Source organism: Paenibacillus sp. LPE1-1-1.1 (genome assembly GCF_040676435.1).
In the GTDB taxonomy this organism is placed as follows: domain Bacteria; phylum Bacillota; class Bacilli; order Paenibacillales; family Paenibacillaceae; genus Pristimantibacillus.
Map to the genome: position 1 here is coordinate 57,672 of NZ_JBEGHY010000045.1, position 57,671 is coordinate 115,342.

Annotated in this window: 46 protein-coding genes and 1 pseudogene (2 of these 47 cut by a window edge); 35 read left to right on the forward strand and 12 right to left on the reverse strand. The window is 45.3% G+C overall.

Translation table 11 applies throughout. From position 1 onward, the window contains the following. The 5 genes from MRBLPE1_RS29255 to MRBLPE1_RS29275 all read left to right on the forward strand — a co-directional run. Positions 1 to 361: the end of a FecCD family ABC transporter permease gene (locus MRBLPE1_RS29255; RefSeq protein ID WP_364152871.1), read on the forward strand. 680 nt of this gene lie to the left of the window's left edge; only the last 361 of its 1,041 coding nucleotides appear in the window; its start codon lies beyond the left edge, outside the window; the stop codon is at positions 359 to 361. A 62-nt stretch (positions 362 to 423) separates the two neighbouring features. After that, positions 424 to 1,395 (forward strand): FecCD family ABC transporter permease, encoded by a 972-nt coding sequence (locus tag MRBLPE1_RS29260; protein ID WP_414698941.1) that lies wholly within the window; start codon positions 424 to 426, stop codon positions 1,393 to 1,395. Between the two features lie 153 nt (positions 1,396 to 1,548). Further along, positions 1,549 to 6,699, forward strand: a complete 5,151-nt coding sequence (locus tag MRBLPE1_RS29265) for a WIAG-tail domain (protein ID WP_364152877.1) — start codon at positions 1,549 to 1,551, stop codon at positions 6,697 to 6,699. 176 nt (positions 6,700 to 6,875) lie between these two features. After that, positions 6,876 to 8,267, forward strand: coding sequence for a glycosyltransferase family 2 protein (locus MRBLPE1_RS29270; protein ID WP_364152880.1), 1,392 nt, complete (start codon positions 6,876 to 6,878; stop codon positions 8,265 to 8,267). 36 nt (positions 8,268 to 8,303) lie between these two features. Beyond that, positions 8,304 to 8,480 carry a hypothetical protein gene (locus tag MRBLPE1_RS29275; protein WP_364152883.1) on the forward strand — a complete coding sequence of 59 codons (177 nt, stop codon included), beginning with the start codon at positions 8,304 to 8,306 and terminating at the stop codon, positions 8,478 to 8,480. A 79-nt stretch (positions 8,481 to 8,559) separates the two neighbouring features. Here MRBLPE1_RS29275 and MRBLPE1_RS29280 read toward each other — a convergent pair whose 3' ends face one another. Next, entirely contained in the window at positions 8,560 to 9,567 is a 1,008-nt protein-coding gene (locus MRBLPE1_RS29280; protein WP_364152885.1) for a ketoacyl-ACP synthase III, read from the reverse strand. A 156-nt stretch (positions 9,568 to 9,723) separates the two neighbouring features. Between MRBLPE1_RS29280 and MRBLPE1_RS29285 the strand changes: the two genes are divergently transcribed. The 4 genes from MRBLPE1_RS29285 (at position 9,724) to MRBLPE1_RS29300 (ending at position 15,538) form a co-directional block, all read left to right on the forward strand. Next, on the forward strand, positions 9,724 to 10,449 hold the full coding sequence (locus tag MRBLPE1_RS29285) for a YhcN/YlaJ family sporulation lipoprotein (RefSeq protein WP_364152888.1): 726 nt from the start codon (positions 9,724 to 9,726) through the stop codon (positions 10,447 to 10,449). A 183-nt stretch (positions 10,450 to 10,632) separates the two neighbouring features. After that, the gene (locus MRBLPE1_RS29290) at positions 10,633 to 11,775 is read left to right on the forward strand and encodes a hypothetical protein (RefSeq protein ID WP_364152891.1); all 1,143 of its coding nucleotides are present in this window, start codon (positions 10,633 to 10,635) and stop codon (positions 11,773 to 11,775) included. 212 nt (positions 11,776 to 11,987) lie between these two features. Beyond that, positions 11,988 to 13,301, forward strand: coding sequence for a nucleotide sugar dehydrogenase (locus tag MRBLPE1_RS29295; protein ID WP_364152894.1), 1,314 nt, complete (start codon positions 11,988 to 11,990; stop codon positions 13,299 to 13,301). 392 nt (positions 13,302 to 13,693) lie between these two features. Then, entirely contained in the window at positions 13,694 to 15,538 is a 1,845-nt protein-coding gene (locus MRBLPE1_RS29300) for a polysaccharide biosynthesis protein (RefSeq protein ID WP_364152897.1), read from the forward strand. A gap of 347 nt (positions 15,539 to 15,885) precedes the next feature. Here the strand turns inward: MRBLPE1_RS29300 and wecB are convergent, their stop codons facing one another. From wecB to MRBLPE1_RS29315, 3 genes are read right to left on the reverse strand one after another with little or no spacing between them, the layout of a single operon-like run. Continuing rightward, positions 15,886 to 17,010, reverse strand: coding sequence for a non-hydrolyzing UDP-N-acetylglucosamine 2-epimerase (gene wecB, locus MRBLPE1_RS29305; protein WP_364152900.1), 1,125 nt, complete (start codon positions 17,008 to 17,010; stop codon positions 15,886 to 15,888). A 3-nt stretch (positions 17,011 to 17,013) separates the two neighbouring features. After that, entirely contained in the window at positions 17,014 to 18,126 is a 1,113-nt protein-coding gene (locus tag MRBLPE1_RS29310; protein WP_364152903.1) for an NAD-dependent epimerase/dehydratase family protein, read from the reverse strand. A gap of 44 nt (positions 18,127 to 18,170) precedes the next feature. Then, the gene (locus MRBLPE1_RS29315) at positions 18,171 to 19,157 is read right to left on the reverse strand and encodes a polysaccharide biosynthesis protein (protein ID WP_364152906.1); all 987 of its coding nucleotides are present in this window, start codon (positions 19,155 to 19,157) and stop codon (positions 18,171 to 18,173) included. Positions 19,158 to 19,423: 266 nt separating this feature from the next. On the opposite strand from MRBLPE1_RS29315, the gene MRBLPE1_RS29320 reads away from it, so the two are divergent. The 4 genes from MRBLPE1_RS29320 to MRBLPE1_RS29335 all read left to right on the forward strand — a co-directional run bounded on the left by MRBLPE1_RS29320 (position 19,424) and on the right by MRBLPE1_RS29335 (position 24,401). Then, positions 19,424 to 20,608: a hypothetical protein gene (locus MRBLPE1_RS29320; protein WP_364152909.1), complete on the forward strand. Its 1,185-nt coding sequence runs from the start codon at positions 19,424 to 19,426 to the stop codon at positions 20,606 to 20,608. A gap of 78 nt (positions 20,609 to 20,686) precedes the next feature. Beyond that, positions 20,687 to 22,171 (forward strand): glycosyltransferase, encoded by a 1,485-nt coding sequence (locus tag MRBLPE1_RS29325; protein ID WP_364152911.1) that lies wholly within the window; start codon positions 20,687 to 20,689, stop codon positions 22,169 to 22,171. Then, entirely contained in the window at positions 22,168 to 23,631 is a 1,464-nt protein-coding gene (locus tag MRBLPE1_RS29330) for a glycosyltransferase family 4 protein (RefSeq protein ID WP_364152914.1), read from the forward strand. Before MRBLPE1_RS29325 ends, MRBLPE1_RS29330 begins: the two co-directional genes overlap by 4 nt. Positions 23,632 to 23,780: 149 nt before the next feature. Further along, positions 23,781 to 24,401: an acetyltransferase gene (locus MRBLPE1_RS29335; protein ID WP_364152916.1), complete on the forward strand. Its 621-nt coding sequence runs from the start codon at positions 23,781 to 23,783 to the stop codon at positions 24,399 to 24,401. 11 nt (positions 24,402 to 24,412) lie between these two features. On the opposite strand, the gene MRBLPE1_RS29340 is transcribed toward MRBLPE1_RS29335, so the two are convergent. Next, a complete protein-coding gene (locus MRBLPE1_RS29340; RefSeq protein ID WP_364152918.1) occupies positions 24,413 to 25,726 on the reverse strand; it encodes a glycosyltransferase family 4 protein in 1,314 nt (437 codons plus the stop codon). A gap of 189 nt (positions 25,727 to 25,915) precedes the next feature. On the opposite strand from MRBLPE1_RS29340, the gene MRBLPE1_RS29345 reads away from it, so the two are divergent. From MRBLPE1_RS29345 to MRBLPE1_RS29365, 5 genes are all read left to right on the forward strand, one after another. Beyond that, a complete protein-coding gene (locus tag MRBLPE1_RS29345; protein WP_364152921.1) occupies positions 25,916 to 27,070 on the forward strand; it encodes a DegT/DnrJ/EryC1/StrS family aminotransferase in 1,155 nt (384 codons plus the stop codon). A gap of 196 nt (positions 27,071 to 27,266) precedes the next feature. Beyond that, entirely contained in the window at positions 27,267 to 28,331 is a 1,065-nt protein-coding gene (locus MRBLPE1_RS29350; protein ID WP_364152924.1) for a Gfo/Idh/MocA family protein, read from the forward strand. Positions 28,332 to 28,345: 14 nt separating this feature from the next. Continuing rightward, positions 28,346 to 29,449 carry a DegT/DnrJ/EryC1/StrS family aminotransferase gene (locus tag MRBLPE1_RS29355; protein WP_364152927.1) on the forward strand — a complete coding sequence of 368 codons (1,104 nt, stop codon included), beginning with the start codon at positions 28,346 to 28,348 and terminating at the stop codon, positions 29,447 to 29,449. An 8-nt stretch (positions 29,450 to 29,457) separates the two neighbouring features. Beyond that, positions 29,458 to 30,174, forward strand: coding sequence for an N-acetyltransferase (locus MRBLPE1_RS29360; protein WP_364153615.1), 717 nt, complete (start codon positions 29,458 to 29,460; stop codon positions 30,172 to 30,174). A 47-nt stretch (positions 30,175 to 30,221) separates the two neighbouring features. Next, positions 30,222 to 31,802, forward strand: coding sequence for a glycosyltransferase family protein (locus MRBLPE1_RS29365; protein WP_364152930.1), 1,581 nt, complete (start codon positions 30,222 to 30,224; stop codon positions 31,800 to 31,802). A 146-nt stretch (positions 31,803 to 31,948) separates the two neighbouring features. Here MRBLPE1_RS29365 and MRBLPE1_RS29370 read toward each other — a convergent pair whose 3' ends face one another. Then, positions 31,949 to 32,683 carry a GT-D fold domain-containing glycosyltransferase gene (locus MRBLPE1_RS29370; RefSeq protein WP_414698937.1) on the reverse strand — a complete coding sequence of 245 codons (735 nt, stop codon included), beginning with the start codon at positions 32,681 to 32,683 and terminating at the stop codon, positions 31,949 to 31,951. Between the two features lie 240 nt (positions 32,684 to 32,923). Here MRBLPE1_RS29370 and MRBLPE1_RS29375 point away from each other — a divergent pair, with 240 nt between their 5' ends. The 14 genes from MRBLPE1_RS29375 (at position 32,924) to MRBLPE1_RS29440 (ending at position 47,799) form a co-directional block, all read left to right on the forward strand. Then, entirely contained in the window at positions 32,924 to 34,261 is a 1,338-nt protein-coding gene (locus tag MRBLPE1_RS29375) for a GT-D fold domain-containing glycosyltransferase (RefSeq protein ID WP_364152936.1), read from the forward strand. A gap of 47 nt (positions 34,262 to 34,308) precedes the next feature. Next, positions 34,309 to 35,115 carry a glycosyltransferase family 2 protein gene (locus MRBLPE1_RS29380; protein ID WP_364152939.1) on the forward strand — a complete coding sequence of 269 codons (807 nt, stop codon included), beginning with the start codon at positions 34,309 to 34,311 and terminating at the stop codon, positions 35,113 to 35,115. A 19-nt stretch (positions 35,116 to 35,134) separates the two neighbouring features. Beyond that, positions 35,135 to 35,875 (forward strand): GT-D fold domain-containing glycosyltransferase, encoded by a 741-nt coding sequence (locus tag MRBLPE1_RS29385; protein WP_364152942.1) that lies wholly within the window; start codon positions 35,135 to 35,137, stop codon positions 35,873 to 35,875. Between the two features lie 142 nt (positions 35,876 to 36,017). Then, on the forward strand, positions 36,018 to 36,758 hold the full coding sequence (locus MRBLPE1_RS29390) for a sugar phosphate nucleotidyltransferase (protein WP_364152945.1): 741 nt from the start codon (positions 36,018 to 36,020) through the stop codon (positions 36,756 to 36,758). Positions 36,759 to 36,794: 36 nt separating this feature from the next. Further along, entirely contained in the window at positions 36,795 to 37,574 is a 780-nt protein-coding gene (locus MRBLPE1_RS29395; RefSeq protein ID WP_364152948.1) for a glycosyltransferase, read from the forward strand. 47 nt (positions 37,575 to 37,621) lie between these two features. Next, entirely contained in the window at positions 37,622 to 38,335 is a 714-nt protein-coding gene (locus tag MRBLPE1_RS29400) for a glycosyltransferase family A protein (RefSeq protein ID WP_364152950.1), read from the forward strand. A 100-nt stretch (positions 38,336 to 38,435) separates the two neighbouring features. After that, entirely contained in the window at positions 38,436 to 39,284 is an 849-nt protein-coding gene (locus tag MRBLPE1_RS29405; RefSeq protein WP_364152953.1) for a glycosyltransferase, read from the forward strand. A gap of 218 nt (positions 39,285 to 39,502) precedes the next feature. Continuing rightward, positions 39,503 to 43,312, forward strand: a complete 3,810-nt coding sequence (locus MRBLPE1_RS29410; protein ID WP_364152955.1) for a phospholipid carrier-dependent glycosyltransferase — start codon at positions 39,503 to 39,505, stop codon at positions 43,310 to 43,312. Positions 43,313 to 43,370: 58 nt separating this feature from the next. Next, positions 43,371 to 44,372, forward strand: a complete 1,002-nt coding sequence (locus MRBLPE1_RS29415; RefSeq protein ID WP_364152958.1) for a glycosyltransferase family 2 protein — start codon at positions 43,371 to 43,373, stop codon at positions 44,370 to 44,372. Then, complete coding sequence (locus tag MRBLPE1_RS29420) at positions 44,365 to 44,790, forward strand: GtrA family protein (RefSeq protein WP_364152960.1); 426 nt, start codon at positions 44,365 to 44,367, stop codon at positions 44,788 to 44,790. The genes MRBLPE1_RS29415 and MRBLPE1_RS29420 overlap by 8 nt, the downstream gene beginning before the upstream one ends. A 24-nt stretch (positions 44,791 to 44,814) precedes the next feature. After that, a complete protein-coding gene (locus tag MRBLPE1_RS29425) occupies positions 44,815 to 45,480 on the forward strand; it encodes a class D sortase (RefSeq protein ID WP_364152963.1) in 666 nt (221 codons plus the stop codon). Positions 45,481 to 45,602: 122 nt separating this feature from the next. Continuing rightward, a complete protein-coding gene (locus MRBLPE1_RS29430) occupies positions 45,603 to 45,827 on the forward strand; it encodes a helix-turn-helix domain-containing protein (protein WP_006040330.1) in 225 nt (74 codons plus the stop codon). Positions 45,828 to 46,152: 325 nt separating this feature from the next. Next, a complete protein-coding gene (locus MRBLPE1_RS29435; RefSeq protein WP_364152968.1) occupies positions 46,153 to 47,460 on the forward strand; it encodes a GHKL domain-containing protein in 1,308 nt (435 codons plus the stop codon). A 21-nt stretch (positions 47,461 to 47,481) separates the two neighbouring features. After that, entirely contained in the window at positions 47,482 to 47,799 is a 318-nt protein-coding gene (locus MRBLPE1_RS29440) for a hypothetical protein (protein WP_364152971.1), read from the forward strand. Positions 47,800 to 47,913: 114 nt separating this feature from the next. Here MRBLPE1_RS29440 and ptsP read toward each other — a convergent pair whose 3' ends face one another. The 6 genes and pseudogenes from ptsP to MRBLPE1_RS29470 all read right to left on the reverse strand — a co-directional run. After that, positions 47,914 to 49,644, reverse strand: coding sequence for a phosphoenolpyruvate--protein phosphotransferase (gene ptsP, locus MRBLPE1_RS29445; RefSeq protein WP_364152973.1), 1,731 nt, complete (start codon positions 49,642 to 49,644; stop codon positions 47,914 to 47,916). A gap of 3 nt (positions 49,645 to 49,647) precedes the next feature. Further along, a complete protein-coding gene (locus MRBLPE1_RS29450; protein WP_364152976.1) occupies positions 49,648 to 49,923 on the reverse strand; it encodes an HPr family phosphocarrier protein in 276 nt (91 codons plus the stop codon). 28 nt (positions 49,924 to 49,951) lie between these two features. After that, the gene (gene nagE, locus MRBLPE1_RS29455) at positions 49,952 to 51,403 is read right to left on the reverse strand and encodes an N-acetylglucosamine-specific PTS transporter subunit IIBC (protein WP_364152978.1); all 1,452 of its coding nucleotides are present in this window, start codon (positions 51,401 to 51,403) and stop codon (positions 49,952 to 49,954) included. A 33-nt stretch (positions 51,404 to 51,436) separates the two neighbouring features. After that, positions 51,437 to 51,937 carry a PTS sugar transporter subunit IIA gene (locus MRBLPE1_RS29460; protein ID WP_364153618.1) on the reverse strand — a complete coding sequence of 167 codons (501 nt, stop codon included), beginning with the start codon at positions 51,935 to 51,937 and terminating at the stop codon, positions 51,437 to 51,439. A 12-nt stretch (positions 51,938 to 51,949) separates the two neighbouring features. Then, on the reverse strand, positions 51,950 to 52,510 hold the full coding sequence (locus tag MRBLPE1_RS29465; protein WP_364152981.1) for a CAT RNA binding domain-containing protein: 561 nt from the start codon (positions 52,508 to 52,510) through the stop codon (positions 51,950 to 51,952). A gap of 262 nt (positions 52,511 to 52,772) precedes the next feature. Then, positions 52,773 to 54,320, reverse strand: a pseudogene (locus MRBLPE1_RS29470) (catalase); the annotation flags it as partial. A gap of 242 nt (positions 54,321 to 54,562) precedes the next feature. Here MRBLPE1_RS29470 and MRBLPE1_RS29475 point away from each other — a divergent pair. The 3 genes from MRBLPE1_RS29475 to MRBLPE1_RS29485 all read left to right on the forward strand — a co-directional run. After that, complete coding sequence (locus MRBLPE1_RS29475; RefSeq protein ID WP_364152984.1) at positions 54,563 to 55,237, forward strand: tetratricopeptide repeat protein; 675 nt, start codon at positions 54,563 to 54,565, stop codon at positions 55,235 to 55,237. A gap of 90 nt (positions 55,238 to 55,327) precedes the next feature. Next, positions 55,328 to 57,082, forward strand: a complete 1,755-nt coding sequence (locus tag MRBLPE1_RS29480; protein WP_364152987.1) for a sensor histidine kinase — start codon at positions 55,328 to 55,330, stop codon at positions 57,080 to 57,082. A gap of 169 nt (positions 57,083 to 57,251) precedes the next feature. Continuing rightward, a protein-coding gene (locus MRBLPE1_RS29485) for an SWIM zinc finger family protein (RefSeq protein WP_364152991.1) crosses the window boundary here: on the forward strand, positions 57,252 to 57,671 show its 5' portion. 1,197 nt of this gene lie beyond the right edge of the window; 420 of the gene's 1,617 nt are visible here — the first part of the coding sequence; its start codon is at positions 57,252 to 57,254; its stop codon lies off the right edge, out of view.

Consider the following 57,671-nt stretch of genomic DNA (forward strand, 5'->3'; position numbering starts at 1 on the left):
CCGTTCGATTACCCTGCTTAGCCTAGGAGAGGACGTAGCCGCAGGTCTTGGCCAGCGAACAGGACTCGTAAAGGCGGCTGGCGTCATTATTGTTTTGCTGCTTGCCGGAACGGCAGTATCCGCGGTAGGCTCCATCGGATTCGTCGGCTTGATCATTCCCCATATTTCACGTTTTTTTGTTGGCGTCGACTATAAATGGATCATTCCATGCTCGGCCGTGCTCGGCAGCCTGCTGATGGTTCTGGCAGACATTGGCGGGCGTATCATTAATCCGCCGCAGGAAGTGGCTATCGGCGTTATTATCGCAGTAATCGGCGTTCCTTTCTTCCTCTATCTTGTAACAAGAATGAAGGGGGAATAAGCGTGAATACTTTATTCGTTTCAGCGACGGAGCAGCGCAGAAGAAAACGCGCGGTTCTGGTGATGACGGTGCTGGGCGCTTTAATCGTAGTATCCTTCATCATAAGCATGAATACGGGCTTGATTCGCTTAGCGCCAATCGACGTAATCAAAACCTTGTTCGGCGCAGGGACAGACAAGCAGGAGCTTATCCTGTTTGATTTCCGTTTGCCGCGAATTGTCATTTCCATCCTGATCGGAGCGGGCTTTGCCGTATCGGGCTGCATTATTCAAGGGTTGTCCCGCAATCCGCTCGCCGATCCTGGTCTGCTTGGCATTAACGCAGGGGCCGGTCTTGCCGTCATTTTGTTTATCTCCTTTTATCCGACAACGGAGAAAGGATCGATTTTCTTAATGCCTTTCCTTGCTTTGGTAGGTGCTTCGCTGACGGCGATCCTTATCTTTGTATTATCCTACAAGCGGCACCGGGGATTATTGCCTACTCGGATGATACTCGTCGGTATAGCGGTCGCAGCGGGCATCACAGCGGCGATGCAAATATTGATTTTGCGTCTTACGCCGGAAAAATACCAGTATTTTGCCGTATGGATGGCTGGCAGCATTTGGGGAACGAACTGGAAATACGTGCTGGCGCTGCTGCCATGGCTGATCATCATTTTTCCGTTTGTGCAATATAAGGCGAAATCGTTGAATGCTTTAAATCTTGGCGACCAAATGGCCATCGGTCTAGGCGCCGCGGTGAATAAGGAGCGCGCATGGCTGCTCGCGGCTTCGGTCGGCTTAGCAGGCTCCTGCGTCGCGGTAGGCGGCGGCATTGGCTTCGTGGGCCTTATCGCTCCGCATTTGGCTAGAAGATTGGTCGGCCCGCAGCATCAGGTGCTGATTCCGGCATCGGCTTTCGTCGGAGCCCTGCTCGTTACCGTAGCGGATACGCTGGCACGGTGGGCGTTTCAGCCGCATGAGATTCCGACCGGCATCGTCGTTGCGGTGATCGGTGCCCCCTATTTCTTATATTTGTTATCCAGATCCAAATAAACAGCTTCTTTAAAACCGCGGAGAGCAGCTTGCTCCCGCGGTTTTTTGTTTGCTTGAAGGCTTTTAACCATATTTGTCGACACTCCGAGTAGCCAGCCCATAGGTACCTGCATATATTACCTATGACATTTCAGGTGGAAGAAGGAGAGGACTATGAAAAGAAACAGAAAAGTGAAAAGCCCCAAGGGGCGAAAGCCGCTTTTTTATGTCGATAATCCGAATACTTCCGAATTAAAGTGGTTGGAGAATGCGAAACCGAAGAAGCCCGCTGCGCTTATTCCGGCAGCAGAGCAAACGATCAAAGCTATAGATGAGAATCAAGTTAGCATTCATGCGGCTAGCGCTACTCTGGAAGTGGAAAGCACCGAAGAAGATTTGTCGGACGACGAGCAGCCTGATTTACTGGAAATCGATGCATCGGAAATCACGGAAATTTATGAAATCGTGGATGAGGAGCAAATGAGTCAGGAAGTGAAGATGGAGCTGCTTGCGGAAAAGAAATATCCGGAGGGACCTACTCCGTTTATTTATACGGATGATTTGGTCGACTTCGCCGTTACCTCTGACAAAATTGCAGCAGGCGCGATCGAAAGCAGCAAGCTCGGAGCGGGCAGCGTCCAATCGGAGGTCATTGCGGATTATGCCGTAGAAAATATCCATATCGCGGAAGGCGCCATAACATCCGCCAAAATCGCGCCGGAATCGGTAACGGGATTCCATTTGACGGATCACTCGATTTCCGGAGATAAAATTTTGGATCACTCGATCAGCGGCAGCAAGCTGCAGGACGGAAGCATTTCGTCAGAGAAGTTGGCAGATCGTACGATCAGCTCACACAAAATAGCCGATGGTTCGATCGAAGCCAGACATTTAAAATCGCTCATTATTACCTCAGAGCTGCTTGAAGACCAATCCATTACGTCGGACAAAATACAAAGCGGCGCGATCCGTGCAGAAAATTTGTCTAATGACATCATTAACAACTCTAAACTGGGCGATGCTGCCGTTACGAGCTCAAAGCTGCGCGATCAGGCGGTTACGGGTGAGAAGATTGCGCCCGCTTCTATTGACGCCATTCATTTGAAAGCAGGCTTAATGCTTGCCGATCATGTTGCGCCCGGCGCTATTAAGGGAAAACATTTAGCCCAGGGGGAAATTACCGCCAATCATCTGGCCGAGGGATCAGTAGGAGCCAGAGAGCTGCGGTCGGATGCCGTCAAAGCCAAGCACCTAGCCTCAGGGTCGGTAGCAGCGGTACATCTTCAAGTGGGAGCCGTTCAGAACGGTCACATCGGTACGGAACAAATCAACAGCAGTAAACTCGCAGACCATTCCGTTACATCCGCAAAGCTGGCAGATCAATCGGTATCAACGATCAAAATCGTCGACCATGCCATTACTTTATCAAAGCTGTCAGACCACAGTGTTAACGGACAAAAACTGTCTAACGATGCGGTGCATAATCGTCATCTAGGACGTTTCAGCGTTACATCAGACAAAATCGCCGAAGCTCAAATTCTGCAATGGCATCTGGCGGACGAATCGATATCGACGGAGCAGATTGCGCCGAATGCCATTATGAGAGAGCATGTGCAGGATGGCATTATAAACGAAGATAAGCTTGCGCTGCAATCCGTACGGAAGGAACATATCGCTAAAGCAGCTGTAGGCGTGACGCAATTAGCCGATGAGTCCGTTACCAAGTCCAAGTTAACCGAAGGCGCAGTGACATCGTCCAGTCTGGCGGACGGGTCAGTGGAGTCGAGACATGTAAAGGATGACAGTATTACGTTTCAAAAAATAGCTCCGGAAGCGTTAAGAGCGTATCATTTTTCAGCAGGCGCCGTGACGGAAGAGTCCATTTCCCCGAAAGCAGTAAAAGGGGAGCATCTTCAGCCCGGCCTGATAGAAAATAGCCATCTGTCGGTTGATGCAATCGACACGGAGAAATTGCAAGACGGAGCGGTAACGAGCAGTAAACTGGCTTACGGTGCCGTGACGGAGCGTTACATCGCCCCGGGCGTCGTATTTTCTCATCATTTGGCCGATCATATCGTCAATTCGCTCAAGCTGTCCCCGGAATCTGTTACGGCCGATAAGCTGGCAGATTTAAGTGTTTTATCCTCGAAGCTTGCGGATGGCAGTGTACTAAGCGCCAAAATTGCTCCAAAAGCGGTGCAATCGGATCATTTAGAGGATGGATCCGTGACCGGTAATCACATTGGGCTTGGTGCGATTGATTCGTCGCATTTGCAGGATCGGGTAATTGGAGCCAATCATCTGATTGCACGATCGATCGGATCAGATGCGCTGGAGGATGGCGCAATAAGCACAGAGAAGCTATCGGCGGGCTCTGTCCAGTCCAAGCAAATCGCGGAGGAAGCCGTAAAAAGCCGTCATTTAGCGGATGCATCCGTGCTTGGAATTCATTTGGGTGAAAATAGCGTGCACGGTTCCCATATTGCAGAAAATGCGATCAACAAGGAAAAGCTGGCTCAAGGCAGCGTTGGTGAAAAACAGCTGCAGAACGGCTCGGTCGGAGCTGCCGCATTGCAGCAAGAGGCGGTGAACACTGCGCATGTAGCGGACGGCGCCATTACGTCGGATAAACTCGCGGAGCTGTCGGTCAGCTCGAAACAATTGCAGCTGGGTGCTGTGAAGGCGGAGAATTTGGATGCGGCGAGCGTAAGCGAGTCAGCCTTGCAGGACGGAGCGGTTACTGGGGCGAAGATTGATTTCGGCGCGGTATCGGCTGAGCATGTGCAGCTTGAATCACTGGCGGGCAAGCATTTTAAGGCTGATTCAATTCAGGGTTACCACATTCGCAAAGGTACGATTACGCTGGGGCATCTGGCTGACGAAGTGCTTGCGTTCGAGAAAATATCGGATGATACGATTCCCGGCAGCAAGATTAAACAACAATCGGTTGGCCAAAAGCAATTAGCCGATAACAGCGTAGGAACGAATCAGCTGGCTGCAGGAACTGTCACGCGTGAAAAGTTGTCAACTGCTGCAGTTGGCAGCGAGCAAATCGAACACGGTGCTATACGGACAGAACAACTGAGCGTGGGCAGCGTAACGAAAGAGAAGCTGGAGCTTGGCAGCGTAGGAACAGCGCAGCTGGAGGATTACAGCGTCACGACAGAAAAACTGGCAATCGGCAGCGTACGAGAAGAACAGCTCGCGGAGGGAAGCGTAACGACTGATAAGCTCGCGATCGAATCCGTTGGCTCTGAACAACTGGAAGCCGGAAGCGTTACGATGGAGAAGCTTGCACTCAGAAGCGTTGGCGAGGAACAGCTCTCTGCAGGCAGCGTAACGACTGAGAAGCTTGCGCTTCGAAGCGTAGGTGAAGAGCAGTTGTCGGCAGAATGCGTAACGGAAGAGAAGCTGGCGCCCCGCAGCGTGAGCACGGGGAAGCTGGCGCAAGGCAGCGTAAGCTCCGAGAAGCTGATGGCCGGCAGCGTGACGACGGAGAAATTGGCGATCGGAAGCGTAGAAACGGAGCATCTTGCCGCAGGCAGCGTATCGAAGGAAAAGCTGGCAATCGGCAGCGTTGGGGAAGAGCAGTTGGATGCTTACAGCGTGACGACAGAGAAGCTCGCGCTTGGCAGTGTACGAGAAGAGCAGCTGTCGGAGGGAAGCGTAACGACAGAAAAGCTGGCCATCGGCAGCGTTGGCGCTGAGCAGCTGGCTAATGGTAGTGTAACGATGCAAAAGCTCGCGCTTGGATGCGTAGGCGAGGAGCATCTGGCGGAAGGAAGCGTAACGAAAGGGAAGCTGGCAACCGGCAGCGTAGGCGTGGAACAGCTCTCGGGCGGCAGCGTGACAACGGAAAAATTGGCGCTTGGGAGCGTTGGGATGGAGCAGCTCTCCGACGGCAGCGTGACGACAGAGAAGCTTGCGATCGGAAGCGTGAAAGCCGGGCAAATCGAACATGGCAGCGTGGGTTCAGAGCAGCTTGCAGCCGGAAGCGTAACGACGGAGAAGCTTGCGCCGGGTAGTATCGGCGCGAAGCAGCTTTCGTTTGGCAGCGTGACATCAGACAAACTGACGTTCGGAAGCGTAGGGACGAAGCAATTGTCGGCCGGCAGCGTAACGTCGGAGAAGCTGGCCATCGGCAGCGTGAGTTCGAAGCAGCTGTCAGATGGCAGCGTAACGACGGAGAAGCTGGCGATTGGGAGCGTAGATACGGAACAGCTGTCGGCAGGCAGCGTAACGACGGAGAAGCTGGCATTTGGGAGTGTAAATACGGAACAGTTGTCGGCAGGAAGCGTAACGACGGATAAGCTGGCGATCGGGAGCATAGGCTCGGAGCAGCTGAACGCGGGCAGCGTAACATCAGAGAAGCTGGCAACCGGAAGTGTAGGGCCAAAGCAGCTGCTGGATGGCAGCGTAACGACGGAGAAGCTTGCGGCCGGCAGCGTAGATACGGAGCAGCTGGCGGCAGGCAGCGTAACGACGGAGAAGCTTGGGATCGGAAGCGTAGATACGGAACAGCTCTCGGCAGGCAGCGTAACGACAGAGAAGCTTGAGATCGGCAGCGTAGATACGGAACAGCTGTCGGATGGCAGTGTAACGACGGAAAAGCTTGCGATTGCTAGCGTAGGTCCGAAACAGCTGTCGGATGGCAGCGTGACGAAGGAAAAGCTTGCGATTGGGAGTGTAGGTTCGGAACAGCTGAGGGATGGCAGCGTAACGACGGAGAAGCTGGCGATTGGGAGCGTAGATACGGAACAGCTGTCGGCAGGCAGCGTAACGACAGAGAAGCTTGAGATCGGCAGCGTAGATACGGAACAGCTGTCGGATGGCAGTGTAACGACGGAAAAGCTTGCGATTGGAAGCGTAGATACGGAACAGCTCTCGGATGGCAGCGTAACGACGAAAAAGCTTGCGTATGGAAGCGTAGGCTCTGAGCAGCTTGCTGAAGGCAGCATCACCGCTGATAAACTGGCGCCTGGCTTGCTGCAGGGGTATGCTGCTGACCAGCCAAATCAGATTGAGCTTGCTGCTTTAAACTTTGCTCCCGTCATCACGACTTCAAGAAGCGGAGCTGCCCTGCAGCAGTTCGGATTAACAACCTTTAACTTCACTTCACAAGAAGAGCAAATCACGGTTGTCATTTCCTTCGAAGAGCCTTTCAAGGATGAGCGTTACGTGCTGACAGCGACGATTGATAATCCTGCATGTTATGCAATCATACAATCCAAACAAGCCGGGCAAGCAGCAATCACCGTTATCCGTACGCGGATCAGCCAAGATCCCAGCGGAGAAATTAACTGGATTGCAATCGGCAGAGCTTAAAAATAAAAGGAGGATTTTGAGCGCTTCATGCGTCAGAATCCTCCTTTATTCATTTCATTCGAGTAGGTTCAGCAAAAATGTCCAGTATTAAACGAGTGCCGTTACGGCAAAAGAAGTCCTACATACAATATGGTGATAAACAGATCGATCATTTGACAGAAATGGAGTGATCGCCAATGAGACGAACGAAAAAGAAAGTCAAACGTCTCAGAAGAAAAAGCGAAGGTCAAACGAATGTGAACAAACGCTTGGAAGGTTATAAACGTGGCTTTGAGGAAGGATACAAGCAAGGATTACAAGCCGGAAATAATAGCTTTGATTCGTTTTTTGAAGGAACAAGCATTATCGTTCCAAGCGATAACGAGGTGGAAAGCGTAAAGCGATGCATCGAAAGCATTGTCAATTATACAGATTTGAGTTACGAAATCATCGTCGTCGACAATAACTCCTCCGATGGAATCGAGAACTATTTGAAGCATCTGAACGGAATGGTAAGATATCGTATTTTACCGCAAAACCAAGGTTTGGCAGGAGCTCTGAACAGGGGCTTGATGATGGCCAAAGGAACGACGATTTTACTTCTTAGCAGTAATGTTGTCTGCACGGATAATTGGCTTCATAACATGCTTAATTGCTTACAAAGCAATTCTAACATTGGCATGGTAGGAGCGGTAACGAATGGCATGAACGGCGGCCAACGGTATGACTTTGATCACACCAGTATGGAAAGCATGCATGAATTTGCAACCATTAATAATGTGAGTGATCCTGCTAGATGGAGCTTTTCAGAGTATTTATCCCCCAAATGCTTGCTGTTTAGCCGACATCTGCTAGAGAAGGTCGGTTTTTTGGATGAAGGCTGCCTTATAGGACCCTTCGTGGAAGAAGATTATTTCATTCGGGTGAAGCTGCAGGGACTTTCATTGGTTTGTGCAGGCGATGCTTTCGTTCATTTCGCTTCTGGAGATGAGAGACTTCCAAGCAGTGAGGAAGAAGCGGAAAACCAACAGGGATTGCTTTATTTTACAAGGAAATGGAATAATCCGTACGAGCTTTTGTATTCTTCGGCAAAGGATCAGGATCATTCAACCGACCGGTCTGGCGTTCTCACGGCGATGGGTTGGGATGGACCGCGGCTTGGCGAAACCGCATTTTACCCGCAAGCGATTGCCGTAAAAGGATTGACTGAAAAAGTCTATTGGATTGAGGACGGAATGCGAAGAGCCATTAAAGGGAATTGGAGAGGACCTGTCATTCCTTTGCCACAAATCGATTTATGGCAATGGACAATCGGCCCGGCACTAAATGAGGAAGAAGCGCAGCTTAAATTGAATTTAGTCCACGGGGACGGGCAGCATTCCATCCTGCATGGGACGGTATGCGTCATAGCGGACGGCGGTATGTATTATATGGAAAGTGGAATGAAACGCGCCATCGTCAGCCGTTTCGCAGCAGAAGCTTGGATCTTGAATGAACGGTTACGAATCACCCTTTCGGATTCAGAGCTTCTTGCTGTTCCCGATGGATTACCCATAATCGGCCCGGTTAATCTTCGGCAAGCTTTATAAATAGGATTTCGCAAAAATCGTCAGGAGGCATAATCAATGGCAGCGGGTAAGAAAAAGTCGCTTCAGCGCAGAAAGCCGGTACAAAGAAAGCGCCTGACTCAAAAAAATAACGAACGCGTGCAATTGGGCCAGGTTTTTAATAATGGCTATAATACGGGTTTTGCAAAAGGCTTTGAAGACGGCCATCAATTGGCCTATGAGCAGCAGCCGTAGAAGCTGGCATGAAAGCAGCCTTATGTCCGCATGGTTTCGGCAGGATTGAAACTAGCGCATATAAGGCTGCAAGACATGCTTAGAGCGACCAACGGATAATGATTCCGGCTTGCGTTAATCCGCCGCCAAAGCCATACAGCAGCATAAGCTGGTCTTGTTTGATCGTACCTGCTTTAACCGCGCCGTCTATGGCGAGCGGGATCGAGGCTGCCGAAGTATTTCCGAATAGCTTGATGCTGGAAAGCGTTTGGTTCAACGAGAAGCCGGTTCTCTCGCAAAGCGCTTCAATGATGCGCATATTCGCGCTGTGCGGAATGAACCAATCGATGTCCGCTGCCGAAAGGCTGCTGCGCGTCATGAGCTGCTTTACCCCTTCCGCTACATGGCTGACAGCCCAGCGGTATACTTCCCGGCCATTTTGCACGATTAATCCGTTCGGTTGAATAACATGATCTCCTATAGCAGAAGCTAAGCTGCTGCGGTAAAGCTGATGCCCGCGGGCACCGTCTGTTTTAGAATACATATGCAATACGTTTCCACTGCCGCTATCCGAGGCTTCCATAAGGAATGCTCCGGCTCCGTCACCAAATAGTATGCATGTTGTCCGGTCAGAATAATCGGTCACTTTAGATAATGTTTCGGCACCAATGACCAGTACCTTGCGATAAGCGCCGGATACCAATAATCCGTTAGCAAGCTGGATGGCAGCCGTAAATCCGGCGCATGCGGCTTGCAAGTCGACGGACCCGCAGTTTTCGATGCCAAAATGGGACTGAACCTGCGAGGCTACGCTTGGAAACACGGCATCGGGAGTAGAGGTGGCTACGATGATATAGTCGATATCGTTTACGTCTTTGTTGTAGCGTTCGATCATATCTTGGACGGCTGCGAAACAGAGATGGCTCGTAAATTGATGATCTGACGCGATATGACGCTCCTGTATGCCCGTTCGCTGCACGATCCATTCATCGCTCGTATCGACGAGCTCCTCTAAATCGGCATTCGTTAATATCCTCTCCGGAACATAGGAGCCAATCGCGGTAATTACGGCATTTGAGCGAATATCGGAATGATTTCTATCGGTCATCCTCGGGACCTCCCTAAAAATTAGTATCAAGTACTAGTACCTGATGCTAATTTACTTCATTGCTGCGCTCTTGTCAACGCCATGAATAGTTCAAAAGTGATTGGCGAACGCTAATAAGGGGCAAAGCCTGATCAAACCGAAATGGAGGATGGCTAAATGCACAAAAAAATTATTGCGATATCCGCAGGCGTGCTGCTTGGCACAATGCTAGCGGGCTGTTCGGAAAATCAAGGGGATTTGGGCAATAAAAATATTCGTTCAAACAGCATAAGATATGATGCTAACGGTAATTTGTTAAAGGACAAGCGCTTTGCCGACGATCAGATGAATGAAATGAACCGAGTAAACGGCCGCAGGCTGAACAGCAATAACGTGATCGGGTCGCATAAAAATTACCGGATGGAAATGAGCGAGAAAATCGCCGAACAAATTACGAAAATGGATGCGGTTAAAGTATCGTACGTCTTGCTCACCGATCAAAATGCCTATGTTGCGGTATCCCTGGACGAGGAAGAGCCTACGGGGGACTCTAAAATGATGAGCCGTACAAATACGGGTTACATGGGCAAAGAAGGCGCCCGTATGAGCAGGCGAATGAGCAGCTTGTCTACGGGACAAGATATGCTTACCGATCAAATAAAAGATGAAATCGCAAACGAGGTCAAGCGTTTGAAGCCAAGCGTGGAGCATGTGTATGTTTCTGCCAATCCGGATTTTGTGGGACGCATGAATGCGTATATGAACGATGTGAAACTCGGGCATCCCATCCAAGGTTTTATTGCTGAATTTAATTCCATGGCGGAGCGAATTTTCCCGGCGTTATCCGGCGACGATAAATTAAAAGGCTCAAGCACTCGAAACAAACGTATGATATACGACTGATATATTCATAGAGCAGATGAAAACCGGTTTAAGGAGCACTCGCTCATTGAACCGGTTTTTTTGCGCATAAATCTGATCGAGTGACAGATTTAAGAGAATCAAAATAGGCTTTAATAGGGGTTTCCTATTAAATTAGGCCCTCATAGGATAAGACATACCTTTAATTAGATTGGGAGGAGTAGCGTGATAATAGGGACGGTTACTAGCGCGGGCGATTTACCGAATGCAATGGCCATGGCAAGATCGGTCAAACAAAATATGCCGGATAGCAAAGTCGTCGTAGGGATCATAGAAGATAAAATTCCGGAATCGGCACTCCGTTTTCCTTGTTTCGATGAAGTCATATTAATGAAAGATCTATCTTCGATCTCCAATTCACATAAATTTTTCTTTCAATATACGGTGCAAGAAGCCATCCGTTCATGCAAAGCGCTGGTGATGAAGTATATTTACGATAAATACACGGCTGAGGAAATAATGGTTTATTTGGATGCAGACATGATGTTATATGGTCCTTTGGAGGAGCTTCCCGCCGTATTGACGGATCATCCTGTTGTGCTTACGGGCCATTTCATTTATCCCGAGACGTTGGATCCGGATCATTTGGAAGATGTGCGAAAAAGCGGCATACATTATTCAGGTTTTGTTGCGTTGAAAAGACACGCTGAGGCTGAGAAATACTTGCTTTGGCGTTCAAAGCTTAGCGCTCATCACGGCTATTACGATCATGAGCAAAATCGGTTTGCGGATCAAGATTGGTTAGATATTTCGCATCATTTTTTTGAAGGAATATATTCCTTGCGTCATGCCGGTTATTCTATTACTTCCTTAAATTTAATCGAGAGATGGAATATTGACCAAATCCGCGAGGACTTCTATGTCATAAATGAGCAGCCACTGCGCTGCCTTCAATTTTCGCCCCAGTTTCAGCTGGCTGCCGCGTGGATCGATCTAGGCAAGGGAGAAATATACAAAGAATTATATAACCGGTACCTTATCGAGGTAAAAGAACTGGAACGGAGCCATCAGCGGTTATCGCAGTGGAGCTACGGATACTTCTCGAGCGGGGAGCCAATCACGGACGAAACGAAAAGGATTTTTCTCAAAAATTATTATGAAAATCCGGTAATTGAAAACCCTTTTTCATTATCCAATGCCTACTTCAGAATGGAGCAAGAAAATACGGACACCGGCATAATGCCCATTCTTGTCCCGCCGGTGAAAAACGCGCCAAAGCTGAGCCGGAAGATTCAGGTCAGAAAAACAAAAGCAAGGCGAAGAAGAGTCCACGCCATCCGTAAAAAGCGTATTCGCCGCAACGGTTAACGCAGAGTTTGATAACGCTTTAATGAAGGCATCTACCATGTAGATGCCTATTTATTTTCTGCAAGACGATACCTCGCTAAGGCAAACCAACCCTATATAATTCCACGCTTTCTCTACTTAATAGTAGTAGAACGTCCAAACCGCTTAATGCATCACCTCATATACTAATCTTAGCTTAGTAACAAACTAGAAAGAAGGCGAGAAAATAGGATATGAGTGATAATCTAAAACCCCAAACCAATAAAGAGCAGCGAACAGTGGCGATCATCGGCCAAGGTTATGTCGGGCTTCCGTTAGCGCTTCTCTTTGTAAAAAAGGGATTTCATGTGCTCGGAATCGATTTGGATCGAAGAAAAATTGAAATGCTGCGCAAAGGAAAGAGCTATATCACTGAGATTCCGGACAGCGATATTCAGGACGCCATAGCCTCCGCAAGGTACACTCCGACCGATCAGTTCAGCTTTATGGAAGCTGCTGAAGCCATTGTTATTTGTGTTCCCACGCCGCTAACCTCGTATGGAACGCCGGATTTGAGTTATTTGACGCAAGCCGCGGCGGAAATCGGCGGCAGATTGCAGAAAGGCCAGCTGGTTATTTTGGAGAGCTCGACTTATCCGGGAACGACCAGGGAAGTGCTGCTGCCTGTCTTGAATAAAACGGGATTGCAGGCGGGTTCAGACTTCTTCGTAGCCTATTCGCCAGAGCGGGTGGATCCAGGGAACGAGGCGTTTCCGGTTGAGAACATTCCGAAAGTAGTCAGCGGAATTACGCCTAACTGCCTAGCCAGAGTAGAAGAGTTATACGGGCAACTGTTTATCAAGGTCCATCCCGTTTCTTCAACAGACGCAGCCGAGATGACGAAACTATTGGAAAACTCGTACAGACTGATCAATATATCATTTATCAATGAATTGGCAATGATTTGCGATGTTCTCCAATTGAATTTATGGGAGATTATCGAAGCAGCTAACAGTAAGCCGTTCGGCTTCAAGGCCTTTTATCCAGGCCCGGGAATCGGCGGTCATTGCATCCCGGTCGATCCTTCTTATTTGTTATGGAAAATAAAACAATATGGCATTAATTCCGATTTTATTCAAATTTCGAATGCGGTAAACCATATGATGCCATTGTATATCACGCGGCAGCTTAAACAACATCTGGAAAAGAAGTCGCTGACGGGCTCACGAATATTAATTTATGGGGCTGCCTACAAACGGGATATAGCTGATTACCGCGAGTCCGCTTCACTTGAGCTCATGCATATGCTTGAGATTGAAGGAGCAGACGTATTTTATCATGATCCGTATATACCTTCCTTGCAGCTTGGCGATAACAAATATGACAGCTTAGAGCTGACCGAAGAAAATGTAAAGAAAATGGATTGCGTCGTCATCGCAACCGATCACTCATCGATGCCTCTGGCTTTCATACTGGAACACGCGCTGCTTGTATATGACACACGGAATGTGACTAAAGACATGACGGGCAAAGCTAGGATCGTGCGGCTAGGCGGAGGTGATTCTTGAAAATGAGATTGTCTACTTTGATTGAAGAACAGAGGTGGGTTCTTTGAAAATAGTGACGGTTATTGGGGCTAGGCCGTAATTTCAGAGCTGCGTTGAAGAAATCATCGTTCATACCGGACAGAATTATGATGACCAGGTCAGCCATCTTTTTTAAGCAGTTAGAGCTTCCGACACCGAAATACCATTTGGGCATTGGATCTGATACGCACGGCAATCAAACAGGTTGAATGATTAAAGCGATTGAGTCTGTTTCGTAAATCGAACAGCCTCAATTGCTGTTAGTTTATGGTGATACCTATTCCACCAACTGATTCTTACCAAATATGGGGATGGAACACCATCGGAGAAAATTTCCCGAATTCTAGCTTCTTTTAAATAGGGGGGAGCGAGTGATGAATTATAAAATTAAGTTGATGTTTTTGGCAATTGCAGATAGTGTCATATTAGCTTTGAGCTTAATATTTTCTGTTTACTTGACTGACGAAAAAATTCTTCAGATGGATTGGTCCTCGATAAACTTGCTGTCTGGTATCATCTTTATTGCATCTAGTAACGTCATTCTTGCTGTTAATAAATCGTATAAAGCTTTAAGACAATATACAGGGATTAGGGAAATAGTTAAAGTATTTCAATCGATCCTTATGTCGACGATATTGTATGCGGTAACCGATCAGCTTTTTATGATAAACCCCCGTCCGATTCCCGAATATCTTATTCTAGGCGCAATGGCTATTTTAATGCTTTGTTTATTTAGAGTTGAAGCAATAGTCTGGAAATACAAGTTTAAGACACAACCCAAAATGAATAGAAAAGCGTTAATTATTGGAGCGGGCGATGCTGGAACTATCGTCTCAAAACAGCTGATTTTAACGGATAGAGAAGAATTATATCCTTTTGGCTTTATCGATGATGACCCTAGGAAGCTGTACTTTGAAATAAACGGATTACCCGTTTTGGGGGATAGAACCGCTATCACTCGGATCGTGGCTGAGTATGGAATAACAGACATAATTGTCGCAATTCCCTCCGCCACAAAGAAGACAATAAAAGAAATCGTAGAAATCTGCAAGGCAACAACGGCAAATATCAGAATATTACCTCGTATGTATGATGTGATCCTTGGCCAGATTTCTGCGGATGAAATACGCGATATTGATGTTAAAGATTTGCTGGGAAGAGACTTGGTAATCAGCTCTATGGCTAATATGGAGCATTTTTTAAAAGACAAGATTATTCTAATTACCGGTGCAGGCGGCTCAATAGGTGGTGAACTCGTCTACCAAACCGCTCAATTTAACCCGAGCCGTTTGATTATGTTCGGACATGGTGAAAACAGCATTCATCAGATTGAAATGAATGTACGAGAACGTTTTCCACATGTGGCGGTTGAAAGTGTTATTGGGGATATTCAAAATCTTGATGATGTAGAACTAGCATTTCAACAGTATCAGCCCCATGTTGTCTTTCATGCAGCAGCGCATAAACATGTCCCCTTAATGGAGCATAACCCGGGATCCGCAGTGAAAAATAATGTGTTCGGAACAATTAATATGGCTGAGAGTGCGATTAAATTCGGAGTAGATCGTTTTGTATATATTTCTACTGATAAAGCAGTGAATCCCATTAACATTATGGGTTTGACCAAACGGGTGTCTGAAATGATGATTCAATATTTTTCATTGAAAGGTACGACAAAATTTTCGATTGTCCGATTTGGTAATGTATTGGAGAGTCGCGGAAGCGTTATTCCGATATTTAAGAAACAAATTGCTAAGGGGGGGCCGGTAACGGTCACGCATCCGGATATGATCAGGTATTTTATGACTATTCCTGAGGCCGTTCATCTTGTTATGCAAGCTGGAGCTTTATCCAAAGGGGGAGAGGTATTTGTATTGGACATGGGGGAACCGGTAAAAATTTCTGATTTGGCGAAGTCACTGATTCTGTTGGCTGGATATGTACCTGAACGTGACATCAAGATTGAGTATACGGGGGTAAGGCCGGGAGAAAAGCTGGCGGAAGCACTTTTTTACAATGAGGAACGGAGTATGCCGAGCTCACATCCGCATATTTTTATCGCTACCCCACAACCGATTCAATGGGAACTTTTGCTATTGGACATGAAACGTCTTGAATTGGCAATTAGTCAACAAGATCAATCCCAATTGAAACGGTGTCTTGATATCATAATACGAAACGAAGCAACTCATCTACCGGAGCGGGACGCTGGTAATTAATATCTTTCCTGAAGTTACCGATGTAAGAGACAGAAAAGATTCCTACAATTAGCTAGAAGCAGCCCATCCTCGCAAGCAGAATGGGCTGTTTTTTGTTATGATATTTTTCGGTAAGTGAATGCAAAATGCAAAATAGGAGGCGGATAGTTTAGGAGAAGTTTGTTAGATCTGTAATGGTTATTGGATCAGAGGTATAAAGAATAAAGACCACTGTCTTCATACAATCGAAGAGCGGTGGTCTGTGAACGAAGAACGTTTAATTAGCTGCTTTATCATTGATATAGAACGCTAACGCGTGATGATGGATAACATCTTCGCTTGTGCGTACAGTCTGCGAGTACGTTTCACTACTTATTCCAAATTACATGATTAACTATCTTCGCATAACTCTGAATAATCTTAACAATCTTTACGGAGACATTGTCATCGATATAATCAGGTGCAACAAAAGATGTTTCACCGTTGATCCACATTGAACGTGATAAATTAACAGATTGTACAATGTCGTTCTCAGTAGTGCCACCAATCACAACCGTTCCTTTATCTAATACCTCTGGTCGTTCAGTAGATGTTCTTATTAATACACCTGGAAACCCAAGTATAGCTGACTCCTCAGATAAAGTGCCGCTATCTGATAAAGTACAGAATGAATTTATTTGCAGTTTATTATAGTCATAGAATCCAAACGGTTTAAGCTTTCTTATCAATGGATGGAAATTAAAACCGGTTTCTTCTATTTTTCTCCAGCTTCGGGGATGGGTTGAATAAATAATTGGCAGTTGATAGGTGTCAGCAATTTTGTTAAGAGCATTCATTAGTGAGAAGAAGATTTTATCATGATCAATGTTTTCTTCTCTATGAGCTGAGACCAAAAAATATCTGCCATCTTCAAGACCAAGCTCATCTAATACTTGGCTTTGGTGAATGTAATCTATATTTTTGCGTAGTACTTCCGTCATGGGGGATCCCGTAACAAATATATGCTCTTTTCTTATACCTTCTGATAATAAATACCTTCTACTATGTTCAGTATAGGGTAAGTTAATATCTGAGATATGATCGACTATTTTCCTATTTATTTCTTCTGGCACATTCTGATCAAAACATCTGTTTCCCGCTTCCATATGAAAAATAGGCACCTTAAGTCTCTTTGCTGAGATTGCGCATAATGCCGAGTTTGTGTCTCCTAAGATTAATAAAGCATCTGGTTTTTCTTTTGCAAGAATATTAAAGGATTCTGTTATAATATTTCCTATTGTTTTGCCGAGATTATCTCCAACCGCATTTAAATAATGATCGGGTTTACGTAACCCTAACTCATCAAAGAATACTTGGTTTAAAGTATAATCCCAGTTTTGTCCTGTATGAACCAAAATATGGTCAAAGTATTTATCACATGCTTTAATGCACTCCGATAGCCTAATGATCTCAGGGCGAGTACCTATAATTGTCATTACCTTTAACTTTTCCACGTATTAAACCTCCAGGAAATAAGTGTCCGCCCTTTCCGGATCAAATATCTCATTTGCCCAGAAAAGTGTAATTACATCGGTTTTTCCTACGTTTTCTATTGAATGTGTATATCCCGGGGGGATATCTAACACCATGAGGTTTTCTCCAGACACCTTATAATCAATGATGTGATCATTATGAATATGACGAAGCCGTATTACTGCCTCACCAACAATGACAAGAAATTTTTCAACCTTAGTATGATGCCAGTGATTACCGCGGGTGATTCCCGGTTTGGTGCGGGATATAAAAATTTGCCCCGCATTTTCCGATTTTATAACTTCAGCAAGCCAACCGCGGTTATCATGTTTCATGTCAAGATCATACCCAAACTCATCTTGAGGAAGATAGGATACATAGGTTGAATATAAATACCGTTCAAAATCACCCGCTAGATTAGTCATCGTAAGCGTCGTCCTGCTATCTTTAAAGAATTGTAATCTCTGTGCCAGTTCCTTTAGCGATACAGTAAATAGTTTTTTAATCTCGCAATAACCATATATGCCTTCATTCTGTCTTCCATGCAAGGCATTTATAAACTCTTGAACAACATCGTCTATATAAACAAGGCTTAACTGGCTGTCAGGATTATTTATTGTAATGGGCAGATTACGAGAAATGTTATAACACCAAGTGGCAATAACCGAATTGTAATTCGGCCTGCACCACTTCCCAAACACATTTGGCAAACGATAAACATAAACCCTCGCTCCAGATTCCCTACCGTATTTCTCTACAGCTTCCTCAGCCCCCTTCTTGCTAATTCCATAGGAGCTAGCAAGACCTGCTTGAGTCGAAGAAGAAATTAGTAACGGTGTTTTACGACCAGTTTCATTAAGAATCTGAATTAATTGTTCCGTGAAATCTGTGTTTCCGGTTTTAAAATCTGTCGGGTTCTTTGGACGGTTAACACCGGCAAGATGAAAAACAAAATCCACCTTTGAAGCATATTCTCTCAAATGCTGTATCGTATGATTAGAATGTAGTTTATAAAGTTGATATCCCTGAATCTCAAGTGTTGCAGCTAGATTTTTACCAATAAAACCGTTTGCTCCCGTTATCAAGATTTTCTTCACCTTGTTTCCTTCAACTCCTCCCGAGAACCATGTTGAAAACGTTATTAGCAGAAACCGCCTGATTTTAACATTTCTTCAATTTCTGCTTCAGACAATAAACTAGAGTCGGATGAATAGCTGCTAAAACTAACCTTTGGCAATTGATTGTATTTGTTAGATAGAGCAGTGGATGGAGTTGATGGAAGAATGACATAATAATCTTCCCCATAATAATATGTTCTTTCAGTTTCATAACGGGATATAAGATCCTCATGGAGCTTCTCACCGGGACGAATCCCTTTTTCCACAATTTGAATCGAATTTTTAGTGATATTCTTACAAAGTACATTTGTCAAATCTAGAATACGACAAGCTTTCATTTTCATTACAAAGATTTCTCCGCCGACCGCATCATGGGATGCTTTTATTAATAAAGTAATGGCTTCTGTGATGGTTAGAAAAAAACGAGTCATTTCAGTGGAAGTTAACGGAATTTCTTTGTTTTCCAGAATAAGCTGTTTGAAGAAGGGTACTACGCTACCTCGAGTACCAAGAACATTTCCGCCACGTATACAAACGAATCGAGTGGTTTCACTTAACTCATTCGCGCGTATCATTAATCTTTCACCGTAAACTTTAGTCAATCCATAAAAGTTGGCCGCATCGACAGCCTTATCGGTTGAAACATCCATCACTTTTTTTACATCCTGTTGAATGCTGGCTCGAATCACGTTCTCTGTACCAAGAACATTTGTTTTTAGTGCTTCGTCCGGTTGTAATTCACATATCGGAACATGCTTTAGGGCAGCTAAATGATACACATAGTCAACGCCTTTACAGGCATTTAGTACAGCGTCATAATCTCTTACATCTCCGATAATAAATTTGATAGAGGGATGATTATTAAAATCTCTCTGCATTTGAACCTGACTAAATTCACTGCGGGAGAAGATTCGTATCTCTCTTGGATTATAAGATAACAGCACGCGAGTAAGTTCCTGGCCCCAAGACCCTGTCCCACCGGTAATTAGTATTGTACGACTATTAAACATTGTGCAGTCCTCCTAAAACTATTCTTACTTATTTTGGCTATTCAATATAGTATATTCTTGTCGAAAAAAACCGCTTAGACTTATTCAGTAGTTTTTATAAAAATAGGTGATATAAGGTATTTGCCGTTTCCATATAAATCCTTCCGCATACTATGAATATTAGGTGGATGAAAAAAAATACAATTTCAAGTCTCGGTAACAATCATTCAAAGACATAAATTCCAATTTTGGATATTTAGTTCTGTTTAATTGAAAGGAGTTGTTGGATGAAAAAGATTTTATTGATAAGTTACTTTTTCCCCCCTTCAGTAGATCAAAGGAGTCTTAAGTTCGCTAAGTATTTACCTCAATATGGATGGCTGCCTTGGGTTCTTTCCCCTAAGCATTCTGAATATCGGCGTTTTGATTCCACGCTTCTAAAGGAGATTCCTCCAAATTGTAAAGTAATTAATACTCCTTCCTCTGAGAAGGTACCAAGACCGGTTATCCATCCGAATGACTTTAGGTCGGGATGGTTTACCGAGGCCATTATAGAAGGGGTTCGTATAATAGAGGAACAAAATATTGATGTTATATTCACCACAGCATCTCCTAATCTATCGCACTTAATTGGACTTACATTGAAACGAATGACTAAAAAACCATGGATAGCAGATTTTAGAGATGAGTGGACAACAAATCCGTATATTCAAGGTCTTTATCCAAGTAAACAGATGAATTATAATGCTAAACTCGAACAACTCGTATTAAAACAGGCAGATGCTGTTGTTTCAGGGGGTGAAAAAATGTCGGACATTCTATTTCGATTATCCGGCACTTCATCGAAGAAAAAGTTTCATACGATCCATGAGGGATTTGATCCTCTTGATTTTCCAAATAAAAGCGTCTCTAAAGAAAACAACAGGTTTACACTCACGTATATGGGGGCTTTATATGGATTAAGAAAATCTTTGGCGGATCGTTTTTTTGAAGAAATCGTGATGGCTGTTAGTAACAGGCGATTGATGCCAAAAGACTTTGAGCTATTAATGGTCGGCAGCAGCCTAACGCTTCCCGTGAAAAAAAGGATTTTTCAAATAAGAAATGCAGGGTACATGAATCATCATGAAGCGCTTGAACGTACAGGCTCTGCTGACCTACTCTTGTTATTTATCGACCCCAAAGAAGGGGCACAGACGATTCCCAGTAAATTATTTGAATATATAAATTTAAAAAAACCTATATTTGCTCTTATTCCTCCGAACAGTGAGGTTGCCCATATTATCAGGGCTACCCGGACGGGTATAGTGGTCGATTCCAATAACCCTGCTGAAGGAATAAAAACGTTAGCTTTGTACTTGAGAAGCTGGAAGAACAAATCATTGAAATTCAACCCTTGTTTAGAAGAAATAGAGAAATATGACCGCAAATTGTTAACTGGCAAGTTAGCTAAAGTATTGAATGAAATCTAATAAATTCTGAAATGCATTTCCATGTGGCTAGGAGCTAGCTTGGGTTTAGGAATTAATCAAGGAAAGGCGGGAAACGCGATGGCTTTCAAAAAAAGACGAGGTTTGCGTGTACAAGTTTTAAAAAGAAAAGGGAGAATTAAACTAAGGAAAAAAATAAAAATAAAAACGAAGAGAAAAATGAAAAGAAAAATAAACAATTCCAAATTAAAAGTAAGAAAAGCAAGGACGAGGACAAGAACAAGACAAAATAAAATACGAAAAACAAGAAAAATAAAATACGTGAAACCAAAAAGTATACAAAAAAAACAAAGTGAGAATATAACGGTGATGGATTCTAATTTACTAGCCCCCTCTAATCTACATGGCAAAGTGAAAGTATGTATGCTAGTTATTCAGCATCCATTTGTTGACGCCCGTATATTCAAAAAAGAAGCTAAGAGCTTACTGAAAGCAGGTTACGATGTTACGTTAGTCGTTCCCCGCAACAAGAAGGGTTTTTTATACGACATCGAGGGTACTTCTTATACCAATAAATTCCTTGAAAAAAAATTCGTATATGAAGGAATAAAAATTGTAACCTATCAGCCAGTCGTACCTTCCTTCGATTATATGAAAAATGCAGTCCATTCCGGTAATTTCAAGGCATTCAAGGATCCACTTTATTTAGCGGGTTTAGCTGAAAAGGCTGATATATATCATGTGCACGAGGTTTTCTCCTTATACTCTGGTATCGGAATTAAGCGTACACTCAAATCTATGTATGGCAAATCCGTTAAACTAATATACGACAGTCACGAGATTACAGAAGGTTCAGAACAGTATGTATCGTTGTTCAAGCAAATGATTAAAGAAACCGATAGTGTAATCACGGTATCCGATTCGATGAAAGATTGGTATAAACGAGCATTCCCTTTGTTACCAGTTGAGGTTATATATAATTCACCGCATTTAGACAACGATTTTGAACCCAAAAAATATACGAGCAAAGGTCTCGTTGCGGGATTCATCGGTTGGATGACGAAGGAAAAGGCAAATAAAGATAAGATGCTCAAAATTACGGAGCTGTGCAGAAAGCATATGGATTTTAAATTTAAGATCCTCGGTGGAGTCAGGGGCTCGAAGATCGACTTTCCCGATAGCATGAAAAACTACATTATACAATGCGGATGGGTTAAATTCGAGCGGATTCCACAACATCTGAAAGACGTTGACATCGGTTGGATTGACTTTGACATGAATACACCTGTTCACCCCTTAAACTATCGAGTTGCGTTACCTAATAAATTTTTCAGTTTTCTCAATAGTGGTATTCCGATACTTGTGAATAACTGTTCTGAAATGGCTAACTTTGTTCGGTACAACCAATGCGGACTTGTTGTCGATGGCGAGAATCCTTCTGCTGAAGATTACGAGAAAGCTATTTTGTACCTGCAAACGCACCGAAGAAAGTTAGTGGAAATGAGCAAAAATGCTCGCAGGATCATGGTGGAAACCTATTCATGGGAGCATATGGAAAATAGAATGGTACAACTATATGAAAATCTCTGCAAGGTGCAACTATGATAACAAGAAAATTGAAAACTAAAGCGCACAGAACAAAACAACTAAAACGTAGTAAACTTAAATGGGAAAAGAAACGGTTAGGAAAAAAATCAGGAATAAAAAGAAGAGTAGGCCGCAAAAGACCAAGAATTATAAAAAAGGGTCGTAAGATACTAAAAAGAAAAAAAATTAGGAACAATAAAATAAGCAGTAAAAGAGGAAGAAGCAAAAGAGTAGGGAGCAAAAGAAAAGTAATTAAGAGAAAAGAAATTAAGAGACAAGGGACTAGAAAAATAAGTAACAAAAGAAATAATAACTCAAGACTGAGAACGAGAGAAAATAATAGTCCAGTGGCCAAAGTGAAAAACCCGCCTGCACCACTCCCTTTAAGACCTATTCGCTTTAACATCGCATATCCAAACTTGCAGAGTACATTAATTACACCCACGCCGGTAACTAATAAAAAAATCCCTAAATCAATGAGTATCATTCACGCGCCATATAACCCTGCGGGACAGATGAGTACGCAAGTACTTGCTTTACGCAAATTAGGTGTGAAATCCTCTTTCTGCACTTATTTCAATTCCAATTATCAATATCCTTCAGATATACCCTCACCTTTAAAAGATACCCGATCTAATAGGGACTTGACGATGGATTTTGCCATAAACTGTGCAGATAAATATGATGTTTTTCATTTTCATGGCGGCCAAACGTTTACTCTTAATGCATATACGGATTTGGCTTACCTTAAAATGTTGAACAAAAAAGTGGTGATGAATTATTGGGGTTCTGAAGTTCGGAGACTATCGATTGCTAGAGCGAAAAATCCCTTTGTCAAGGTCAAGGTTCTCGATGAGAAGTTAATACTTCAGTTACTCAACGTTATTTCACGTTTTGCAGATGCGGTTATTGTGCCTGATCACGAGCTTTACGAGTACGTAAAAACATTCTTTGATAAAGTATACCTGGTACGTGCAGCTGTCGATCATAAAAAGTTTGTTCCCAGGTATCCGGTTATTCAATGTAAAAGACCATTGGTCGTTCATGCACCAAGTGATCCGTCGCTTAAAGGAACGGACATAATTGTGCAGGCAGTCAATCGTCTTAAAAGCATTGTGGATTTTGATTACGTACAAATAGAAAATATGAAAAACGAAGAGGCTCTCGCATGGATGGCTAGAGCTGATATAATTGTCGATCAGCTTAAGTTAGGGATATATGGAACGGTTTCCATTGAGGGTATGTTAATGGGAAAACCGGTCATCTGTTATGTCAGAGACGATTTAGTAAGTAAGTATCCTCCAGGTTTGCCGGTAGTGAATGCGAACCCAAACACAATTGAACAGGTGCTGCACAACCTCATCTTAGATCCTAAACGACGCCATGAATTGGGAATGAAAGGGCGAGTCTATGCAGTTGACCATCACGATCCTGAGAAAATCGCCCGACAGTTAATTACGATTTATAACGGTTTATAATTAAAAAATGTGGGGATTCATATAGAACCCCCACATTTATTGATTTTTGAACCTCTCTGCTAAATCATGATCATTATTTGGATGGGACAAGATGTCTTAAGCTTTCTGGTTGCATATTGTAAAGGAAAACTTCAAGAGGAGGTATATCTATGAAAAGCCTGATCATCATTGGAATGGGTGGGCATAGTAAAGTTGCAGCTGATGTTGCCTTGAGACAAGGGTACAACATTATTGGATATGTGGATGATAATTCCCACGAAGGGAATCCATCGTATCTTTGTTCTCTCAATGACTTTATAAATAGAGTAGATTGTCACATTCATGAGGTGTTTATTGCGATCGGAAACAACAAAATTAGGGAAGAAATTGTTAAACAATTTAATTCGCTTTCGATTAGATATGCAACATTAATAGATCCTTCGGCAATCACAAGTCCTTCTGCTGTGATTAAGGAAGGTACTTTGGTGATGCCGGGATCTGCTATTAATGCCAATTCGATGATTGGAAGCCATTCCATTGTTAACACTTCATCCTCAGTCGATCACGACTGCATCATTGAAGACTTCGTTCATTTATCGCCTGGTGTTCATCTTGCTGGCGGAGTTACCGTAAAGAAAGGGGCGCATCTTGGTATAGGTTGTGTAGTCATACCTTCCATTAGAATCGGCGAAAGAGCAATTATAGGAGCAGGCGCGGCAGTAGTAAAGGATGTTCCTTCAAAAGTTACGGCTGTTGGGGTGCCAGCCAAAATTATTGAAAAACAAGGATAATTTTTCTGTAGTTAATCCCCAAGACTCTTATACACGGTTATCAGCTGTCGGGCTATCTTCATGGGGTCATGGTGCTCGGAAGCGTAGGCCCGACCTCTAATACCAAGTTCATGTCGTAGCTCGGGATTCGTTATCAAATTATGAAGCACTTTTTCAAACGTTTGAGGGTTAGCAGGGACAACTGGCATATTAGCCGGATACTTAGTGAGAAGGTCTTCCCTAATATGTGAAATAACGGGCTTACCGAATAACATAGCTTCTATGGCCACGGTACCGTATATCCCTAAATGAAGTTGGTCGATCAATAAATCCGCTTTTTGTATCCATTTAAGGACGTTTGCATTAGTCGTGTTCTCAACTTGAACGTAGTCGAAATCTACTTTTTGTTTCAAAGACTGAACAACCCTGGCAATATGATCTGTCCCTTTGATAAAACGGTTGCTTGGAGCATGCACGACAAGCGGTCTTTGGTTGTTTACATCGGGATAAAGAGGACTGAATTTTCTATGGTCCACCACAGCTCGAACAAGAAATACTTTTTTGAAATAACCTCTAACGTATTCATACAGCTCATGGTCAGGGACAATGACGGCATCAACGTATTGCGATAAGACATTTAACCTTCGATGAATCTCGTTTTCGTCGGTAAGCTTTACTCTTGCATAGGGATTCATGAGATTGGCGATTGAAGTTTTTCTAACTTCGGATCCCCAAAAGGACATAACGATTTTATTTTTCGCTTGACTCAGATACGGCAAGTCCGTGTATTTGTATTTGGTGAATGTTTCTCCGCCATGAAAATGCAGTATTTTATATATTTTTGAACTTTTTATAGCAAAATCAATCTTTGCATATTCATGAAGGGATTTGGAAAGTTTTTCAATGGGCGAAGGCAGGCCTTCGGGATATGAAAAGCGACCTTGTTTTCTATAGCTACAAAATGACACGGGAACCCCAAGTTTTCGAAGAGAGGTAGCTTGTGTACTCATTTGTCCGGCTGGGTTCGTCGGAGTATGCAATATCCTCCCCAGCTTTAGGGCGGACTCCATATGATCAGGCGCGGGTTCAATAAGTATAGTATCTAAATTAGGAGGAGGTATATTGAAACGAAGAGGCTTTAACTTAATGATCCGACTGATGATTTTATTCTTTGGATTTGCTTTCTTTGGTTTTGCTTTCTTTTTTTTCATAAATGGTCTCTTATTTATTTTTTTTTTTAAATCCGACTTCTTTTTTAAAAACTTTCTCTTTTTTGGAGATTGTTTTTTTTTCTTTTTCTTAATAGGGTAAGACGATTTTTTTATTGGCTTTAACTTTTTATTCATCGTTTAACCTGCATCCTTCCTATAAACTTAGAGGACTTCAAAGTATTGTATGGGAGTGGATGTAAACGGACACGGCTTGCGTCCATAGCTTGGCAAAGGTTTTGTTTCAAACGCGCAATCAGAGAATGAGCTTCCTGCATATATCGTTACTAAAGGTAGAAAAAATAATTGCCATGGGAGATGGGGAAAATGACTAAACAGGTAAAGCGGATTTATCTTTCTTCTCCCCACATGAGCGGTAAAGAACAACAATTTGTAGATGACGCATTTCAATCGAATTGGATTGCTCCGTTAGGTCCTCATGTGGATGCCTTTGAAAAGGAAATTGCTAATTATGTTAAGTGTGCGGGAGCAGTAGCCATGTGTTCAGGAACAGCGGCGATTCATTTATCTTTGAAGCTGCTGGGGGTCGGTAAAGGCGATACAGTTTTTTGTTCAACTTTAACTTTTGTTGCCAGCGCGAACCCCATTTTATATCAAGATGCTGATCCCGTTTTTATTGATTCTGAACCTTTGTCTTGGAACATGTCACCCGCTGCGTTAAAGAAAGCTTTGATCCACGCTAATAGTATGGGAAAACTTCCTAAGGCTGTTATTGTTGTAAACCTCTATGGCCAAAATGCTGATATGGATTCATTGTTAGCAATCTGTAACGAATATAACGTACCGGTGATTGAAGATGCAGCTGAGTCCTTAGGTGCCAATTACCGTCATAAGGCAAGCGGAACTTTAGGGAAATTTGGGATCTACTCTTTTAACGGGAACAAAATGATTACAACCTCAGGCGGCGGCATCTTGGTATCGGATGATCTCGATGCGTTGGAGAAGGCACGGTTCTGGGCTACGCAAGCCCGTGATCCAGCTCGACATTATGAACATATTGAAATGGGTTACAACTATCGATTAAGCAATATATTAGCGGCAATCGGAAGGGCTCAATTGCAGGTGTTGGACGAACGCGTCACCGCACGGCGTGCTGTTTTCGAACGTTATGATTCAGAGTTGGGACATCTTGACGGAATTCAATTTATACCTGAAGCGTCCTACGGTCGTTGTACTCGTTGGCTTACTGCTTTAACCATAGACCCAACGAAGGTTGGAGTATCAGCTAATCAAGTCATCGACGAACTTGCTTTATACAATATTGAGGCGCGCCCCGTTTGGAAGCCGATGCATTTGCAACCATTATTCAAACAATATCCTTATTTCATACACGGTGATAGCAGTATTTCAGATGCTTTGTTCAAAAATGGAATTTGTTTGCCGTCGGGATCAAACTTAACGCAAGAAGATCAGAGTTTTGTAATCGATTGTTTTAAACGGGCAATTGGGAGTGATAAATGAAGCAAAGGACTGCCGAGTGCGGTCCTTTTTTTCTTTTGTGAGGTTTCTACTTATATGTGAGATGACAGCTGGGGGATGTTTTTACTAATTTGCAAATATCAATACATTGTCCATACCAGCCTCAACGTTCTCTCATATACTATTATGTACATGAAATAAATTCAGAGAGACTTGCTTAACTGAAAGGGGGGACTTTATGCAGCCTTTAAGAGTCGCGATAATAGGCTGCGGCTTTATTGCACAAAAGCATGTGCGGTCCTTATTGGAAATAGGGGAAGATGTGGAATTGGTAGCTCTGTGCGATATTGATAAACATCGATTAGAACGTTTTGCTGAAGATGTATGCAGGCCGCATTATCCGAATCTACGACTTTATACGACCATTGAAGAGTGCATGAGCAGAAATGATGTTGACCTGATAGCCATTACAACCAGCAGTCATACTCATGCAAGCCTTGCCATTGCGGCTCTTCAAGCGGGTAAACATGTTCTTGTCGAGAAACCGCTCGCCTTATCAATTCAAGATGCCCGAACAGCAGCGGCAGAGGCGAAGCATCGTGGCCTTATTCTTGCTGTTTCGTTGCAAACCAGATATTTGTCACAAACGCAAGCGATAAAAAAGGCCGTCGACGAAGGGCGCTTCGGTAGTTTGATTCACGGTGTCGTTTCGATGCGCTGGAACCGGGATATGGATTATTATTACGCAAGTCCGTGGCGGGATTCATGGGTTACAGGGGGCGGATTGTTCATGAATCAATGTATTCATTACATCGATCTTCTCCAATGGCTAATGGGACCTGTTGTATCGGTATTCGGAGAGGCCGGCACGTTCATGCAACCCTTGCACATTGAAAATATGGGAGTCGCCGTATTGAAATTCGCAAACGGTGCTACCGGTATTGTTGAAGCCTCATCCTGTGTCTATCCCAAAAGCCTCCTAACCTCACTTAGTATATTCGGTGAGAGAGGATCGGTTTCACTCGAAGGCGTAAGATTAAATGAATTAAAACACTGGAGTTTTGCAAATGAACAGACGGAGGATGAAAGTGTATTTGTACACACGGATGAAATATCTCATACTCCGTTATATGAAGATCTTATACAAGCGATTAGGACTGGAACCCCACCCTTAGTATCAGTAGAAACATCGCTAGATTCCTTGGAAGTCATTCTAGCAATTTACAAGTCCATAATGGAAGGGAAATCCGTTCAACTGCCGCTCGATGATTTTGACATGAAAAATATGGCGCTAAAAAGTTAAGGAGGGGAAATGCGTTGATTATTCCTTTAATCGATTTGCATGCCCAATACTTGGAGCTGAAGAAGGATATCTTAGAAGCGACAGAGCGGGTATTCGATAGCGGGGGTTATATCGGGGGGCCTGAAGTGGAGGCTTTGGAGAAAGACATCGCATCCCTTACGCAGTCTCAATATGCGGTTTCCACGGCGAATGGCACGGACGCGTTAATCTTGGCTTTGGAGGCATGCGGGGTTGGACCTGGCGATGAGGTCATCACAACGCCTTACACGTTTTTTGCATCGGCTGAGGCCATCGCACGCCGAGGCGCCATTCCCGTTTTCGCCGATATCGACGAGCGAACCTATAACCTGTCTCCCGAGGAGACAGAAAAGAAAATTACCTCAAAAACGAAAGCGATCATCCCGGTTCATATTTTCGGCCAACCGGCAGACATGGATGCTTTTAACGATATGGCTAAACGGTACAATATTGCGATTATCGAGGATGCTTGCCAAGCATTGGGGGCCGGATACAAAAATAAACCGATCGGCGCTCTTGGCCATGTCGGTTGCATCTCCTTTTTTCCTACGAAAAATTTAGGAGGCTACGGTGACGGCGGCATTGTCGTTACCAATGACGAGGAAATGGCAGACCGGATTAAGCTTCTCGGTCACCACGGAAGCAAACGCAAATATTACCATGATGTAGTCGGCTATAACAGCAGATTGGATTCCTTGCAAGCCGCGATCCTTCGGGTGAAACTAAGCAAGCTGCAGGAATGGAATGCCAAACGTAAGCAGAAAGCCTCAATCTATGCGGAGCAGCTTAAACATACCGCACTCTCCGTTCCAACCGTCGATGCCCATGTTGATCACGTGTTTCATTTATTTGCTGTTGAATGCGATCGTCGCGATCATATTGCGGCTCAATTACAGCAGGCCGGTATTTCCACAGGACACTACTATCCTTGCCCACTGCATCTCCAAAAGGCGCTTGCCTATCTCGGATATAAGCGAGGGGATTTCAAGGTAGCGGAGAAAGTATGCGAACGCTCCTTGGCCTTGCCGATGTCCCCTCACTTAACGGAAGAACAACAAACCTATATCATCGAAAAAGTCCAACAATTGACAAAGGGTTGAGGTGCATGATGAATCAAAATGTAAGAATTGGACAATACGCAGTGATTGGAGAAAACGTAACGATTGGCGAGGATGTGGTGATCGGCCATCACGTTGTCATCTATGACGGTACGATCATTGGAAACCAAGTCGTTATTCACGATCACGCCATAATCGGCAAAAAACCGATGAAAGCACATAATTCCGCGACAACGACCAATCATGTCTATCTGCTTCCGGCAATTATCGCTGACCGCTGCATCATCGGGAGCTCCTCTGTCATTTATGCGAATGCCTTCATGGAGAATGATGTTTTCGTTGCCGATTTGGCAACCATTCGGGAGCGGGTCGTTATCGGAGAGAAAACGATCATAGGTCGCGGGGTGGCGGTAGAGAACGATTGTACGATCGGGTCAAACTGTAAGCTTGAAACTAACTGTTATATTTGCGCTTTCTCAACATTGGAAGATGATGTCTTTGTCGCTCCGTGTGTTGTTACAACGAATGATAATTATTTGGGCCGTACGAAGGAACGCTTTGGCAAGTTTAAAGGAGTGACGATCAAAAAAGGAGGGAGAATAGGCGCGAATGCAACAATTCTGCCAGGCAAAATTATTGAGGAAGAAGGCGTTGTCGCTGCCGGAAGCATCGTCACGAAAAACGTCAAATCCAAAGAACTTGTAGCGGGTTCACCAGCCCGCAAAATTAGGGATGTCCCACCTGAGCAATGGCTGGAAAACCAATAGAAAAATGAAGATAAGATGTACATTTCTTTGGAGAAGCAGGTGAAATTTTGAGAGGAAAGCGCAAAGGGGCACAGAAGGCTCGAATATCAAAAAGTGCGAAAAAAAAACGAGTTAAATTAGTAAAAACATCAAAAAGAAGCGGTAAAAAAACGTTACGTAGATATGAAGTATTAAAGAAAAAACCATTGTTAAAAGAAGCGAGTATAACGAACGAGAACAAATTGAAAATACTAGTACTGACACAGCCTTTGGAAAACATGAGATCGGATCATAATTTTCAAACCATCCGTACGATGGAACTATATGCGGACATTTGTTATTGGTCTAACGGTGGAAGTTTGCTGGAAATATTGAAACAGATCAATATGAAACCGGACTTTATTCTACATTATAATTTAACAAATGAAAGTAGTTTTATGTATGTTGTTAAGATAGGGGAGGAAGGCGGAATTCCATCAGGGTATTATTTGGCTAATGAGCATATAAGTGAAATAGACCAAATAGCTTACATCCAAAATGGGAAGATCGATCTTATTTTCACTGAAAATCATAGTTCCTTCGCGATGAGACGCCCTGAGTATGAAGGAAGAGCGAGACTACTGTCCGCTGCTAGTAATGAACCCCAAGTGAGAGCGCAACAAATCATTGAATATATAAAATTGTTTATTGAAAATACAACAAAGAACGCTGATGTACCACAGGAAAAGAAATTAAAAGTACTGATCCTTGTAAAACCATTCAACCAAACGATGCCCAAACATCAGCATAAATATGATTTTATCCAGGCAATTGAAAAGGTTGCGGATGTTCGATATTGGCATAGTAATGGAAATATTTTAGAAATTTTAAAAAAAATGAATATGAAACCAGATTTTATATTCCATTATGATATTGCTTGGAACTTTGCGTTTGCTCCTCAAATTACGAACCTTGATAAGGTGAAAATACCAGTTGGGTGTTATGTAATGGATGTTCACTGGCGTAAGGAGGCCAGAAGAGAATATTTTAGTCACACAGCGAAACCTGATTTAATCTTCTCAGCAAGCAAATATCCATTTCTTAAATTTTTTCCCGAATGTTTACCCAGATTTAGATGGTCGCCGTTTGCGATCAATCCCAAAGTGATCAAAGACTATAAGCTAAAGAAAAATATTAAGTTCTCCCTTTTGGGCTTGATTAAACCGCGCTATAAATTCAGAACTGCTGTTCTGAAAAGAATGCGGAAAGTAAAAGGATTTATAAACTTTAAGCACCCAGGTCACCGTGTTCGGGCTAGAAGAGGTCTTCTCATAAAAAATAATTATGCCAAAGTCATTAACCGATCCCTCATGTCATTTACTTGTGGGAGTGACTTAAAGATTCCTGTAGCTAAATTTTTCGAGCTTCCGGGATGCAAAACTTTGATGTTGGCGGAGCCGAATCGTGATCTCAAAGACTTGGGATTTAAGGATAAAGTGAATTATGTAGCATGCGATAGGAAGAATTTTTATAAAAAAGCATTGTATTATCAAAAAAATAAACGTGAAAGAGAACGAATCACGCAAAAAGGTTACGATTTTATTCACAAATACCATACGAATCAAATTCGAGCACAGCAATTTATAGCAGAAGTTAAAAAGGTTCTATAACCTAATGCGCATGATTGAAATAGTAAAGTTATCATTCAGATTTTCCAAGAAAAAAACAGCGAGATTGACTAGTGATGAATAGTCGATCTCGCTGTTTTATATTTTCTTGACTATGCTTTATATTTTTCTCATTCGTTCGAGTTAATTCATGATTTTCTTCTGCGTTTCCATTTCCATCTCTTTTTCTTGAAAACTACAAGATGTCCTTTTCCGAAATCAATTGCTACTTTGCCGGTTAAACGGGCTATTTCGGGTGCGAGTACTACGGAATTCACGCCGCAGGAAATTAAAGCAATATCAAATTGATTTTTCATTTCCTCTGTCTGCTTTAACGCTTTGCCCATTTGCTTGTAATCGGAAAATACGATCGTGCCGGCAATGTCCATTCGATAGGGGTCCTTTTGGAGAATTTTTTTCAATTTCCCGGCTTCCCGTGTGATGATCAGGACTCTTCGGCCTCTCAGCACATCCCAAAACTCCTTCCGCCCCGCCAAAAATCGGTTCACGACGGCATCGCAGGTTTTGCGGGGCTTCAGCTTATAATATCGGAATATTTTATTCGTGAGCGGCCGCTTCACTCTTGGATGAGCAACCGTCCTCGTATCCCCGGGAACAAGTACCCCGACAATATTTGCTTTCTTAATTGAACGGACCATTTCATTTCTCAGCTTTAAATTAGGCAGCCTGACGCCCTTTTTTCCTCTATTGGCTTTCTTTGCCCAAAGTTCCTTGAGTACTTTCCGGATACTCCACACCGACTTTTGCGCCATCACAATATTTTCACCGTCACCGATTCTCACCATGGAGAAAGGCTGATGATTATCCAAAGCATGCTTTATGCTTCTCAATACCTGCTTCCATTTCAAATTCGCCACAATCATTCCCTCTCCTTATTGTTTTTTCACTACTTCACTATATGAATGATGCCGCAGTAGTTCTTGTGCCACTCCCCTTTCTTTATCTCAGAGAACGTCCATTTTCGTTTATATGATATGCCTGAAACAAAATGTGCTTCAAAAAGGGCTATCGCATAGGGCGGAGAGTAAACCTGCACAAGAGCATCAACACGAACATTCATATAATGTCGCAGTGAGGACATTTTCTGGAGGGGAAATGGTGCAATGAATTTAAATTGGGAGAAAGTGCTGCATAAAATTAAACATGCGCTAGATCACCGCCAGCCGTTCTCCATCGTGAGAATTGGAGACGGAGAGAATATTGTCATGGCGCAGAGATCCGTTTGGAGAATGAGAACCGTACTCAAGGAGCCTTGGGCGATCAGGGCCAACCGCGGAGAAAAAGGCGTCAGGCTTCCGAATCTTACGCTGCGGAACCAAATGATCCGATCGATAAAAATGGCTGACATCGTAGGGATTCTTCCGCCGGGAGATCGAAGAACGTATGCTCCGGGAAGGTTGAAGCGTCCGCTTACAAATAAAATATTCCGGCATTATAAGCTAAAGCCCCGCTACACCTGCGATGCCGTCGTGAACCGTTTTCTGGCAGGGCGGAAGGAATTTTGGGATGTGCTCAGAGGCCGAAGGATTCTTATTATTACGCGGCAAGCCGAGAGACTCAAGAGGAGCCTTCAAAGAGATCCGTATCGAATGGAAATTGCCGGGACGATCGCTTTTTCGAATAATAAGCAAATGGGCAGCGCGTTAAAAAAAGCATATGAGATGAGAGACAAGTTTGATATTGCCTTAATCTCCTGTGGGGTCAATACGGTCGTGCTGGCGCCCGAAATTGCCCGTTTAACCGGTAAAGTGGCGATGGATTTCGGGAAAGGCCATCATGTCGTTTTTAGAAAAAAGATGACAAAAAGCAACGCTAAATTCGAAAACAAACATGGAACCGACGCGGCAGAGAATGACCTGAAGATGCTCACCTCGCAGTATATTCCGGGGAGGGTCTCTGTCGTCGTCTTAAATCACAACAGCTTGAAATCCACGAAAGCATGCATCGAAAGCATCAAACAGCACTCACCGGTCAATACTCAGCTCGTTCTCGTTGATAACGGTTCAACGGATGGAACCGCGGATTATATCCAAACGATTTCAGGGTCTACGCTCATTAGGAATAAGGCAGCGAAAGAACGCTGCGAAGCGTTGAATCAAGGCGTAATTGCAGCAAGCGGTGAATTTGTCGTCCTCCTTAATGAGAATACGGAAGTCACGAAAAACTGGCTGCAAGGCATGCTTTGTAGGCTGCAGGCAGACCCGACTATCGGAATCGTGGGTGTCCGGAGGAATTTAGCGGACGGTACGCAGAAGGTAGAAATCATACCGTATGAAACCATGCAGGAGATGAACGGCTTTTCTGCGTATTTATCTGAAATTTATAATCGGCAGGGGCATCGAATGGATGACTTGCGTGATCTTTGCATCATGTTTCATCATGATTTAGCTCTCCAAATGGGCAGCCTTGACGAAGAACAACAAGATCTGCTTCTCGGCTAAAATGATTCTTTACTCCAAACCATCTTCAAACAAAGGAGCGGTTGTTTTTGAGCGCAGAGCCAAAACCTCTATTTACGGTTGTCATTCCTTTATATAATCGGCAAGCCTATATCGCCAAAGCGATTAAAAGCGTCATTCGTCAAACGTATAAAGGTTGGAAAATACTGATTATCAATGACGCTTCTACAGATAGATCCGCATCCATTGCATCGGCTTTTACTTCAGACGAAGCTATTAGCCTCATTAATTTAAATGCCAATGTAGGCATTTCAAAAGTATTGAACGTTGCTTTAAACCATGTAACGACACCTTATATGGTCCAATTGGATTCGGATGACTGGCTTGAACCCCGTGCGCTTGAAATTTTGGCAAAAACCTGCGGGAAGTATCCGGAAGCCGCGTTAATCTACGGGAACTCCAAGCTGTGGCTCGAAAGCAAAGGGAAATTGCGGCTGAAGAAAAAAATAAAACATAGACAATACAGCAAAATGAAATTCCTCATCACGTTCGATTTTATGTTAACGCCGAGATGCTATAAAACCTCAGCCCTTAGAGCAGCGGGAGGCTGGGACGTAAATGATCCTTACGACGGCCGGGTCATGGAAGATCGGCGCATGTGCATGAAGCTGATTGACCGTTATCCGCATCGCTGGGTAAACCAGAATCTTTATAACGCATTAAAGCACGGACGCCAGCTTACAAACGCGGCAAACATCAAGAAACGCAACGTACTCCGAAAAAGGCTCGTGCTCACGTATTTGAAAAAATGGGGGAACAAACATCAGCCCGTTTTTGGCCATACAAGCAGCGGTTATCTCATTGTAAAGAAATTAAAAAAGCGTAAAACCAGGTAAGGAGAGGAGAATGAAGGGCATGGCTAATCTGAATGGCGAGCAGGTGCTTGCAAGAATTAAAGAAGCTTTGGATCATGTGCGGCCTTTCTCGCTCATCCGAATCGGTGACGGGGAAAACGTGATCATGGCGCAAAAATCGGTGTGGAGCCTGAGGGCAGTATTAAATACACCGTGGGCGAGACGGGCAAACCATCCGGTCAGAACACGCAGCGCGCGCCTTGGGCATAAAGAAAAAGGAGTCACGCTTCCCAATTTGAAGCTAAGAAACCAAATGGTCCGTTCCATTAGGAAAGCCGATATTGTCGGGATATTGCCCATTAAGGATAAGATCAAAGCCCCGAAAAGAGTCAGGCGTCCTTTAACGAATAAAATATTCCGCTATTACAAGCTCAAGCCGCGTTTTACTTGCGATGCGTTTATTAACCGCGAGTTTGCAAGCAAACCGGAATTTTGGGATGTGCTGAGAGGCAAAAGAATTCTCATCATTACCGAACACGCCAAAAAATTAAAAGAAGTGCTTCAAAGCGAACCTTACAATATGGCGATCGCAGGCACGATCATATTTAGGCACTATAAGCAAATAAGCAGAACGTTGAAGAAAGCGGAAGGAATGAAAGACCAGTTCGATATCGCTCTCATATCCTGCGGGGTTAATGCTGTCGTTATGGCGCCCGAAGTGGCACGGTTAACGGGAAAAGTGGCGATTGATTTCGGGAAGGGGCCTAAGGTTGTTTTCAACAAACCGAAGACTCCGACTTAACGGAGAGAAAGATAAAGACTATTTTGACGTCAAGAGTATATCGTCCATACCGAATCGAAATGATAGCCATATACTGTTTATGTGAAATGGGTTGGTCTTGATAGATTCGACTGGATACTAGGTTCTGTTAGGAGGTTTTTTTTTGAAGGGTGTGATACTTGCTGGAGGTACGGGAACGCGCCTCTGGCCGTTAACCAAAATTTTAAACAAGCATTTGATACCTGTCGGGAAATATCCAATGATCTATTACGCAGTAGACAAAATGCGAAGCGCTGGAATCAAAGACATACTCATCGTAACGGGCAAACAATCAGCTGGGCTTTTTACCGATTTATTAGGAAGCGGCAAAGATTGGGGAGTAAAGATCACCTATAAGATTCAGGAGGAAGCCGGCGGAATCGCGCAAGCGCTCATGACCGCGGAGGATTTCGTTCAGCCGCAGGAAAAGTTTATCGTGCTGCTGGGAGATAATTTGTTCGATGAATCGCTTGTGAAGCTGGTAAACGATTTTGGCAAGCAAGAGAAGGGCGCTAAAGTATTCCTCAAGCAGGTTGCCGATCCGCGCAGGTACGGAGTGCCGATCATTGATGAGAACAAAATCATACAAATCGAAGAAAAACCGGCTGATCCCAAATCCTCCTTCTCGGTTACCGGTATTTATATGTATCATGGCAGCGTGTTTGAGGTCATCAAGCGCATCAAGCCTTCTGCCCGGGGAGAGCTGGAAATTACGGATGTGAACAACGTGTACGCCTCGGAAGGAACGCTTACTTTCAGCATCATGAACGGCTGGTGGATTGATGCCGGAACCTTTGAATCGCTCCACGAAGCTAATGTGATGCTGAAGGATTTCAAAAGCGAAGCGAACGGACCGGGAAATTAATTTTGAGCGTATCGGCGTTTATGGGAGGGATGGGAGTTGTTAACGAAAAGGATCGTCTTCGGGATCGAATTCAACTCGAGATCGACGAGACCTGCTTGGAAAATCGGACTAACGGCAGGCTGGATCCATTATAGAATGTCCGTCTTTATGAAATATACGATGAAGAGCTTAAAGAAGCAGACCAATCAAGATTTTGTAGCCCTTATTCAATATGCGGATTGCACGGAATTCTTGATTAAGCAGGAGCTTGGCAAGTATGAACCGCTTCCGGAAAACATTCAGTTTGTTCCGGCCAGCAAATACCAGGAAAATATTGCGCAGCTGATCACCGGATTCGACCGTTTATATCTGGTTCGTTTGGACTGTGACGATATGTACCATAAATCTATCGTGCAGCAGTTAAGAGATTTCCGTCCTAAATCAAGCACGCAAGCATTAATTAATCAAAAAGGGTATATCTATGATGCTGTCCGGCAGCGGTTTACGGCAACTCGCCATCAATCTCCGCCATTTTATACGTTAATTTACAAATCGGAGGAGTACTTGAAAGGAAAGAGGCATGCGATTCCTGGCGGACATCGGTACGTCATTAAGCTAAAGCATGAAATCTTGACGAAAAAAGGGAACCGGAACTATATGATCGTTGTTCATAAGCGCAACACGTTGAATCAAAATTTGCTGCGCAAGGCCGTATTCCACTCGAATCGGATCAAGCTGGATCTAATTCTTAAAAACTTCTGCAAAGAGACGGCGGCCGAAATCGGTTTAGAGCCGCATCAACCCGTCAATACCACTCAGGACATGGTATCGCAGTGACCGTTCTGTTATTACACGATTAACGAGAATGCAAGGAGGCACTAGAGATGTCTAGCAAAAAAATTATTATTGGAATTGAATTCAATAACCGGTCGAAGCCTAATAATCGATGGAAAATCGGCCTGACGAAACAATGGATTGAATACAGAATGTCCATTTTTATGAAATACACCTTACAGAGCCTCAAAAATCAAACCAACCAGAACTTTACGGTCCTCGTACGCTACGCAAAATCTTCGGAGTCCACGATTTTACAAACGCTAAACAAACACGCTCCGCTTCCCGGTAACGTTCGATTTATTTCAGACGGGCAATATCTTAAAGTTCAACGACAGCTGACACGCGGATTTAAGTATTTGTACCTTGTCCGCTTGGATTGCGATGATACGTACCATAAAAACTTTATCAAGCAATTGCATAACCATGAGCCAAAGCGGAAAACCCGCGCGCTCATCAACCAAACGGGATACGTGTACGACAGCTTGCGCCATCGCGTGGCCACGGTCAAGAAGCCTTCCCCGCCTTTCTATACGTTCATCTATAAGACTGCCGATTATTTCAAAGGACTACGGTATAAAACGCCGCGCGGACATAGTTCCGTTATTAATCTTAAACATGAAATCCTGACTAAGAATGGAAAACGCAATTATATGGTCGTTGTTCATGAAAGAAATACCTTGAATCAAAGATTATTGAAAAAGACGAACTTCGTATCGAAGCGCACGAAAGTTAACGCGATTTTGAAAAAGTTTATAGGTTAACCGCGATTCGCATAAAGCGGACCGTGACGAAAGCCGTTCCTGGATGAAGAGCTGCCACGTACAATGCAAATGTAGATTTCAAATAATGAGGTGCTGTACGATGCTTGAGAAGCCGGATATGCTTGAAAAGGCAATGACAATGGAAACGATAGAATCAACGGATTTGCCGGTACCGCCGGAGCAAACGGAGTCTCAGGAGTTGATGGATACGATACAGTCGATAGAAGCAGGGGCACAGATAGCGAAGCTCCTTCCGAAGGGAGTATCCATCATTACGGCTACCAATAAACCGGAATATATGAAGCAATTGTTTAGGAACTACAGCCGCCAGCGCTGGAAAGCAAAAGAGCTTATTATTCTATTGAACAATAACCGCATGAGCATAGGCAGATATAGAAAATATGCGAAGTATTTTGATCAAGTGTCGGTCTATCGGGTGCCGCAGAGACTCCCTCTCGGAAAATGCCTAAACTACGGCATCAGCAAAGCGAAATACGAGATTATTGCTAAATTCGATGATGACGACTACTACTCGCCGCATTATTTGCCGGAAGCCATGGCGGAATTTGAACGGTCCGGCGCAAACGTGATCGGGAAAAACAAGTTTTATATGTACTTCCTCAGAGGCTCCAAGCTTATGTATGCCAGCATGCCCTCTAAAAGGCAGGTAGCCGGTGCGACCATTATGTTCGAGAAAAAGATATATCCTGCTGTTGTATTTTCCAACCTGCGTAAAGGCTCGGATATGAGGTTTCTGAGCGACTGCTTGAGAAAAGGGTTTAAGATCGGTTCGACCAGCCGCTTCAATTTTGCCGCGATCAGGAGAGGGAACCAAAAGAAGCATACGTGGAAGGTTACGCCCCGAACTTTCCGGATCCTTAGAGCGAAGACAGTGGCGCGAACCAGCCGATACCGCCCCATCGTAAACAAGGCAATTCCAAAAGTTTGAACAAGCGCCGCATAGGCGTCTTTTTTTTGGGGCTATGGCATAGAAGAGAGGCTAAATCAGCCTTAATCCACCGTCATTAGCCCTATTGTTTTATGGTATAATTTTCTTTGGGCGCATCGATTATATTCCTGCCATAAGGCAGGCAGCCGCCACTGCGTTAGTTGATATTCTATTGTAAAAGCTGTTACCAATGCCGATATGAGGTGAATAATAGAACGATGATCAAACTGTATTTCCGTGCCGTTGCAGCAATTCTTTTCCTGACGCTATTAGGTCCTGCCGTTCCCTTGTTTGCTGCAAGCAATCTATTAACAAATGCCGGTTTCGAAAACGTATCGGAGGGCGCCCCGGCTGAATGGCAGCATAACGCCTATTTGAAAGAAGAGCATATTACCTCGTACACGATTTCGGATACAGAGGCCCATACGGGCGCTTATTCCGCGGTGCTCGAGAATAAGGAAGCCAACCATTCGCGCTGGACGCAGACGATCACAGTAAAACCGAAATCCATTTATAAATTATCCGGCTACATAAAAGCGGAACAAATCGGCCCGGACGCGACCGGCGCTCATTTTTTCGTAGACGGCGTTGCCGTTTCCTATCCCGAAACGAAGGATACGGACGGGAAATGGGCCTACGTGCATTTTTACGCGAAAACGGGCAGCGATCAGAAGAGTATTACGTTTGGCGCAAGTCTCGGCGGCTATGGAGCCATCAACACCGGAAAAGCCTATTTCGACGATGTCAGCATAGAGAAGGTCTCGAAAGCTCCCGCGGGCGCGGAGGTATTCAGCTTGACCCAGGCGGAAACCGGGCAATCTTCCGAGGCTGCCGCCGAGGGCGGATCCGTGCTTCCTCTAATTATATTTGCGGCATTGTTTAGTCTGGCCTTTGCCCTTATTTATAAGAAATTGCTGCGGGAGAGAAGCTGGCTGGACGGGAAACAGCATATACATAAGCTAATTATAGCCATGGTTTTTATCGGCGCTCTAGCGGTGAGGTGTTGGCTTGCGGTTACGAATACGGGCTATGCGAACGATATCGCATTATTTATGGCCTGGGCTGACCAAGCCGCAAAGGAAGGTCTTTCCGGATTTTACCATACCGGCATGTTTGTCGATTACCCGCCGGGCTATATCTATATTCTGTACATATTAGGCTTAATAAAAGCTATGCTCTCATTAGACGGAGCATCGAAGGCAGCGCTCCTGTTGTTCAAGCTGCCAGCGATATTGGCTGATCTTGCAGCCGCTTATTTTATTTTCCGAACAGGCATAAGAAAAGCAGGCTTTTCCGTATCTCTGGGACTTGCTTTGCTCTATTTATTCAATCCCGCGGTTATTGTGGACTCCGCCGTATGGGGCCAGGTCGACTCCGTTTTTGCTTTGGTACTCGTGCTGTCCATCCATGGGCTTGCGGAAAATAAGATCGAGCGAGCATCCGTCTGGTATGCCATTGCGGCGCTCATTAAGCCGCAGGCTTTCATTTTCATGCCGGTGCTGCTGCTTTGGTTTGTTTATCGCAGGGACTGGAAGAAGGCGGCGGTTAGTGCCGCGTATGGCTTTACGACGTTTATTTTGCTCGCTCTCCCTTTCTTTTGGGGCAACGGCGGATTATCGGGATTGTTTCATTTGTACAAAGGAACCTTATCATCCTATCCCTACGCCACTTTAAATGCATTTAACTTTTATGCGCTAAGCAATGATAATTGGAAGCCGATTACCGAAACCTGGCTGCTGTTCCCGTTCCAAGCCTGGGGTGCGTTCTTCATTTTGGCTGCCGTGGCTTTAGCCGCATTTTTCGCTCTGCGCAAGAAGGACAGCGATTCTTCCAAACGGGTCTATTTTATTGCCATGGTGCTTATCGTTGTCGTATTTATGGGCGTAACCAAAATGCATGAGCGCTACTTGTTCCCGGTTCTGCTGCTTGGAATCTTCGCGTTCCTGCAATCGCTTGACCGGAGGATGCTGGCCCTATTCTATGGCTTCAGCATTACCAGCTTCATTAATATTGCCTATGTACTGGATTACAGCAAAACAACGACGAACGTCCCATTTAACGGCATCGTTTTGTTATGCTCGTTAGCAAATATTGGGCTGATGCTTTACCTGCTTTATATCGGATATGATAAATATATACGCGGCAGGGAGCTGCTGGTAGAGCCGCTTGCGGAGAACGACCTTACGGATGCGGATCACAAGACGCTGTCGGCTTTCAAGCCCGATTCCATTTCGAGAATGAAGCAAACCTCAAATCGCTTCGTCCGCAAGGATTGGCTGATAATGGGGGCAATAACACTCGTGTATGCGATGGTTGCCTTGTTCCAGCTCGGCGATATGAAAGGTCCGCAATCGGCATGGCAGCCTGCCGCAGCCGGTCAAAGCTTTTACGTCGATTTGGGCGCAGTCAAACAGCTTGAGCGAATCAACAGCTTTGGCGGTGTCGGAACAGGGAAATTTAAATATGAATTTAGCCAGAACGGTACCGATTGGGACAATGTAATGGAAATAGACAGCAACCACGTTGCTGTATTTACTTGGACAACGCAGCCCGCAGCGCTTCCTGCGCGTTATGTTAAGGTCACGACCGTTCAAACGGGCTTTTCGATGCATGAGCTTGCGATCTACGAGCAGGGCAGCAAATTACCGCTGCAGATCGTCGGTATAAACGATGAGCTGGCGAAGGATGCCAAAAGAGGCAGCGTGCAGTTGCTCTTCGACGAACAGCAGCTGGCCGAATATGACGCTACCTTTATGAACGGCTCTTATTTCGATGAAATTTACCATGCCCGTACGGCCTATGAGCATTTGGAGCATATCGTGGCTTACGAGAATACGCATCCGCCGCTGGGCAAAATCATTATTGCGATCGGCATCAAGCTGTTCGGGCTGAATCCGTTTGGCTGGCGCATAGCGGGCACGCTCTTTGGCATAGCGATGCTGCCTCTGATGTATGTTTTCGCTAGAAGGCTGTTCAAAACAAGCGTGTACGCCGGGCTTGCCACGGCGCTGTTTGCTGCCGATTTCATGCACTTCACGCAAACAAGAATCGCGACAATCGACGTTTACGGCGTGTTTTTTATCATGTTGATGTTTTATTTCATGCACAAATATGTTTCTCTCAGCTTTTACAAAGTCAAGCTTGGCGCTACCCTTGTGCCGCTGTTTCTAGCGGGATTGTTTTTCGGTATAGGCGTGGCGTCCAAATGGATCGTGCTTTACGGCGGCGCAGGCTTAGCCATTATGCTCGGGATATTATTATATGACCGCTATAAGGAGTATGCAGCCGCTAAGCGCATTCTGCGCGGCGGGAAGGCAGCTAATGAGAGCTTTAGCATAGAAAAGCTGCTGCATATCGTTAACGTTTTTCCGCGCTATACGTTGATCACGCTTGCCGTATGTCTTGTGTTTTATATTGCCATACCGCTTGCGATCTATGCTGCGTCCTATATCCCGGTACTTACCGTCATGGATGAAGGATATACCTTAAAGAGTCTAATCGATTATCAGAAGCATATGTTCAGCTATCACAGCCAGCTCGTATCGACGCATCCGTTCTCCTCATCCTGGTGGGAGTGGCCGTTCATGAAAAGACCGGTGTGGTATTATTCCGGGGATAATATGGCCGAAGGCTTCAAGTCTACGATCGTCGCAATGGGCAATCCGCTCATTTGGTGGACGGGTATCTTCGCAATGGCCGCGACGATCTGGATCAGTATCAAACGAAGAGACAAAGCTATGTATACGATATGGATCGCCTTCTTGGCTCAGTACGTACCGTGGATGCTGGTTACCCGGCTCACATTCCTCTATCATTATTTTGCGATGGTGCCGTTTATTATCTTGAGCTTGGTTTATCTATTTAAAGTGATCGAAGAGAAGCGGCCGGGCTTTAAGCTCGCGCGCAGCATTTTTCTGGCTGCAGCCATTCTGCTGTTTATTGCCTACTATCCGGCGCTTTCCGGCATGACGGTGAGAACCTGGTATGTGGAGCATATACTGCGATGGTTTCCAAGCTGGTTATTTTAATAAGGTTTGGCCAGAAAGGGCAGCGACAGCCGACTACGCTTGCGAAAGGAGCATATAGATGAAGCAATCCGTTGTAAAATATAGCGTTATCGTTCCAATGTTCAACGAAGAAGAGGTTATCGAGCATACGTATGAGCGGCTGAAGCTGGTGATGGATCATGCGGAAGAGCCGTATGAGCTCATATTCGTCAATGACGGGAGCAAAGACCGAACGGTTGAATTAGTGTCCATGATTTGCGATTTCGACCCTAATGTCCGGTTAATCAATTTCTCCCGCAATTTTGGCCATCAGATCGCGATATCCGCCGGTATGGACTATGCCCAGGGGGATGCTATCGTCGTGATTGACGCGGATCTTCAGGATCCGCCCGAGGTCATTCTCGATATGATCGCCAAGTGGAAGGAAGGGTATGAGGTCGTATACGGCAAACGGCTGAAGCGCAAGGGCGAGACGGTATTCAAGAAGCTGACCGCAAAAATGTTCTATCGCACCCTGCGCAGCTTGACCAATGTTGAAATCCCGGTTGACACAGGTGATTTTCGCTTAATTGACCGCAAAGTGTGCGACGTGCTGCGGGGCTTGAAGGAAAAAAACCGTTTTGTGCGGGGTTTGGTCAGCTGGATCGGCTTCCGGCAGACGATGGTTGAATATGAGCGTGAGGAACGTTTTGCGGGGGAAACCAAGTATCCGTTAAAAAAAATGATCGCTTTTGCCATCGACGGGATTACCTCTTTCTCTTACAAGCCGCTAAAAATCGCAAGCTATATCGGCTTTGCCTTGTCTTTTACGAGTTTCCTGTACCTGCTGGTCGTTATTTTCCAGAAGCTGTTCACAGGCAGCACGATTGCGGGCTGGGCTTCCATCGTTGCGGTTAATCTGTTGTTTAATGGCATTATATTGATGCTCTTAGGCATTATCGGCGAATATATCGGACGGATATATGAAGAATCCAAAAACAGGCCGCTTTATATCATTCGCGAGGTCCAGGGCTATTCGGACAAAGATGCAAATCAACCGGAGAAAGCAAACGGCTCTGACCGGGTTAAAGAGTATGGTTAAATGGGTTTCCAAAAAGGTTATCGTTCAATTCATAACCTTTAATTTGGTTGGTCTGCTCAACACCGCAATCGATTTCATGCTGTACACCCTCCTTCTATGGTTCGGAACCTACTATTTAATCGCGCAGATCATCGCTTACGGAGCGGGAATGATTAACAGCTTCTTGCTGAACAGCCGATATACTTTTCATAAGGGAGACACCCTCGTTTCCAAACCGCGGCAGTTGAATAGAGGAGTAAGGTTCGTTGTATGGAATGCCCTCTTGCTCGGATTGACACTGCTGCTGCTTGCCGCTTTTACGGAGTGGTGGGGTGTGGGCGAGGTCATCTCCAAGGTTATCGTAACGGTGGTTACGGTGGCGCTGAATTTTTATGGAAGCAAGAAATGGGTATTTGCAGCGAGCGGGTCGAGGGCTTAGAGCAGCTAACGGAAGGCGGGAAAGATGAAAAAAATATTGTCTTATACATTAGTAATCGTGGGTCTTTTAATTTTACTCTATCCAAAAGCGAATGAATGGTATGACAACCGCCAGCAGGATAAGTTGATGGCGGATTGGGAGGAAGCCAGCTTCGATGTAACCGCTGAGCAGCAGGCACAGCAGCAGTATGAGGAGTTGACGGAGCTGTTTAACGAGGAATCGGCGGCGGTAGCCGATGAACCGACAAGTACCCCTACGACAGCTCCTTCTGCGGCTCCAACGGCATCTGCGTCGCAGAAGATCATACCGATCGCTACCATTAAAATTGACAAGATAAAGCTGAAGCTGCCTGTCCTCGAAGGGGCTACGCAGAAAAACATGAAATCCGCTGCCGCCCATTTGAAAGAAACGACAGCGATCGGTCAGGTCGGTAACGCGGCAATCGCCGGTCACCGCATGCGGTCGAAGGGAAAGCTGTTCAACCGGCTTGGCGAGTTGGAGGTTGGCGATAAGATCGTGGTGGATACAAAGGAAAAATCCTATACGTATACGGTCTATAAAGTATCTGTCGTTAAGCCGACGGACGTGTCCGTGCTTAATTACAACAACAAAGACAAGCTGCTGACCCTAATCACCTGCGACCCGATCGTGAACCCGACCCACCGTTTAATCATCCACGCAAAATTGTAAGCGATAGAGCCCATTTTCTCCGCTTAACAGCACCAATGGTATCGCCCTTTCATAGTATAAGTTGACTGTATCCCTTAACCTTGTTAAACCATAAAAACCCGCGCAAGGAGGGGTGACAAACATTGAAGGGTAGCGACCATAAGAGCAAGTTTTTATTGACGCATCGTGAACGCGAGGTATTCGAGCTGTTGGTACAGGATAAGACAACAAGAGATATTGCACAACAACTATTCATCAGCGAAAAGACCGTCCGCAACCATATTTCTAATGTCATGCAAAAGCTGAACGTCAAAGGTCGTTCACAAGCGGTTGTCGAGCTAATTAAGCTTGGTGAATTACAAATCTAACATAGCACTAGGATCGGACAGCATAGGGATATGCTGTCTTATTTTTGTTTTCGCAGACGTTTTCAATTCATTATACGCCAGCGCAAAAAAACGATTGCTTCAGTTAAGAAGCAATCGATTATAAATTCGGAGCAAAAGCAGACATGCAGAAAAATTATAGAAAAAGGTTTGCTTATTAAGCTTGTTAAATAACAAATCTGATGTAGTATTATATTCAGACCGCATATCGCTATGCTGTCTGATTTTTTTGTTTATTATATCATGTTTAAAAGAATTCATCCGATACGAATTTTTAACGACAAGAGGAAAAGAGACTATTTCAAAGATGAAAATACGTTTATCGACTAAAAAAAGAATGATTTATTTTATCATCATATCCATAGCGGTATTAAGCGTGCTGACAGGAATCAAATTGTATTTTTCATACCATTCCACGAGCAAGTCGGCGGAGATTACGTTAGCGAAGCAATATACGGAAATAGCCGAAGATATCGCTGAAGGGCTGGATAAAGAGACGTATAAGCAGTTTCTCCTAACCAAAGAGGATGATGGTCACCGAAAGAAGCTGAAGCTTTACTTGGAGGAATATCATAAACGAATAAATGCCCTCTATGTGTATATTTTGCTTCTCGATGATACGGATGTGTCCAAAGTGATGGTTTCCGCGTTGCCGCCGGACTTTAAGGATGTGCCAATCGGTTTTCCTTGTACGGTCCCTGCTGCCCAGGTACGTCTGGCCAAGCAGGGTTCTACATACAATACGGATATCATCCATGATGAGCTGACAGGGTCGTATTTATCTATAGGCGTTCCGTTTTTTGACGATAACGGTGAGGTTCTGGGCGTTTTAGGGATAGATATTTCTACCAAGGAATTGGAGAGCATCAGCAAACAGGTGATCCGGAACAATTTGTTTATTTTTGGAATGGACATCTTGTTTGCTTTCGTTTTGGTAGCCGTCGTCTTTTTCTTGAACAAATGGTATAAGGCTCGTCTCGACCGGGACTTGCAGGAATCGGAGAAGATGTATATATCCGAGCTGGGGAAAGTGGTAGACACGATCAAATCAAGCCGGCATGATTTGATGAACCATTTTCAGGTGCTAAATGGATTAATGGACATTGGAAAGTACGAACAAGCGCATGTGTATTTGAAGCAGCTGACCGAGGAATCCAAAACGCTGCATTTATCCTTAAGCGTAAAAAATCCAATGCTGCTGGTGCTTTTCAAGAGTAAATGGGAGCTCGCGCATTCCAAAAATATTAGGATCAGCTACGATACGGATTTTCATTCGTTTGACCGCTTGGCATCGATGGATTTGGTTAAGCTTTTCTCGAATCTGCTCGATAACGCGATTGAGGCGGCAGAAATCTATGAAGGCGAGCATCCGCGCGACATTTATGTGAGCTGTAAAGCGCTGAAAGGCAGCTACCATTTTGTCGTTGAAAATCCGGCAGTCCTATCTGAACTCGAGCTTCGCAGCTTCCTTCAATCCGGCTTCACGACCAAGGACGATGGTCAAGGGATACACGGGAACGGACTTTCGATCGTGAATAGAACCGTCGAGAAGTATAAGGGGAAAATGGATTACCTTTACGAGGATGGCAAGCTGCGGATGCAGATTGTGATCTGACTGCGTCTTAGCTTGATTGAAATGCCGCTAAGGAAGGAGACGGTTGCTATCCGGAAGAAGAGGTACATTTTTATCGTTATCGCGCTGTTTCTGATTGTCACGAAGTCCTCGACGCCCAGCACAAAGGATTATCATGATTACCTAAGAAACGAACATGGCTTGTCGGATCAAATGATTTCGTCGGAGCATATCCGTCATATACCGATCTACATGACGGCGGAAACCTATATTGATGGCGATCAAAACAATAAAATACGTGTTCTGGGTATGTTTAATCATTTTTTTGTATTGGAAAATAAATTGAAACTGCCCGTGGAAGCAGATGCAGACGGACAATAGACAGATCCGCAATAAAAACCGGCCGCCGGCCGCATTTCGGCGTAATATTACAGCAAAGCTGCTTCAGCATACCTACAAAAAAGGCCCGGATCTGGATCCGGGCCTTTATGCATGTTAGCCTATGGCAGGCACATGCGCTTCAATATACGCGCGAACTTCTTCCGCGGTGCTTAGCTCGAGTACGGCCTGAGCGACCTGTTTCATGTCTTGCTGCGACAGCTTGGCCAGCAGGGCACGCGCAGGGAGAACAGCGCTCGCGCTCATGCTGAATTCATCGAGGCCTAGACCGAGCAGGATAGGCAGGGCATGCTTTTGTCCTGCCATTTCACCGCACATGCCTGCCCATTTGCCGTTGGCATGGGCAGCTGTGATCACACGCTCGATAAGCTGCAGGACAGCAGGGTGGAGCGGGTCATTCAAGTAACCGAGCTTCGGATTCATGCGGTCGGCTGCAAGCGTGTACTGCACTAAATCATTTGTTCCGATGCTGAAGAAATCAACTTCCCGCGCGAATTTATCGGCAAGCAGCGCGGCTGCGGGAATTTCAATCATAATGCCGGTTTCAATACCGGGATTATAAGCTATCCCTGCCGCGCTGAACTCTTGCTTCGTTTCCTCGAGCAATGCCTTAGCTTGCCGCCACTCGCCGAGCGTCGCGATCATTGGGAACATGATTTTCAAATTGCCGAAGGCGCTGGCCCGCAGGATCGCCCGGAGCTGCGTCTTGAACATTTCCGGCCGGTCCAAGCAAATACGGATCGCACGGAAGCCGAGGAAGGGATTGTCTTCTTTCGGGAGTTTAAGATAAGGAATCTCTTTATCCCCGCCAATATCTATCGTCCTTATGACGATGGGGGCATCGCTGCCGAATGCTTCGGCCGCTTTGCAGTAAGCCTCGAATTGCACGTCCTCTGAAGGAAGCTGATCCGCATCCATATAAAGAAATTCGGTGCGAAATAATCCGATCCCCTCCGCTCCGGCAGAAGCAGCGAGCTCCGCATCCTTTACGAGTCCGATATTTGCAACCAGCTCGACTTGAACGCCGTCGCTGCTCGCGGAGGGCTGATTTAAATAGCTTTGATGCCGTTTCTTTATTTCGAGCTGGTCCTGCTGCAATTGCGAATACCGTGCAAGCGTCGCTTCATCCGGCTGGATATAAATTTTCCCATCCGTGCCGTCGATAATGACGGATTGACCGTTCTTCACGGTATTTTCCATTGCGCTGCCGACGCCGACGATCGCGGGAATGCCTATGGACCGGGCGATAATGGCGGAATGGGAGGTGCTTCCGCCGGCCTGCGTCGCAAAGCCAATCACCTTTGCCGGATCCAGCTGCGCGGTGTCCGATGGCGTCAAGTCCTCTGCGAACAGGATGATTGGGCCTGAAGCATCGTTTAAATCCTCGTCTGTAATGCCCAACAGTTTATTTAGGACGCGCCGGCTCACATCGCGGATGTCGGCAGCGCGCTCCTTGAGATAAGGATCATCGAGTCCGCCGATCATCTCCGCGATTTCCTCGGATACGCTGTGGAATGCGAACTCGATATTTATTTTCTCCGTTCGAACGAGCTCTTTGGAACGATCGATGAGCTCCTCATCCTCCAGCAGCATAAGATGCGCTTCAAAAATCTCAGCCTCATGCTCTTTTTTTTGCTCCAGCAGCTGGGCATGAATCGCCTCAAGCTCGGCGCGGGTTGCGGCTACCGCAGCTTCAAAGCGGGTGATTTCGGTATCCAACCGATCGTTCTCAAGCGGCATCTTCGAAATTTGAGCAGTCTTCGCTGCCAATACTTTTGCCACGCCGACCGCATAGCCGGGCGAAGCGGCAATTCCTTGAAGCAGCATCATTTATTGCCCCTTTTCCGCATGCTGTTCTACCGAAACAAGAATGGCGCCGATAGCTGCAACCACTTCTTCGGCTTGTTCGCCTTCAGCGTTAACGGTAATGCTGTCACCTTGCTTCGCTCCTGCTGAAATAACATGCACGAGGCTTTTGGCATTAAAGCTTTTGCCTTCTTTCTCCAGCATAACGGTTCCGGAGAAAGCTTTCGCAGCTTCCACGATTTTTCGGGCAGGTCTTGCGTGTATGCCGAATGGATTTTGTATGACAAAGCTGTTTTGCATCGGATTTCCACTCCTATTTTCTGTATGTTTACAGTATTTTTTTGATTTCGTCTTTTAGCTGCTCGGATTGCGTTCCGAATATGACCTGTACGGCGCCTTTGCCCAGACGGATAATGCCTGCAGCACCCAAACCCTTGAGTTTTGTGTCATTGACGATGGTTTCATCCTTGACGACTAAACGAAGCCGTGTGATACATGCGTCCAAGCCTACGATATTCGATGAACCGCCGAGTGCCTGCAGGACGTTTTCTGCTTTGTTGCCGGCTTTCGCATCCGATTTAACCGTGTCTTTGCTTTCGTCCTCCGCAAGATCGTCCTCGCGTCCAGGCGTCTTGATGTTGAATTTCAAGATCATAAAGCGGAACAGGAAATAGTACACGACAGCAAACGCAAGCCCGACAGGCAGGATAAGCAGCGGATTCGTAGCGAGCTGATAGTTGACCGCGTAATCAATAAAGCCTGCCGAGAATCCGAAGCCGTGCTTAACGTCCAGCTGGTAAAGGATCAAGCCGGATAAGCCGGTTAACAATGCGTGAATGACAAACAAAAACGGAGCAGCGAACATAAAAGCAAATTCAAGCGGCTCGGTGATACCGGTTAGGAAGGAAGCGAAAGCGGTTCCGATAAATATGGAGGCAACCATCTTTCGTTTTTCCTTGCGGGCCGTTCGGATAATCGCGAGCGCCCCGGCTGGCAGCGCAAACATCATAATCGGGAAAAATCCGGTCATGAACATGCCAGCTGTTTTGTCGCCGGCGAAGAAACGAGTCAAATCGCCATGGACGACCTTGCCCGCTGCATCTGTGTAATCGCCGATCTGGAACCATGCGATGGAATTGATCACATGATGCAGGCCGGTAGGGATGAGCAGTCGGTTCGCTGTAAGGAAAACGAAGGAGCCGATGCCGCCAAAGCCGACGACCCAGCGCCCGAATGTATCCAAAGCAGCCTGGACAGGTCCCCACACTAGGCCAAGCAGGAGCGCGACAATGACCATAATCAGCGAGGTGATAATCGGCACGAAGCGTTTGCCGCTGAAGAAGCCCAGCCAATCCGGCAGTTTAATGTTATGGAATCGTTTATATAAGTAAGCGGAAATAAGTCCCGCGATAATACCGCCGAGCACACCCATGTTAAGAACGACATCCTTGCCGACAATGCCGGTAAAGACCAAGGGAACTTTAAGCTGAACGGTAATAAGCACTTGGTATGCGATAACCGCAGCAAGCGCGGCGACCGCATCTCCTGCAAGGCCGATGGCTACGCCGACCGCAAAGATGAGCGGTAAATGATCGAAGATTGCGGAGCCCCCGGCGGCAAGAAACGGCGCGATGTATTGGTTAATGAATTCGCCTGCGCCGCCCATATGGAAATCCTTCACATAATCGATATTGCCAAAACGAAGCAGGATGGAAGCCGCGGGAAGAGCGGCAACCGGAAGCATTAATGCTTTACCTATTTTTTGCAGGAAGGCCAGCATAATTAATCGTCCTCTTTTCTTATCAAAATGGGTTTAGCCGTTCATCTCCGCTTTAAGTATGATTTCATTTCCGGCTGTTACCTCTCCGCCGGCAACGATATGCTCAAGCAGCTTCACATCATCCTCGTTTGCTACAACAATAGGCGTGATCGTCGGATAGCCGGCGGCAATGATTTTGGCGCTGTCGAACGTAATAAGCGTATCGCCTGCTTTAAAGCTGTCGCCAGAGCTGACATGGGGAATGAAGCCGTCACCGCTTAACGCTACCGTGTTAATGCCGATGTGAATAAGCAGCTGCAACCCCGATGCATGCTCTACGATAATGGCGTGGTTGGTATGAATGAGATGGGAAACGGTTCCGTCAAAGGGAGCAGCTACTTTGCCTTCTGTCGGTTCGATTGCGAGCCCGTCGCCCATATGCTTGCCGGCAAAAGCCTCGTCCGGCACAGCGCTTAAAGGAACAACGTTTCCTGATAGCGGAGCGGTAATATCGATCGTTTTTTGTTTTGATTTTCCGAAAAGTTTGGATAGCATCATGATGTCCTCCTATTGTTGGTCTGATTGTTTAATTAACTGCCCCACGGGTACATTGTGAATGCCGGAGTAGACATGGAATGCAAGAAATCCGATTTCATCCTCCGGGATCTCCACTTGGAAATGGGCCTTGAGCCTTTCAGCCAATTGAGCGGCAATGCCATACTCCAATGGAAAGTTTTTTTTCGTCTCTGCGAGAAAGGGATTTACAATATCCATGCCATTACGGAGCCGGTAAACAGCAAATTGGATGTGGCTCGGCAAAGCAAAATAAAATTTCGGAGTGACTTCGGCGCCCGTTGTTTGCTTAATGTAATCGGCAATCCGTTCCGTCATTTCAATGATGGCAGGATCGATCTCTTCCAAATACGAATGGTATTGCTTCATCTGCCCGGTATCGTCTAACCGAAAACGTTTTTCGATACGGGTGTCCGTGCTTTCAATCGTTTGGCCAGCCTTAAGCGCGAACCCTAGTCCTTTGCCCAAAATGACGTATTCTCTCCCGGTTTGCGGCTCAACCGTCAATAAAACATTGTTGCCGATGGCGCGTTCTACCCGAAATGCGCGAGCCATGCTTGAAATCCCTCCTTTGACATTAAGATGCCCATTTGGCAAAAAAAGAGCCAAGAAGAGACTGCCGTTCTAATGTAAATTAGAAGGTAATCTTTTCTTGGCTCATGCCTCAAAAAAATGAGTAACACGCCAATAGTATATGATTGATCGTTGGCATCATTTAAATGATTTATTAAATCACCCGAATGAATATTAACATCATATAAATTTAAAGCGCTTTCGTCAAGAGGATATTCGCTTGAAAAATTACACACAACGAATTTTAATATCCGTCGGTTGAATGGCCTAGCTCGCTGGAAATCTCCATGCCTTCATTGGCCGGATTCGTACCTACGTGGTCCGGATCCTTCATTCGTTGATCGGCTTGGGCCAAGCCATCCGCTACCCTTTTACCGTAATCGCTGTCTGCTTCCGTAAAATGCCGCATCATTTGCTCGCGAATGATGGTGCTGCAGGTACTAAGCGCCCCGACTAAATTTTCGATGAGCTCGTCGCGCTCCCATTGCTCGAATTTCCGGTAGGTTTCGCCGGCTTGTTTAAAGTCATTTTTACGGTCAATCGGTTCCTTAACCAGCTTGGCATTATAGGACGGCTCATGCGGTTCGCCCGAACGCGCGGCTTCCTTTAATCCGCCTATTGTGGAAGGTTCGTAATTGATATGCGGATTTTGTCCGGGTGCAATATCGATATAGAAAGCCATTTGGCCGTCGCGCTGATTGGTGGCAACTCTCTTTTTTGGCGCATTGATCGGCAATTGAAGATAATTCGTACCCACGCGGTGACGCTGCGTATCGGAGTACGAGAAGGTGCGGCCTTGCAGCATCTTATCGTCGGAGAAATCAAGCCCATCGACTAATACCCCGGTGCCGAACGCGGCTTGCTCCACCTCGGCGAAGTAGTTTTCCGGGTTTTTATTCAAAATCATTTTGCCCACAGGCAGCATAGGGAACAGCTCCGGGTCCCACAGCTTGGTATCATCCAGCGGGTCGAAATCGAGTTCGTCATGCCGATCATCGCTCATCCACTGCACCTGAAGCTCCCAAGCCGGATAATCTCCGCGTTCGATTGCCTCGTACAAATCCTGCGTGGCATGGTTGAAGTTTTTTCCTTGGATCTGCTCCGCTTCTTGCTGCTTCAGGTTTTTTATGCCCTGCAGAGGCTCCCAATGGTATTTGACGAGTATTCCTTTGCCTTCGGAATTGACCCATTTATAGGTATTGACGCCGGAGCCTTGCATCTGCCTGTAATTTGCGGGAATTCCCCAGGGCGAGAACAGGAACGTAATCATATGGGTAGCCTCCGGCGATTGGGAAACAAAATCAAAGAAGCGCTCCATGCTCTGTACATTCGTAACCGGATCTGGCTTGAACGCATGCACCATATCAGGGAATTTCATCGCATCGCGGATGAAAAAGATTTTTAAATTATTGCCTACCAAATCCCAATTGCCGTCCTCGGTGTAAAATTTAGTGGCAAAGCCGCGCGGATCGCGCAGCGTCTCTGGAGAATGGCCGCCGTGGATAACGCTGGAGAAGCGAACGAATACGGGTGTGCGTTTACCGGGCTCCTGAAAGAGCTTGGCTCTGGTATACTTCGCAATCGGCTCATCACCCAGCTTGCCGTAGGCTTCGAAGTAGCCGTGGGCGCCTGCCCCGCGGCCGTGAACAACGCGCTCAGGGACCCGTTCACGGTCAAAATGCGAGATTTTCTCGATAAAATGATAATTCTCCAGCGTCGAAGGTCCGCGGTTGCCGATTGTCCGGATGTTCTGATTGTCCGAGATGGGATGTCCTTGCCGGTCCGTGAGTGTCTGATTATCCGTTTCATGAGATGACATGCTGCTGAAGCCTCCAAATTTTATGTAATTTTTATTTCCAGCGCGTAGTTTGTCTCGGTTTGCTTATTAGTATACCTGTAATAGATATAGTAATGTATTGCTAGTTTTGATCATTAATCCGTAGAATTATGGTATAATAGAACCATATTTGTACAATAAATCGCATATCTATTTACAAATAGTATCGTTTTGCATTAATCGTTCAGGAGGATAAGATGTTAAAATTTAGTCTTTTCGTATTTTTGTTTTGGTTGATCGGCAACCCGTTTGTCGCCATTCTTGTGATGCTTATCCTGCTGTATTTACTGGACCGCCGATTTGTCGGGTTGACGCCGAGTGTCTTTAAACCCCTTAAAAGAATGTCGAGAATTAAAAAACTGAGGCAGCAAATAAATTTTTCACCTAACGATGTATCGTCCAAGCATGAACTGGCGCGTCTGTTAATCGAGCGCAAAAAATACAGCGAAGCCCTTCACTGGCTTGTGCCTTTGCAGCCTGTGTTTGAGGATTCGGCGGAGTATTGGGACGACTTGGGTATCTGCTATTTGAACGGCGGAGATGAGGAAAAGGGCGTGGCAAGCACGCTGCACGCATTAGAGCTAAATCCCCGCGTGAAATACGGAGCGCCTTATTTGCGCCTTGCGGCGCATTTCGCAAATGGCCGTACAGACCAAGCGCTTGCGTATCTGCAAGCCTTCCAAGAAATTAACTCATCCTCCTGCGAAGCGTTTGACCAACAAGCCTCTATTTATAAGCAGCTGGGCAATGCGCAAGAAGCGCGTCGCTCAACGGAAGAAGGACTTCGTATTTACAGTATGCTTCCGCGTTATAAGAAACGCCAAGAGCGCAAATGGGCCGTAAGGTTATTGTTTAAGAAGCTGCTCAAATAGTTGGATTTGTTATCATTTGTTAGTGTTTTCTGTATTGTCGTTTAGGGTCGGATGTTACATAATGAAAGCTATAATAGACAGAAGGGCAAGATGCATGAGATGCAACGCAACATTTGGCTGGCGGCCATTGGTATTATCGTCGTTTTGGTTTTATTGAATAATACGGCTTATTATTTCCTCACGAAAAAAACACTGGAGGATTCCTTTGATGAAGAGCTTCTAAATGCCGCCAACCGGCTGCAGATTTCATTGGAGCAATCCCGCGAAGGATCCGAGCAGTTCCAAAATCAAATCGGACGGGAGCTGCGAGCCGCCTCTATTGCCATTCAATATGCATTAGATCCCGACGTCGAGAAGGTAACGTCAGAGCAATTAATAGAGCTTCGGGATAAGCTCGGGCTCAGCCATATTACCCTGCTCAAGAAACTTCCCGACGACATCATATTGTACAAATCATCCAATCCGAGTCAGGTTAACAAGAGCACGAAAACCTGGAAGCCTTGGTACGAGGTGTTCAACCAGTTGTTTGACATAAAAAATGCTTCGGTGGAATGGCTTGGCCAATCGCTGCCTAACTTCTGGAGCGGGCCTTTCGAGGTATCCTCCACGAATGTGGATCAAATTAACAAATGGGGCTATTACTACGACGGCGCGACAAATTATATGATCGATCCCTACGTGAATTACGAGCGCCAGGAACAATATGAGATTGCGACGGGCGTTCACCGCATGATCGAAAATTCAGTGCAAACCAGCGATTCTCTTAAAGAAATTGCCTTCATTAACCCGGAGACGTTCCCGGACGGGAAAGAGACGATAAACCCGGAGGGAAATGTTCAAGGACATAAAGTGCAAGAGCCTATCTTCTACGGCTCCTATACGATCAAGTCGGCTAAGGATACGGAGCTGGTGCGCGAAGCTTATTTTTCGAAGAAAACCGTCACGCACCGCGAAAATATTAACGGCCAAGAAATTTACAAAATGTATATCCCGACCTTCGTCAACGAAAATGGCATCAACATCACGGACCGTGACGGCCAGCCAATGAACAGCTACGTGCTGATGCTGACCTCCGACTACCATGTGATTCAAGAAAAGCTGGATTCGCAGTTTTTGAATTTAGGGATTATTATTATTATCGTCACGGGTTTCAGCTTGCTTATTGCGGTCGTCGCCATGCGCTACTACAGACAATCGCGCGACAAGGTCGTACGCGTAACGCAAGAAACCTATGTAGACGAAATCAATCAAATGTTCCAGTCGATTCGGGCGCAAAGGCATGACTTCTTGAACCATGTGCAGACCATCCATTCCTTGGCGGAGCTGAACAAATCGCAGGAGCTCGTAGCCTATACAAAGGAATTGACCGGCGATATCCGTCTGATGAACGATATTATCAATATCGGCAATCCGGCAATCGCCGCATTGGTACGCTCGAAGATCTCGCAGGCCGAAATCCACAAGATTCAATTCAGTTGTTCCTTTACCGGATTGAACATGCAGGAGATGGGCATCCGGACGCTCGACGTCAATCGCATGCTCGGAAATTTAATCGACAATGCTTTTGATGAAGTTATGAAGTATGCGGAGGATCGGCGTCATGTGACGTTAGTGGGCAAGCAGACAAGCGATTCTTTGGAATTCACAGTGACGAACACTTGCGAAAATGCGGCTGAAGCCGTAGCGATGCCGATATTCGAGGCGGGCTACTCCACCAAGCAGCAGGATCATCAAGGGTTAGGGCTTTCGATCGTAAAATCGATTGCCAAACAGTACAAAGGCGATGTCTATGTCACGGCGGAGCCTGCCGGTAAATTAACCTTTATCGTTAAAATGCCATTATAAAAGCTTTTATGCCTTACCGGATGAACTCTTTCATTCGGTAAGGCTTTTTTATTGCGAGCCTTATTCATCCATTCAAAGGATATTGAGCTTTTGCCTCCAAATGATGGCACCAGCCGTATCCGCTTGGTATAATAGTAAGAATGCAACTGAACGGAAAGGAAGCGGGTGAATGTCTGTAATGCACCTCAATGAAAAGCTGCACGCGCTGATTGAACAACAGCTTAACGTCCATGTCGAGACGACGATCATGAAACGGGGCTGGCAATACTATATGGAAGGCAAAGTAAACAGCGCCAACGAAGGCAGCCAGGATCATCTTTATGGCGTTGTGCAGGGATCGGATCTGTACGCCGTTATCCTTGATGCAGGTAATTTGCGGTACAGCTCATGTACCTGTCCCTATACAGGATTTTGCAAGCATATGGCGGCGGTTTATTTTCAATATTGCAGCCAGCAGGAAGGCGGGCACACCCTGGCGGAACGTTCTTATTTTCGCCTGCTCGGACTTTCGTCCGCGAGTGCGCTGCTTAAGAATAAGCCGGCTGAGCCGGTTATGCCCCAAGCAGCGCCAATACCGTCTCCACCCCGC

Bases quoted from the DNA above. Each gene is read 5' to 3' on its own strand.
- MRBLPE1_RS29315 (WP_364152906.1), bottom strand. From the start codon at position 19,157: ATGTTTAATAGTCGTACAATACTAATTACCGGTGGGACAGGGTCTTGG.
- MRBLPE1_RS29320 (WP_364152909.1), top strand. From the start codon at position 19,424: ATGAAAAAGATTTTATTGATAAGTTACTTTTTCCCCCCTTCAGTAGAT.
- MRBLPE1_RS29450 (WP_364152976.1), bottom strand. From the start codon at position 49,923: ATGCAAAACAGCTTTGTCATACAAAATCCATTCGGCATACACGCAAGA.
- MRBLPE1_RS29465 (WP_364152981.1), bottom strand. From the start codon at position 52,510: ATGGCTCGCGCATTTCGGGTAGAACGCGCCATCGGCAACAATGTTTTA.
- MRBLPE1_RS29350 (WP_364152924.1), top strand. From the start codon at position 27,267: ATGCAGCCTTTAAGAGTCGCGATAATAGGCTGCGGCTTTATTGCACAA.
- MRBLPE1_RS29415 (WP_364152958.1), top strand. From the start codon at position 43,371: ATGAAGCAATCCGTTGTAAAATATAGCGTTATCGTTCCAATGTTCAAC.
- MRBLPE1_RS29300 (WP_364152897.1), top strand. From the start codon at position 13,694: ATGAATTATAAAATTAAGTTGATGTTTTTGGCAATTGCAGATAGTGTC.
- MRBLPE1_RS29410 (WP_364152955.1), top strand. From the start codon at position 39,503: ATGATCAAACTGTATTTCCGTGCCGTTGCAGCAATTCTTTTCCTGACG.
- MRBLPE1_RS29480 (WP_364152987.1), top strand. From the start codon at position 55,328: ATGCATGAGATGCAACGCAACATTTGGCTGGCGGCCATTGGTATTATC.
- MRBLPE1_RS29435 (WP_364152968.1), top strand. From the start codon at position 46,153: ATGAAAATACGTTTATCGACTAAAAAAAGAATGATTTATTTTATCATC.
- MRBLPE1_RS29275 (WP_364152883.1), top strand. From the start codon at position 8,304: ATGGCAGCGGGTAAGAAAAAGTCGCTTCAGCGCAGAAAGCCGGTACAA.
- MRBLPE1_RS29360 (WP_364153615.1), top strand. From the start codon at position 29,458: ATGAATCAAAATGTAAGAATTGGACAATACGCAGTGATTGGAGAAAAC.
- MRBLPE1_RS29270 (WP_364152880.1), top strand. From the start codon at position 6,876: ATGAGACGAACGAAAAAGAAAGTCAAACGTCTCAGAAGAAAAAGCGAA.
- nagE (WP_364152978.1), bottom strand. From the start codon at position 51,403: ATGCTGGCCTTCCTGCAAAAAATAGGTAAAGCATTAATGCTTCCGGTT.
- MRBLPE1_RS29370 (WP_414698937.1), bottom strand. From the start codon at position 32,683: ATGATTGTGGCGAATTTGAAATGGAAGCAGGTATTGAGAAGCATAAAG.
- MRBLPE1_RS29335 (WP_364152916.1), top strand. From the start codon at position 23,781: ATGAAAAGCCTGATCATCATTGGAATGGGTGGGCATAGTAAAGTTGCA.
- MRBLPE1_RS29280 (WP_364152885.1), bottom strand. From the start codon at position 9,567: ATGACCGATAGAAATCATTCCGATATTCGCTCAAATGCCGTAATTACC.
- MRBLPE1_RS29345 (WP_364152921.1), top strand. From the start codon at position 25,916: ATGACTAAACAGGTAAAGCGGATTTATCTTTCTTCTCCCCACATGAGC.
- MRBLPE1_RS29330 (WP_364152914.1), top strand. From the start codon at position 22,168: ATGATAACAAGAAAATTGAAAACTAAAGCGCACAGAACAAAACAACTA.
- MRBLPE1_RS29295 (WP_364152894.1), top strand. From the start codon at position 11,988: ATGAGTGATAATCTAAAACCCCAAACCAATAAAGAGCAGCGAACAGTG.
- MRBLPE1_RS29265 (WP_364152877.1), top strand. From the start codon at position 1,549: ATGAAAAGAAACAGAAAAGTGAAAAGCCCCAAGGGGCGAAAGCCGCTT.
- MRBLPE1_RS29325 (WP_364152911.1), top strand. From the start codon at position 20,687: ATGGCTTTCAAAAAAAGACGAGGTTTGCGTGTACAAGTTTTAAAAAGA.
- MRBLPE1_RS29420 (WP_364152960.1), top strand. From the start codon at position 44,365: ATGGTTAAATGGGTTTCCAAAAAGGTTATCGTTCAATTCATAACCTTT.
- MRBLPE1_RS29375 (WP_364152936.1), top strand. From the start codon at position 32,924: ATGAATTTAAATTGGGAGAAAGTGCTGCATAAAATTAAACATGCGCTA.
- ptsP (WP_364152973.1), bottom strand. From the start codon at position 49,644: ATGCTGCTTCAAGGAATTGCCGCTTCGCCCGGCTATGCGGTCGGCGTG.
- MRBLPE1_RS29425 (WP_364152963.1), top strand. From the start codon at position 44,815: ATGAAAAAAATATTGTCTTATACATTAGTAATCGTGGGTCTTTTAATT.
- MRBLPE1_RS29285 (WP_364152888.1), top strand. From the start codon at position 9,724: ATGCACAAAAAAATTATTGCGATATCCGCAGGCGTGCTGCTTGGCACA.
- MRBLPE1_RS29260 (WP_414698941.1), top strand. From the start codon at position 424: ATGACGGTGCTGGGCGCTTTAATCGTAGTATCCTTCATCATAAGCATG.
- MRBLPE1_RS29405 (WP_364152953.1), top strand. From the start codon at position 38,436: ATGCTTGAGAAGCCGGATATGCTTGAAAAGGCAATGACAATGGAAACG.
- MRBLPE1_RS29475 (WP_364152984.1), top strand. From the start codon at position 54,563: ATGTTAAAATTTAGTCTTTTCGTATTTTTGTTTTGGTTGATCGGCAAC.
- MRBLPE1_RS29460 (WP_364153618.1), bottom strand. From the start codon at position 51,937: ATGCTATCCAAACTTTTCGGAAAATCAAAACAAAAAACGATCGATATT.
- MRBLPE1_RS29400 (WP_364152950.1), top strand. From the start codon at position 37,622: ATGTCTAGCAAAAAAATTATTATTGGAATTGAATTCAATAACCGGTCG.
- MRBLPE1_RS29385 (WP_364152942.1), top strand. From the start codon at position 35,135: ATGGCTAATCTGAATGGCGAGCAGGTGCTTGCAAGAATTAAAGAAGCT.
- MRBLPE1_RS29440 (WP_364152971.1), top strand. From the start codon at position 47,482: ATGCCGCTAAGGAAGGAGACGGTTGCTATCCGGAAGAAGAGGTACATT.
- MRBLPE1_RS29340 (WP_364152918.1), bottom strand. From the start codon at position 25,726: ATGAATAAAAAGTTAAAGCCAATAAAAAAATCGTCTTACCCTATTAAG.